This window comes from Moorena producens 3L (assembly GCF_000211815.1).
GTDB lineage: Bacteria > Cyanobacteriota > Cyanobacteriia > Cyanobacteriales > Coleofasciculaceae > Moorena > Moorena producens.
Genome location: NZ_GL890819.1, coordinates 1 through 49101, shown reverse-complemented (window position 1 = coordinate 49101; position 49101 = coordinate 1). Strand labels below are relative to the sequence as shown.

The 49101-nt window shown below is 44.4% G+C and carries 41 protein-coding genes and 2 pseudogenes; 27 read left to right on the top strand and 16 right to left on the bottom strand.

What is annotated here, in order from left to right:
- Positions 1-655 precede the first annotated feature (655 nt).
- Together LYNGBM3L_RS48255 and LYNGBM3L_RS01035 are read right to left on the bottom strand one after the other, a co-directional pair.
- Positions 656-787, bottom strand: a complete 132-nt coding sequence (locus LYNGBM3L_RS48255) for a hypothetical protein (RefSeq protein ID WP_008177993.1) — start codon at positions 785-787, stop codon at positions 656-658.
- A 775-nt stretch (positions 788-1562) separates the two neighbouring features.
- Positions 1563-2510 (bottom strand): class I SAM-dependent methyltransferase, encoded by a 948-nt coding sequence (locus LYNGBM3L_RS01035; RefSeq protein WP_008177988.1) that lies wholly within the window; start codon positions 2508-2510, stop codon positions 1563-1565.
- 186 nt (positions 2511-2696) lie between these two features.
- Here LYNGBM3L_RS01035 and LYNGBM3L_RS01030 point away from each other — a divergent pair, with 186 nt between their 5' ends.
- Positions 2697-4433 (top strand): glycosyltransferase family 39 protein, encoded by a 1737-nt coding sequence (locus LYNGBM3L_RS01030; protein WP_008177986.1) that lies wholly within the window; start codon positions 2697-2699, stop codon positions 4431-4433.
- 392 nt (positions 4434-4825) lie between these two features.
- On the top strand, positions 4826-5260 hold the full coding sequence (locus LYNGBM3L_RS01020) for a helix-turn-helix domain-containing protein (protein WP_008177982.1): 435 nt from the start codon (positions 4826-4828) through the stop codon (positions 5258-5260).
- On the opposite strand, the gene LYNGBM3L_RS01015 is transcribed toward LYNGBM3L_RS01020, so the two are convergent.
- The 3 genes from LYNGBM3L_RS01015 to LYNGBM3L_RS01005 all read right to left on the bottom strand — a co-directional run bounded on the left by LYNGBM3L_RS01015 (position 5238) and on the right by LYNGBM3L_RS01005 (position 6920).
- Positions 5238-5540, bottom strand: coding sequence for a hypothetical protein (locus tag LYNGBM3L_RS01015; RefSeq protein ID WP_008177980.1), 303 nt, complete (start codon positions 5538-5540; stop codon positions 5238-5240). The two genes, LYNGBM3L_RS01020 and LYNGBM3L_RS01015, sit on opposite strands and share 23 nt — an antisense overlap.
- An 87-nt stretch (positions 5541-5627) precedes the next feature.
- Positions 5628-6203, bottom strand: coding sequence for a Uma2 family endonuclease (locus tag LYNGBM3L_RS01010; RefSeq protein WP_008177978.1), 576 nt, complete (start codon positions 6201-6203; stop codon positions 5628-5630).
- A 33-nt stretch (positions 6204-6236) separates the two neighbouring features.
- Positions 6237-6920, bottom strand: a complete 684-nt coding sequence (locus LYNGBM3L_RS01005; RefSeq protein WP_008177976.1) for an SOS response-associated peptidase — start codon at positions 6918-6920, stop codon at positions 6237-6239.
- Between the two features lie 141 nt (positions 6921-7061).
- Here LYNGBM3L_RS01005 and LYNGBM3L_RS42570 point away from each other — a divergent pair, with 141 nt between their 5' ends.
- On the top strand, positions 7062-7307 hold the full coding sequence (locus LYNGBM3L_RS42570) for a hypothetical protein (RefSeq protein WP_154659637.1): 246 nt from the start codon (positions 7062-7064) through the stop codon (positions 7305-7307).
- On the opposite strand, the gene apcB is transcribed toward LYNGBM3L_RS42570, so the two are convergent.
- Positions 7288-7797: an allophycocyanin subunit beta gene (apcB, locus tag LYNGBM3L_RS00995; RefSeq protein WP_008177972.1), complete on the bottom strand. Its 510-nt coding sequence runs from the start codon at positions 7795-7797 to the stop codon at positions 7288-7290. The genes LYNGBM3L_RS42570 and apcB overlap by 20 nt on opposite strands.
- Positions 7798-7990: 193 nt before the next feature.
- Entirely contained in the window at positions 7991-8167 is a 177-nt protein-coding gene (locus LYNGBM3L_RS42565) for a hypothetical protein (protein WP_154659636.1), read from the bottom strand.
- A gap of 480 nt (positions 8168-8647) precedes the next feature.
- Here LYNGBM3L_RS42565 and glnA point away from each other — a divergent pair, with 480 nt between their 5' ends.
- From glnA to LYNGBM3L_RS35630, 7 genes are all read left to right on the top strand, one after another.
- The gene (glnA, locus tag LYNGBM3L_RS00985) at positions 8648-10069 is read left to right on the top strand and encodes a type I glutamate--ammonia ligase (RefSeq protein ID WP_008177966.1); all 1422 of its coding nucleotides are present in this window, start codon (positions 8648-8650) and stop codon (positions 10067-10069) included.
- Positions 10070-10375: 306 nt separating this feature from the next.
- Positions 10376-11659, top strand: a complete 1284-nt coding sequence (iscB, locus tag LYNGBM3L_RS00980) for an RNA-guided endonuclease IscB (RefSeq protein ID WP_008177964.1) — start codon at positions 10376-10378, stop codon at positions 11657-11659.
- A 428-nt stretch (positions 11660-12087) separates the two neighbouring features.
- Positions 12088-12987: a ferritin-like domain-containing protein gene (locus LYNGBM3L_RS00975; protein ID WP_044491863.1), complete on the top strand. Its 900-nt coding sequence runs from the start codon at positions 12088-12090 to the stop codon at positions 12985-12987.
- Positions 12988-13249: 262 nt separating this feature from the next.
- Positions 13250-13753 carry a YbjN domain-containing protein gene (locus LYNGBM3L_RS00970; protein ID WP_008177958.1) on the top strand — a complete coding sequence of 168 codons (504 nt, stop codon included), beginning with the start codon at positions 13250-13252 and terminating at the stop codon, positions 13751-13753.
- 83 nt (positions 13754-13836) lie between these two features.
- On the top strand, positions 13837-14646 hold the full coding sequence (locus tag LYNGBM3L_RS00965; protein WP_008177956.1) for a lipoate--protein ligase family protein: 810 nt from the start codon (positions 13837-13839) through the stop codon (positions 14644-14646).
- Between the two features lie 689 nt (positions 14647-15335).
- Complete coding sequence (locus tag LYNGBM3L_RS00955; RefSeq protein WP_008177952.1) at positions 15336-16166, top strand: response regulator; 831 nt, start codon at positions 15336-15338, stop codon at positions 16164-16166.
- 35 nt (positions 16167-16201) lie between these two features.
- A complete protein-coding gene (locus tag LYNGBM3L_RS35630) occupies positions 16202-16318 on the top strand; it encodes a sensor histidine kinase (RefSeq protein WP_324293442.1) in 117 nt (38 codons plus the stop codon).
- 146 nt (positions 16319-16464) lie between these two features.
- Here the strand turns inward: LYNGBM3L_RS35630 and proS are convergent, their stop codons facing one another.
- A complete protein-coding gene (gene proS / locus LYNGBM3L_RS00950) occupies positions 16465-18276 on the bottom strand; it encodes a proline--tRNA ligase (RefSeq protein WP_008177951.1) in 1812 nt (603 codons plus the stop codon).
- A gap of 1242 nt (positions 18277-19518) precedes the next feature.
- Between proS and ccmP the strand changes: the two genes are divergently transcribed.
- From ccmP to LYNGBM3L_RS00900, 11 genes and pseudogenes are all read left to right on the top strand, one after another.
- Complete coding sequence (gene ccmP, locus LYNGBM3L_RS00945; RefSeq protein ID WP_044491860.1) at positions 19519-20160, top strand: beta-carboxysome protein CcmP; 642 nt, start codon at positions 19519-19521, stop codon at positions 20158-20160.
- A gap of 91 nt (positions 20161-20251) precedes the next feature.
- The gene (locus LYNGBM3L_RS00940) at positions 20252-21088 is read left to right on the top strand and encodes a pentapeptide repeat-containing protein (protein ID WP_008177946.1); all 837 of its coding nucleotides are present in this window, start codon (positions 20252-20254) and stop codon (positions 21086-21088) included.
- Positions 21089-21217: 129 nt separating this feature from the next.
- Positions 21218-21424: pseudogene (locus tag LYNGBM3L_RS00935) on the top strand (1-acyl-sn-glycerol-3-phosphate acyltransferase); the annotation flags it as partial.
- Positions 21425-21738: 314 nt separating this feature from the next.
- Positions 21739-22317 (top strand): annotated as a pseudogene (locus LYNGBM3L_RS00930) (IS607 family transposase).
- Positions 22238-23419 carry an RNA-guided endonuclease InsQ/TnpB family protein gene (locus LYNGBM3L_RS00925; protein ID WP_008177940.1) on the top strand — a complete coding sequence of 394 codons (1182 nt, stop codon included), beginning with the start codon at positions 22238-22240 and terminating at the stop codon, positions 23417-23419. The pseudogene LYNGBM3L_RS00930 and the gene LYNGBM3L_RS00925 overlap by 80 nt, the downstream one beginning before the upstream one ends.
- Before the next feature lie 14 nt (positions 23420-23433).
- Positions 23434-24399 (top strand): CHAD domain-containing protein, encoded by a 966-nt coding sequence (locus tag LYNGBM3L_RS00920; RefSeq protein ID WP_008177938.1) that lies wholly within the window; start codon positions 23434-23436, stop codon positions 24397-24399.
- Positions 24400-25152: 753 nt separating this feature from the next.
- Complete coding sequence (locus LYNGBM3L_RS45340; RefSeq protein WP_008177935.1) at positions 25153-25293, top strand: hypothetical protein; 141 nt, start codon at positions 25153-25155, stop codon at positions 25291-25293.
- Between the two features lie 9 nt (positions 25294-25302).
- Positions 25303-25773, top strand: a complete 471-nt coding sequence (gene aroQ / locus LYNGBM3L_RS00915) for a type II 3-dehydroquinate dehydratase (protein ID WP_008177933.1) — start codon at positions 25303-25305, stop codon at positions 25771-25773.
- 80 nt (positions 25774-25853) lie between these two features.
- Complete coding sequence (locus LYNGBM3L_RS00910; protein ID WP_008177931.1) at positions 25854-26813, top strand: ADP-ribosylglycohydrolase family protein; 960 nt, start codon at positions 25854-25856, stop codon at positions 26811-26813.
- Between the two features lie 448 nt (positions 26814-27261).
- A complete protein-coding gene (locus LYNGBM3L_RS34575; protein ID WP_008177928.1) occupies positions 27262-27630 on the top strand; it encodes an RRXRR domain-containing protein in 369 nt (122 codons plus the stop codon).
- Between the two features lie 95 nt (positions 27631-27725).
- On the top strand, positions 27726-30281 hold the full coding sequence (locus LYNGBM3L_RS00900; RefSeq protein WP_044491856.1) for an HD family phosphohydrolase: 2556 nt from the start codon (positions 27726-27728) through the stop codon (positions 30279-30281).
- A 59-nt stretch (positions 30282-30340) separates the two neighbouring features.
- Here LYNGBM3L_RS00900 and LYNGBM3L_RS00895 read toward each other — a convergent pair whose 3' ends face one another.
- From LYNGBM3L_RS00895 to LYNGBM3L_RS00870, 6 genes are all read right to left on the bottom strand, one after another.
- Positions 30341-30901: a 5-formyltetrahydrofolate cyclo-ligase gene (locus tag LYNGBM3L_RS00895; protein WP_044491881.1), complete on the bottom strand. Its 561-nt coding sequence runs from the start codon at positions 30899-30901 to the stop codon at positions 30341-30343.
- Positions 30902-31290: 389 nt separating this feature from the next.
- Positions 31291-32022, bottom strand: coding sequence for an undecaprenyl-phosphate galactose phosphotransferase family protein (locus LYNGBM3L_RS00890; protein ID WP_008177920.1), 732 nt, complete (start codon positions 32020-32022; stop codon positions 31291-31293).
- Positions 32023-32122: 100 nt separating this feature from the next.
- Entirely contained in the window at positions 32123-33253 is a 1131-nt protein-coding gene (locus LYNGBM3L_RS00885) for a glycosyltransferase (RefSeq protein WP_008177918.1), read from the bottom strand.
- Positions 33254-33379: 126 nt separating this feature from the next.
- The gene (locus LYNGBM3L_RS39345) at positions 33380-33658 is read right to left on the bottom strand and encodes a hypothetical protein (RefSeq protein WP_131827274.1); all 279 of its coding nucleotides are present in this window, start codon (positions 33656-33658) and stop codon (positions 33380-33382) included.
- A 326-nt stretch (positions 33659-33984) separates the two neighbouring features.
- Entirely contained in the window at positions 33985-34422 is a 438-nt protein-coding gene (locus LYNGBM3L_RS00880) for a hypothetical protein (protein WP_044491854.1), read from the bottom strand.
- Positions 34423-34911: 489 nt separating this feature from the next.
- Complete coding sequence (locus LYNGBM3L_RS00870; RefSeq protein WP_044491879.1) at positions 34912-35247, bottom strand: hypothetical protein; 336 nt, start codon at positions 35245-35247, stop codon at positions 34912-34914.
- Positions 35248-35745: 498 nt separating this feature from the next.
- On the opposite strand from LYNGBM3L_RS00870, the gene LYNGBM3L_RS00865 reads away from it, so the two are divergent.
- The 6 genes from LYNGBM3L_RS00865 (at position 35746) to LYNGBM3L_RS34570 (ending at position 47718) form a co-directional block, all read left to right on the top strand.
- Positions 35746-36426, top strand: a complete 681-nt coding sequence (locus tag LYNGBM3L_RS00865) for a hypothetical protein (RefSeq protein WP_008177911.1) — start codon at positions 35746-35748, stop codon at positions 36424-36426.
- A gap of 237 nt (positions 36427-36663) precedes the next feature.
- Positions 36664-38409, top strand: a complete 1746-nt coding sequence (locus LYNGBM3L_RS00860) for an ABC transporter ATP-binding protein (RefSeq protein WP_008177909.1) — start codon at positions 36664-36666, stop codon at positions 38407-38409.
- Positions 38410-39266: 857 nt separating this feature from the next.
- Positions 39267-41960 (top strand): CHAT domain-containing protein, encoded by a 2694-nt coding sequence (locus LYNGBM3L_RS00855; RefSeq protein ID WP_008177907.1) that lies wholly within the window; start codon positions 39267-39269, stop codon positions 41958-41960.
- 334 nt (positions 41961-42294) lie between these two features.
- Positions 42295-43014: a DUF928 domain-containing protein gene (locus LYNGBM3L_RS00850; RefSeq protein WP_131827273.1), complete on the top strand. Its 720-nt coding sequence runs from the start codon at positions 42295-42297 to the stop codon at positions 43012-43014.
- Positions 43015-43694: 680 nt separating this feature from the next.
- Complete coding sequence (locus LYNGBM3L_RS00845; RefSeq protein WP_008177901.1) at positions 43695-46427, top strand: CHASE2 domain-containing protein; 2733 nt, start codon at positions 43695-43697, stop codon at positions 46425-46427.
- A gap of 4 nt (positions 46428-46431) precedes the next feature.
- Entirely contained in the window at positions 46432-47718 is a 1287-nt protein-coding gene (locus tag LYNGBM3L_RS34570; protein WP_008177898.1) for an ATP-binding response regulator, read from the top strand.
- Here the strand turns inward: LYNGBM3L_RS34570 and LYNGBM3L_RS00835 are convergent.
- Together LYNGBM3L_RS00835 and LYNGBM3L_RS44835 are read right to left on the bottom strand one after the other, a co-directional pair.
- Positions 47660-48772 (bottom strand): FHA domain-containing protein, encoded by a 1113-nt coding sequence (locus LYNGBM3L_RS00835; protein WP_008177896.1) that lies wholly within the window; start codon positions 48770-48772, stop codon positions 47660-47662. The two genes, LYNGBM3L_RS34570 and LYNGBM3L_RS00835, sit on opposite strands and share 59 nt — an antisense overlap.
- A 39-nt stretch (positions 48773-48811) precedes the next feature.
- On the bottom strand, positions 48812-49101 hold a 290-nt coding region (locus LYNGBM3L_RS44835), incomplete at its 5' end, for a hypothetical protein (RefSeq protein ID WP_161603113.1).

Below are 49101 nucleotides of genomic sequence, written 5' to 3'. Positions count from 1 at the left end.
AGCCAGTAATCCCTTCTATCAACATCCCCCTGATTAGTCCTAACAACCTGTTTCAGTCCTGATCCCAATTGGGACAGATCTGTGATCATAACCAGAAGACCTCGTAGATGGTGGCTATAAATTTCCATAGGTGCGCGCCTCCTAGGGCGAGTAAATCGCCCTAGGGTCCCACCTCCTAGTGTAGGTGCTGCTGGCAAGAACTCCTTTTATGTTATCTCTCTGACGAGAAAGGTGATAAACCCCAAGGCTGACCAGATCAGGATATCCTCCTCCGATGGCTATTAGTCCAATTCGGTTTGACTGCTATTAGTCCAATCAATACCATAGTGCTGCCCTAAATTCTGCCCCTGCTTTGGCCTAAGCGGCTTTGGGCGCTGATTAGACTTCGCCGCAGTTATCAGGGCAAAGGGGAAAGGGTAAAGGGATTAGATTATGAGTCTACCCCGAGCCTGTTGATGCCAAAATCCCAGCATGGGCAATCGGTCTTGGGCAATCGGTCTTGGGCAATCGGTCTTGGACAACCTCAGTTTTATGTAAGAAATTGGCTGGTTTTTTGAGGATATAGGAGACATAATTAAGAATTCAGGAGAATAATTCAGAAGTTATTGGGAGAATACATAGGTTAATTGCCCATTAAACTCTGATTAATTCCTAATTAACTATAAAATTCAGTTATTATGGCTCCTGAATCCTGAATCGAAGCTCCTGACTCCTGGATAAAGTTGGTGATGTCGAACTCAGGTTGGGCAAGACTAGGAAACTCGACAACCACCTGGACTTGATTCACCAAATTTTTACTTTTTTTTCACAATTAACCAAATCTTCACATTTAGTTCAAAAAAGCTTTCAAAAAATTTGGGTAGTCTTCATGATAAATTTATAAAAATTATACTGATTTTTTCATATCCTTACTTATATAACCTAACTGGGTTGTTTTTACAGCACCTTTGAACGGCACAGGAAGCTGCAAACAGCGAGTCAATCCCAAACTAGTTCATTTGGGATTGACTCGTAATTATTACTCTAGCGGTTTTCAAGCTAGTAAGGTACAAGTTTTAGGGACCAGGGACCAGGGACCAGGGACCAGGGACCAGGGACCAGGGACCAGGGACCAGGGACCAGGGACCAGGGACCAGGAAGCAGTAAAGTCATAAGAGGGAAGAGGTAAAAAATTATGTGTACCTCATTAGGCTAAAAAACGCTAGATTAGCCACTGCATCAAGAGGAATTGCTACAACCTTTAGATTTCTTTCAGAAGTCGGGAACAGGGATCAGCGGATTTGGGAACAGAGATCAGGTAACAGTGGACAAGAGTTGCTGATTTGACTTCCCAAACTCCCCACACTTCACCCACTCACCTCAAGCAGGTTTTGTGTAAGCATATGCCCTACGCGCAATAGCTGATAGCTGATAGCTGATAGCTGATAGCTGATAGCTGATAGCTGATATAGCAGAAGTCAGAAGTCAGAAGTCAGAAGTCAGAAGTCAGAAGTCAAACTCTTGCGCTTACTTTGGGTGTGAGACTTTTGTCATGTCCTAACTGCCCTGGCGACTGCTATAGCTTACGGTTTTGTAGCAATAATAGTGCGGTGACGAGGATCGCTGGCTACCGTGGTCTGATAGTCAAAACCAACTTTAATCATCGCCCCTTCCACATCAAAGCTGTAGTAGTCATCACTCCAAGGTTCTGTACTTTTCATCAACACAAACAGTGCAGGGGGCAGATTCTGGATGACTGGGGAGGCAGGATTATTATCTACAACACCAAGGCAGCCACCAGGTCGTAGAATACGTAGCGCTTCGGAAAAAATTTCCTCTGTTGCTTGGTGCGGTAGTTCATGAAGAACCAACTGTAAGGTGACCACATCAAAGGAATTGTCTGGTAAACTGGTTTCCTCTCCTTTGCCATGGATCCATTCGGATATTTCTGCTGTCTGATCCATGGTCTTGGCCACAGCCAGCATATAAGGGGATAAGTCTAACCCAACGGTGCGGATTTTGCCCTTTTTGATCCTGGAGTAGTAGCGGTGTAGCGCTAAGGTAGATATCCCTACTGAGCAGCCAATGTCTAGCACATCTGTGACTATCTCGGGATTATACTCTCCTAGTACTTGATGAAAACTACTTCGTAATCGCTCTTGTGCCGAAAGCCAAGTAAGTTTTTCTTTGGGCCAAACCCTCAACCCCATAGCCTGGGTAGCACTGGCAGCTTCAAAGGCAGCTTCCCAGCATAGGTTTCCCTGGTCATAAGCATGGAAAGGGACTTTGTAGTAGTCTGGGTAGACCAGGCTAGGGTTAGTAATCTCGGATAGTAAGGTCTTCGCTCCTGATTTTTCTAACTCCTGGTAGTTTTTCCGCCACTCAATCCCATTTTTTTCTGCGGTTTTAATTAGCACCTGCCTGGCCTGGTGTTGCATCACCTTGTAGATCGGCTTGGTGTCGATCAACAGATTAACGAACCGGGAGAGTAAGTCATCCCCCGCCCAGTCTGGTTTGAGCTTGTCCTTCATCAGTATTCAAAAATTATCCCAATGATTAGCTCATCTAATTATTTCATAGCGGTATGATTGCGCGGTATTATTCCTCTGCCCCAGCACCGATTTCAGTTAAAGTAACTAAACAGTGGCATCAACGATAATAAAGTAGTTTGGGAAAACGTTACCTTGATTCCTAGCTACAAAGAGAATTAATGACTAATGATTCTTAACAACCCAAAATCCCAAGTGGACAAAAGCTGGAGTAGTTGGGTCATAGTTCTATTACTGCTGGTGTGGATAGCGATCGCAGCAGGTTTACGGTTTACCTATCTGGCCGGAAAACCCCCCTGGTCAGATGAATTTGCCACCCTAGTGTTTAGCCTGGGCAATAGTTTTCGGAGCGTACCGCTGGATCAGGTGATTACGTCAGATACCCTGTTAGCTCCCCTCAAACCGAACTCTAGTGCTAGCATCAATTCCGTTATTAATAACCTAATCACGGAGAGTAATCACCCACCACTGTACTTCGTCCTAACCCATCTGTGGCTGAAGCTGTTTCCAGGCCATGGGGAATTGGTATCCCTGTGGGTAGCGCGATCCTTGAGTGTGCTACTGGGAGTGATTTCAATTCCAGCCATGTTTGGGTTAGGTTGGTTAGGGTTTCGTTCTTGCCTGGTGGGTCACTTCGCAGCAGCACTGATGGCTGTTTCACCCTATGGCATTTATCTGGCTCAAGAAGCTCGACACTACACTCTAGGGATTCTATTGGTTATCGCTTCAGTCAGTTGTTTGGTGTACGCTACGCGATCGCTTCAACGGCAGACGCCCTTCCCGATTTACATAGCATTAATCTGGGTTATTGTCAATAGCTTGGGCATAGCTGTCCATTACTTTTTCGTCCTGGTGATCGCAGCTGTAGGACTGGTAATGCTTGGGTTGCGGATTGGGTCAGGGGGTTCAGTATTTTCTTGGAAGTACTGGTGGCGAATTTACGCGGTGGCCCTCGGGACATTAATGGGAGTCTTAGTTTGGCTGCCAATTTTGCCACGCCCCTCCAGTAATCGTTTGACAGAGTGGGTTCACCAAGACACAACCCTCAGCAATTTGCTCGAACCGGTAGCTAGACTCTTGTCTTGGCTGATCACTATGGTAGTGATGCTGCCAGTAGAAGGGCAATCCCTACCGATTATGGTCGCCTCTGGACTAGTAACAGTAATATTAGTGCTCTTGATAGGGCAACTGTTGCGTCGAGGAATCAGAATTCAGAGGTTACACTCCCAGACTAAGGTCATGACTCAGGTTTTGGGCGGTTTCGTCCTGGGAGCGATCGCATTATTCTTATTAATCACTTACGGTCTTGGCATTGATTTGACCTTAGCCGCTCGTTACCAGTTTGTCTACTTCCCCATCGTAATTATGTTACTAGCAGCAAGCTTTGCCAGTTGTTGGAGAGCTGCCCAAGGGAAAGATCAGCAATGGGTAGCACTAATCCTGTTGATGGGATTGGTAGGTGGAGTGATAGTGGCATCCCATGTGAGTTACCAAAAAGCCGATCGACCAGATCTTGCGATCGCTAAAATCTTAGAGATTAGTGATTTCCAGTCTCAATCCCTGCCAGTCCTGATTGCTACAGTTCACAAAAGCCATGAACAAACAGGAGAAATGATGGGGTTAGCTTGGGAATTGAACCGTCGCAAAGTAGTTGATACTGCCATTAATTCACCCCAGTTTCTTTTGGCACATAAAGACACCGAGCCAAGGGTAGCTACAGAAACCCTGCAAAAAACTGTGGCTCAACTGCCCAAACCTTTAGAATTGTGGGTAGTCAATTTTTCTGCCTCTGTTGAGTTAAAAGCCCAAGGTTGTATTAAGGATAAACAATCTATATCTAAAGTCCCTGGTTATCGATTTCGACGGTATTCTTGTGAGAAGCATGGGGCTGAGGGCAGGAAATAGGGAAGAGTGTCGGGAGAGGGTGGAGTGTTCGGAGTGTGGGGGGAGAGGGAATAAATAGTTTTCGATAATTTGGTATAGTTAAAGATATTTTTGCTGATTTTTATCGTACTTCCTGCAGATAAATCAGCCATTTTGCTAAACGTTTATTAATCGATTCAAGACTTCTGGCTTAATTCCTAATCCTTAATACTTAATCCTTAATACTTAATACTTAATAGTCTCTCTTCCCTGTGCCCAGATCCGCTGTGCCCAGATCCGCTGTTCCCTGTTCCCGATTCCCGATTCCCGATTCCCGATTCCCGATTCCCTGTTCCCTATAAAACTTGGCAATTGCTGTAATTGTATGGTATATTTCCGAATAAATTAATAGCGCTAGAGTAAGTTGCCCGATCATGATAGATACCACCCAAGCCGCCTATCTTCTAGGTATTTGTCCTCAACGAGTTCGCCAACTCCTGAAAGAGGGCAGAATTCAAGGAGCCGAAAAAGTTGGTCGCTTTTGGCGGATTCCGCTATATAACGGTATGCCCAAGATAGTTCCCGGTAGCCGAGGACCACAAGGCTCCTGGAGAAAACAGCCCAGCAAATCCCTGACTCACATCTACCTCAACGAGGAAGTACTTCAAAAGAATCAACAAAACCATACAACAGACCCAGTGATTACAGTTAAACGGGGTAATCGCGATATCAACTGTCATTATGTAGAAATCAGCGGGCCATCCCGGTTAGTCTATAGACCAGAATCTCCCAAGAATAGTGGTGCCACCCTTTGGATAGAGGTTGAGCCTAATGTGGAGGTTGTAACTAAGGTTTTTGGTCAGTATTAACATGTTCAGAATTAAGCTCAACCACTTGTAGGGTGTATCCTCTTTGCTTAGCAATCCGCTTAGCTTTGGCTTGGGCTTGACTGAAGGAATCAAATTTGAGTGCTCCCCCTGCATGAGGACACCAATTTAACCGTTCCATCCCACCTAATAACTCTAATGAAGCTAGGTAATTAGAGCTATTGGATTCAAATAATACGTACCTAGGTCGGGATGAAGTGCTGTTAGTACCGTCGTGAGATTCTTGGCGACGTTGTTGTTTTAGTTTTGACGCACGACCCATAGCAGACCTCTAGAAAACTAGTGTTGAATGTTTAAAAAATTATTATTCCAGCGGCAGGTGATGAGTGACGAAAGTAAAATTTTATATTTACCAAAGATAGTGTAAATCCAGGACAAACCCAGGCAAAACCTCCTCCCCTGATAAAGTTTTAGGAGACTCCAACACCTCCACAACTTGACCTGGTCGATAAATTTCCACTTGCCGTGCTTGAGGATTAATTAACCAGCCCAGACTTACCCCATTTTTTAGATATTCCTCCATCTTGGCTTGAGTCACCGTTAACCGATCAGTTGGAGACATTAATTCTAGCACAAAATCCGGGCAAATCGGTGGAAACTTCTGGCGTTGCTCTGGTTTAAGTGCATCCCAGCGTTGTTGTTTAATCCACGCTACATCCGGAGAACGGTCAGCACCATTAGGGAGTTTAAAGCACGTCGAAGAGTCAAAACAAACCCCTAATTTAGCTTTTCGATTCCAAATACCTAAATCGATGATGATTTCAGCATTATGGTTACCAGTTTCTCCACCAGTAGGTGACATGATAATCACTTCTCCCTTGGCATTGCGCTCAAATTTTATTTCCGGGTTATTTCGACATAACTTATAAAATTGGTCATCAGTCAGTTCAATAATAGAGTTGAAACTTACTGTAAAAGCAGTCATGGTGATTTAAAATGTAGAATTGTAGGGACTATTTTAATTATTATCAAGTTCCACAGGGATGATACACTCAGGACTATTATTTCTGACATTATTCACAGTAGTGCTAACGGGATAAACACTCATCTTCTGGGCATCATAGGGAATCAGTAGTGGCTGCAATAGCTCCCGTTGACTTACCTGATGATGCAGCCATAAATCATAATCCCTAGGTTCTAATATGACTGGCATTCGATCATGGAGCGGACTGATAATGTCATTAGCTACTGTGGTTATAATTGTACAAGAAGCAATTATCTCACCCGTTGGATTTTTCCAAAGTTCCCAAAGTCCTGCAAAAGCAAACGGACGCTTATCTTTCATATGGAAATACAACGGTTGCTTCTTGCCATCCTTTCGTCGCCACTCATAAAAACCATCCGCTATAACCAAGCAACGCCGACGACGGAATGCACTGCGAAATGCTGGCTTTTCTGCTACCGTTTCTGCTCTAGCATTAATCAGTTTTGCCCCAATTTTTATATCCTTTGCCCAACTAGGAATCAAACCCCAACGTAACAATTGCCATTGTCGCTCAGTCTCAGTTGAGGGGTTTAATACTGTTGCCACCAGCTGAGTAGGGGCAATATTGTAACTAGCCTCCTGGGTTGGCACATCATCTAAATCAAAAGCTCGCGCTAGGCTTACCCCTATAGTTGTCAGGGTGAATCTACCACACATACTGGACGTGATTTAGTATTTATGTACTATTTTAGAAGCAAGTTATCCGTCCTGAGTGCTACAAACCAGCAAGCCTGCTATTAAGCGATCGCGTAGCGTGGCCTACGGCCAATCGCATTTCAATCAGCAATTCAATCATTTGTGGCGGTCGGCTCTGGAAGGTTTGCTAGTTTCGTCCCTTACTGGAGCAGCGTTCAAGTAATAGACCTTGACAAAATTAGCAATATAATCAGCAATTACCCGATTCCCGATTCCCGATTCCCGATTCCCGATTCCCGATTCCCGATTCCCTGCGCGCAGCGCTATAGTACGGGCAACCATTCCAGTCACCCGTACAACCGTCAACTGTCAACCAACCATCAATGTCTTAAAGATCTGTTTCGCTAAACTCACGATTCATGTGGTCAAAGGGCTGATCAACAAATCCGATATTCCCAATACCAGCTTCTGTTGCCATTGCTTTGACCATATCTTTCATAATCTCAATCCCACGCACGGTTGGAGCGATTGGCACACCTAGGGAGTTATAGGTTTCCCGCAACCCTTGTAGAACCCGCTCATCCAGGACATTGGTATCACCAGCAACTAGGGCATAACTAGCATAGCGCAGGTAATAATCCAGATCTCGTAAACAAGCAGCATAACGACGAGTTGTATAAGAATTGCCACCTGGACGCAACAGTTCAGGAACTTCCTCATACAGTTGTGCTGATGCTTGCTTGACAATAGAAGCAGCATTGCCATTGATTAAAGTAGCTACAGCCACCCGAGCGGTGCCAGTTTCAAAGTAAGACTTAAGTGAATCGATGGCATCCCGATCTAGGTAGCGACCTGAGCTATCATAATTCCTAATCAAGTTTGTGACTAGATCCCTCATTAAATTATTCTCCCAACAACAATCTTGATATTTTTGATTTACTATTGACCTCTTCCCTAGATATAGGGCGAGCACTCAACAGGTACAGAGCGCTACACTATGCACTCCACAGGAGTTAAACAGCAAGTTGAATGTGTGCTCAATTCCAGACGCTATAATTGGCTGGAGCTAAGCGTATACATATCTTTCATCACTAGATTGTACCCTGTTGCTTGTTGCTTTCATCCTTAATGCTTCTTGAGAATTGGGCGTTGCCCACCATAGATGTGACCTTATAGTTGAGCAAGACACTTCCAGAGGGGGGAAACAGGGAAACTAGAACCGACCGACCAAATGCTCCCACTAACCCCATTGCCCATATAGAGGCCATATAGAGGGATTTAGGCAAAACCTGCCACTAACCAGAGCCTAGTCTTCGCCTCTGTGCCATGGTGACCAGACAAAGACCTTCTGTTGAGCCTTTGTGCGAGCCTTTGTGCGAACCTGACTTAGTCTAGAACTCGAAAATTTAATTTTTTATTCATATGAGATCCGATCATCTTAGGACATTCTGTATTGTTAGATACATAATGTCCTACTTTCTATCCCTAGGATGAGTCAGGAATCAGGGAACTACAACTTTTCACTGTTCAAGGGAAAAGCCCATCAAGATGCTTTTAAGAAAATCGTGCTGCTTGCACCACTCAAAAAAAAGTATCTCCCCAGGAATAACTGACTCGGATGCTTACCTAGCCCGTCCTCGGTTTGGGAAAGCTTAAGTGTCGCCAATTTTGGTAGATTCACTAACTCAAGTAATTTTCTAAGATTGTTTCTTTGTAAACAAACGTAAAGCTGATCAAAGGAGTCATTCATGCCTGAAACCCCACAAGAAGTCTTGAAAATGATTCAAGACCAAAACATAAAAATCATCGACCTTAAATTCATTGATATGCCAGGGATCTGGCAGCACTGCTCGTTTTACCAAGACCAAATAGAAGAGGATTCCTTTGTCGATGGAGTTCCCTTCGATGGTTCAAGTATTCGGGGTTGGAAAGCAATCAACGAATCTGACATGGCAATGGTTCCTGATGCCACAACGGCTTGGATCGACCCATTCATGAAAGAACCAACCCTGAGCATGATTTGCAGCATTAAGGAACCGCGTACTGGGGAATGGTACAGCCGCGATCCACGCAGCATTGCTCAGAAAGCCCTTGACTATCTGATCAGCACTGGCATTGGGGATACCGCCTTCTTTGGTCCAGAAGCTGAATTCTTTGTGTTTGATGATGTTCGCTTTGACCAAACCGAGAGCCAGTGCTACTACTATGTAGACAGCGTTGAAGGTCGTTGGAATTCTGGTCGAGAAGAAGCAGGTGGTAACCTCGGATATAAGCCTCGCTATAAAGAAGGTTATTTCCCTGTCTCCCCCACAGACACCCTGCAAGACATGCGTACCGAAATGCTGCTAACCATGGCAGAGTGCGGCGTACCCATTGAAAAGCACCACCACGAGGTAGCTACAGGTGGACAGAACGAGTTGGGTTTCCGCTTTGGCACCCTAATTAAGGCTGCTGACGATCTGATGACTTATAAGTATGTCATCAAAAATGTTGCCAAAAAGTATGGCAGAACTGTCACCTTCATGCCCAAACCAATCTTTAATGACAATGGTTCGGGAATGCATACCCACCAATCTATCTGGAAGGATGGGGAACCCTTGTTCTGGGGTGATGGTTACGCCAACCTAAGTACCATGGCGCTCCATTACATCGGTGGTTTACTCAAGCACGCCCCGGCTCTGTTAGCACTTACCAACCCCAGCACGAACTCCTACAAGCGTCTGGTTCCTGGGTTTGAAGCCCCAGTCAACTTAGCTTACTCCCAAGGCAACCGTTCAGCTTCCATCCGCATTCCTCTGTCTGGCCCCAATCCTAAGGCCAAGCGGTTAGAGTTCCGTTGCCCTGATGCCACCTGTAACCCCTATCTCGCCTTCGCTGCCATGCTCTGTGCTGGTATTGATGGCATCAAGAACGAGATTGAACCAGGTGACTCTCTAGATGTGGATATTTACGACCTCTCTCCAGAGGAATTGAGCAAAATTCCATCCACCCCCGGTTCTCTAGAGGATGCTCTGGCAGCCTTAGAAAAGGATCATACCTTCTTGACTGAATCAGGAGTATTTACCGAAGACTTCATTACCAACTGGATTGAATTCAAACTAGACAACGAAGTCAACCCCATGCGGTTGCGGCCTCATCCCTATGAGTTCGCACTATACTACGATGTCTAATACTTTGTCAATGGTGAACTAAGACCATTAGCCATCCTCTAGGGTCAACTACCGCACACTGACCCTCAAGGTACAGTGTGGGCTTGAATAAAGCCTGTTGACCAGACGGCGCGAGGCAAGAAATCCTCGCCTCGCGCAGCCGTTAAGACTAAGCGTTAAAATTCGTACCTTGAAATGCGTGCCAGTTTCAAGCACTACAACTGGGTAATTAAACAGGTCATTCGGGAAAGCCAGTGTTACTCAGAAAGTACCGAGTCTTAACACGTCGAGGCAAACCTTACCAACTTATGTTGAGCGTTCAAAGTAATGCGAGTTTTCGTAGTAGACAAAAACATTTTGCCTCTTGACCCTTGCCATCCAGCACGGGCGAGAGAACTACTCACAAAAGGACGAGCGAAAGTCTACAAGCGCTATCCATTCACGATCGTGCTACAGGAGAGAACGGCGGAAGAATCGATAGTTCATCCTCATAGGATTAAGATTGACCCTGGAAGCAAAGTAACTGGAATTGCCGTAGTTCAAGAGGAGACAGGACGTGTTGTAGGAGCGTTAGAAATCTCTCACAGAGGGCAACAAATTAAAGACGCCCTTGAATCTCGTAGGGCATTAAGAAGGGCACGCCGTAACCGTAAAACCCGTTACCGTAAACCTCGATTTCTGAATCGAACCCGTAAACAAGGATGGTTACCTCCCTCTCTTGAGAGTCGGATTGCCAACATTGAAACATGGGTCAGACGGATGCTCAAAGTTTGTCCTATTACAGCCATCTCTACTGAGCTGGTTAGGTTCGATACTCAGGAATTACAAAATCCTGAGATTAGCGGTGTTGAGTATCAACACGGAGAGCTCTTTGGCTTTGAAGTAAAAGAGTATCTATTGACCAAATGGGGTAGAAAATGCACTTATTGCGGCGTTGAAAATGTCCCCTTAGAGATTGAACATATCATCGCCAAATCAAGGGGAGGTAGTAACCGTGTGAGCAACTTAACATTGGCTTGTCATTATTGTAATCAAGCCAAAGGAAACCAACCTGTTGAAGAGTTCCTGAAAAAAAAACCATTAGTTCTCAAACGAATTTTGGCACAAGCATTAGCACCATTGAAAGATGCGGCAGCCGTTAACGCTACCCGATGGGAACTGTTCAGAAGGCTGCAATCGTTCAGTTTGCTATTAGAAACAGGTACAGGGGGTACAACCAAGTTTAACCGTAAGACCAGAGGCATCGAGAAACACCACTGGACTGATGCGGCTTGCGTAGGTGCCTCTACACCGGAAAAGCTACTTTTAAAGGGAGTTAAGCCACTATTAATCAAGGCAAAAGGTCATGGAACTCGTCAGCGTTGCGGGACTGACCGCTACGGCTTCCCAATCCGTCATGCTCCATCCCAAAAGTTCTTTATGGGTTTCCAGACAGGGGATTTAGTGAAAGCTAATGTTTTANCTGGGAAGTACCTAGGAATCTACACCGGTCGAGTGGCGATTCGATTTAAACCAAGTTTCAAACTAACCACAGTCGGCAAAAGGTTTGACGTTCATCCAAAATATTTGAAAACTATTCACTTTGCTGATGGATACGAATATGGCTCCTGAACAGCGGATTTACTATCGCTCAATTGTTTGTTTGACGGCAATTCCTCGGACAGCTGAAACCGTAGGTTCAGTGTCCATTGAGGAACACTTCGAGCCACACTGATTTTAGATTGATTTTATTACTGAATCATGTTTTTTGCTGCTACGAGGTCCAGTAATTTTTTTCATGATAAGCGCGTTTGTATTTGAGATGTAAACCTGTATTGTCTTTTTTTATTGTCGAATAAAACTCCGGAGCTCTTGCCCCTTTTGCCTTTTGCCTCTTACATGCATGCCTCTTGGCCTTTGGGAGTATGTTAACAACCGAGATCTAAACGCTATTATAGTCTACAGTAGACTTGGTCATAAATAATTCCTGTCCCCAATTCAACGACCGTTCCCCTATCGGGTCAGACGTGGGTTTGGTGCGGGTTTAGCTAAGAAAATCTATGACAGTTGCATATCCTCACAAATCAAACAATGGCATGGGTGCCCGTGAAATCCTGCCACATGTGGTACGCGATCGCAAACTTCACCTGGTCATGCTCAACCGCTATCGCTACAACGAACAACACAGTTGCCTGGATCTCACGGATTTGGTAGAAAAGCTGGATGGTCAGCCAAAAGAACTGGTGCGTGACCTATCTCATCACATTGCTGACGAAGCTCGTCATGCCATGTGGCTGACTGACCTACTCATGAAACTGGGGGCAGATATTGGTAAGCCCCCTGGAGTGTCCTACATCAAGGAATTTGATCGACTGATCGACCAGGAAAGCTATAAACAACCAGGAAAGCTGAACGATGGACTGATCGGTGGTTTGGCAGCGATTAATGTCACCGAAAAACGGGGATGTGAGTACTTCTCAGCTCACATCAAAGCATTGAAAGAGGCACCGAAAACGGAAGAAAATATTAAGATTCTTAAAACCATTGAACAGATTTTCCCAGAGGAAGTTGGTCATGTGCGTTGGGGGAATCGGTGGTTGGCACAAATTGCCAAGAAAAGCCCAGAACATCGACAGAAGGTCGAACAGGCAAAGCGCCAGTATGTAGCGATAGAACAGGCGGCTTATGAATCTGGTATAGATCTGATGGCAGGTGCTGAACTGCGCCGACTCAATAACTTGCTAGAGGTTGCCAATACTTTGCCAGTGTGGGAACGTCCTCAGTACCTGATCGAGCGCTTACCCCAAACCTTGCTAGCCCCTGAACTGCAAATGACCAGGATTCAGGTAGCACAAAAGGCTTGGCAGCAAGATCCACAAGGGTTTATCGAAAAATTTGTGCCAATGTTTTTGAACGGTCTGAATCAGGTATCTAAACATCAGCAAAAAGCTGTCTCCTAGAAAATTGGTCAAGAAGTCAGAAGCTGTTCAAGGGCATTTGTTAGTGTTTCGGTATCTCAAAGGTAAAATCTAAGACAAGGGTTCAAGGAAAAAGGTTAAGGCAAAATCATTTTTTCCCCTTGACCCTTTCCTTTTTGCCTGTCTCACCTAATTGCATGTCTCGACCCTTGATTTAAGAAAATCACTCAACGTGTCAAGAAGCATAGCTACAGGTGATACTGGGTCTTAGGCAAACCCCAAGACCAGCACAGAGAAATAGATTATGACAAACCCACAGCCGAATCCTGACACTCTATCTAGTCAAGACTTGTCAATGGCAGAAATCGTTGCCAGTGAGTTCAACCAGACTATGACTGCCGTTAACTATGTCGAAAACATTGAAACGGTCATCTCCAGCCTGGAACAAAACAATAGCGCTATGGTAAGCCACAGTGAAGAAGGCTACTTGTGGAAGTTTCAGTACGGTAGCGTGGAAGTATTCGTTCAGCTCACTGGTTCCACAGATGATGACACCTTCACAGCTTGGTCTTCTGTGATGCATCTACCTGCCAAGGACGAGGCAAAATTGATGCGCAAGCTCCTGGAAATGAACTGGTATGACACCTTTGAATCCCGCTTTGCTATTGTTGAGGATCAAGTTGTCGTGTTATCCACGCGAACTGTTGCTGAATTGTCCCCAGGAGAAATTTCTCGCGCCATTACCGTGGTAGCCACTATAGCCGATGACAATGATGACTTATTACAAGCTGAGTTTGGTGCGGCCTAAAATCTTCTGATTCCAGTTGATATTACCACACAGGTGAAGGATAAAGATTAAAACATACCAGTTAGCGAACAAATCAGCCAACAATGGCATTGTTTAATACTTCAGACTTACCACTTGAGACTTCTGATAGTTCAGACTTACCACTTCAGAGTTCATCCTGGCGTTTAATTCCCTTACTACAGGCATCAGGGCGGCTTCAGATGGCCATTGACCAGTGGCTACTAGCCCAGCACCAACGGGGAAAACATCCCCCAGTATTGCGATTTTATACCTGGGCATCACCAACCATCTCTGTTGGCTACCATCAACGCCGTTGGCCTGAGTTCTGGGAACAACTCACTTGGGCATCACAACCAGTAGAGCTGGTAAGGCGTCCCACTGGTGGTAGAGCTGTGCTACATCAGGGAGATTTGACCTATATGGTGGTTAATTCCGGGTTGACTGGTAAACGTCTTGATGCCTATCACCAAATTTGTGAGTTTTTGATTCAGGGGTGGCGCTCGCTTGGTGTAGAGTTGCACTATGGTTCAGCCGGACGGGGGTATATTCACAATCCCAACTGTTTCGGGACTGCTACTGGTGCCGATTTAGTGTTGGCAGATGGTTCTAAACTGATTGGTAGTGCTCAATTGCGCCGTGGTAATGTGACTTTGCAGCATGGCTCAATTCCCTTAGAACCAGATGCTGGACTGTATACTCAAGTGTTTGGGGAAGCGCCCCCTCCCTTTGATCTACCCATGGCTCAACGGGGAGATGCCTTAATAAACATTGTGGTGGATGCCCTAACTCATGCTGCTGCCGATTGTTTTGGTGTGGAGTTGGTAGAGAAGCCTTTATCAAATCAGGAGTGGCAAGAAATTCTGGCTTTGGTAAATAGCCGATCAGATCAATAGCCGATCAGAACAAATCTGGTTGAACACCCATAGTTAAGGCTGATGGAAAAGCAGACAAGGAGAGGTTTTTATCATGGATAAAACAGAAATTATAGCGCTACGTGCAAGTCAGAAGTAAGAAGTAAGAAGTCAGAAGTAAGCGATTACTTACGTTTCGGAGTTTAGGAATTGTCTTACATCTGAATGCGTAGTGCTATATCAGAACTTAAGCAAAAGTAGGCAACAAACTAGCTGATGTCTAAAGTTACTACCAGAAATGACTTGGGCGTGATGATTTGTAAGCTCCAAATCCTGTTCCGAGCCCAATATACTCCTGGCTCGTTTCTCAATTTTTGACAATAACTGCCATAAATCCCACCTCCTGTCAGTATTTTCCCTGAGGGTAAGTTCAAGGTAAGTTTATATAATCCTAAACAAGCACCTTTTTCAGTAATAGCTTCAAGTATGCAGCAGCACAGATTAATCAGGCTACCCATTTTTTGTTCCGGCTTAGATTTTGCTAACTCTAATAAGTGAAATAATTGATAAAAATAAATTCATAATAACTAAATTTTCTAGGATTATAACTCAAAACTATTTGTTTTATTTTAATAAATAAATTTAGACTTAGACATGGTTAAGGGATGATAAATTATAGATATTTTACAATTTATGAGTAAATCGATTTGTGTTGATATGACCCTGAACCAGTGACATACGATCAAGACAAAAATCTCATCTTAGTTGTAGATGATACACCCACCAATTTATCAGTCATATCCCAGGCTTTGCACAATGCTGGCTTTACGGTTGCTGTGGAAACAGATGGTGAAAGCGCGATTGAACAAGTTAACTATAATCAACCCGATCTAATTCTATTGGACGTAATGATGCCAGGAATTGACGGATTTGAGACTTGCAAAAGACTAAAAGCAAACCCTTCAAATCGAGACATCCCCGTAATTTTCATGACCGCACTGACTGACACAGTTGATCAGGTCAAAGGTCTTTCCATCGGAGCCGTCGATTACATCACCAAACCGTTTCAACAAGACGAGGTATTAGCTAGAGTAAGGATACATCTACAACTAAGACATTTGACTATAACCCTTGATGAACAAAATGCCCGTTTGAAACAAGAAGTTGCGGAACGTGCGGCGGCGGAAACCAGGTTAAGTAAGACTTTCCAACAGCTTAAGGAAGCCCAAGAGCAAATTATTGCCACAGAGAAACTAGCATACCTCGGTACCTTAACTGCAGGGGTTGCCCATGAACTGAGGAATCCTCTCAACTTTGTCAACAATTATGCCGAAGGTTCGATGGAGTTAGCTGAGGAACTCATCGAAGAATTTAAAATACAATTAGAGCATATAGAAACAACAACAGCTAGCTATATCAAAGACACCTTGACAGAACTGCGAGACAATTCTCTCGCTATCAAACTTCATGGTCAAAGAGCCGAGGGCATCATTCAAAGCATGATGCAGCATGCTCGAACTGACAGTACTCAACTCCAACTGACTGACCCTTCACTCAGGTAGATGAGTCGGACACCCGCAAGTATAGTGGGGCTGGGTTGGGTTTAGCGATCGCGAAAAAGCTCTGTGATCTGATGGCGGGTCAGATAACTGTGGACAGTGAATTGGGTAAGGGAGCGAAGTTTACTGTTTCCCTACCCATAGAATGGGTTTAACACTGATTAGTCATTCGTCATATTCACCCAATGGTTATCCTTGTATCCTTCCTTGTATCCTTCAACCTACCCTAGATCAAATCGCCTTGGGCGAACAACCTTGGCCAAAAGGCCACGCAATCGCGTTCAACCTGCAACCCTCAATCCTAAACCGTCCTTAGAGCTGTATCAATCCACTGCTTCAGGGTGGGTAGCACTTCCTCAAGGGAGAGTTCTGTCGATTTGTGGGTAGCCCGTTCCACCACTTCCACTTTGCCATCTTTAAGCGATCGCCCAGTGACAATCCGGTAGGGAATCCCAATTAAATCAGCATCTTTGAACTTGACCCCAGCTCGTTCGTTGCGGTCATCAAGCAGGGTTTCGATACCTGCTTCATTGAGTTGAGTGTAAAGTTTTTCTGCTGCTGCCATCTGCTGGGTATCTCCCACATTCGGGATCGTGATAATCACATGGTAGGGTGCGATCGCAACTGGCCAGATAATCCCATCCTTGTCATAGGATTGCTCTACAGCTGCTTGAGCTAACCGAGACACTCCCACCCCATAACAGCCCATACATAACGGAATTTCTTCCCCTTGCTCACTGGTGTAGGTAGCCCCCATCGCCGATGAGTATTTCGTCCCCAACTGGAAAATATGGCCAACTTCTATTCCGCGAGCGCTTTTTAGGGTTTGATTCGGGTCATGGATGGCGCGATCGCCTGGACTCGCCTTACGGACATCCACCACTAGCTTCGGTAACTGGAATTGCTCACCCCAATTGGCACCAACTACGTGATAGCCTGACTCATTAGAACCAGTAGTAAAGTTTTTCAGTTCCACTGCTGTTTGATCTACCAACCGCAAAAACTGAGGCGCAATATCTTTAGCTGACTTGATATAATCATCTGCCAAATCAGGTGCCATGTAGCCCAAAGGTAGAGGTTTCGATGCCCATTTTTCCTGGGTAGCCACCTCTGGTACCGTCAGGGCTAAAACCGTTGTGGCATCGTATTGGTCTGCCAATTTCACCAATTCATTCTGTAACTTCACCTCATTTACATCTTGATCCCCCCGAATGCTCACTAAAACCAACACCGTCATCCCGTTGTCATAGACAATTTGGTAAAGGACATTTTTTACCACACTAGTGGCAGAGCACTTCAGGAATTGACAGAGGGTGTCAATAGTTGAGGTGTTTGGAGTTTCTAGTTTTTCATAAGTGTTATAGGGTGAGGGCTCTAGGTCTGGTGGTAAGGAAACCGCTTTTTCCACATTGGCAGAATACTTGCCATCCTCTGTGTAGAGAATCTCGTCTTCCCCAGCATCAGCCAGAACCATAAATTCTTGAGAACCCGAACCCCCAATCGCCCCAGAGTCAGCCTCAACCGCTCTAAACTCCAAACCACTGCGGCTAAACATATTTCTATAGGCTTGATCCATCGCCTGATAAGTCTTTTTCAGGCTTTCGTGATCGGTATGGAAGGAGTACGCATCCTTCATAATGAATTCCCGTCCCCGCATCAGCCCAAATCGGGGGCGAATTTCATCTCGGAACTTAGTTTGAATTTGATACAGGTTTAGAGGTAATTGCCGATAGGAGCGAATCATGTCCTTAGCAACAGTAGTGATTACCTCTTCATGGGTTGGTCCAAGCCCCAATTCCCGCTTTTGTCGGTCAATCAGAGCAAACATAATGCCCTCAGCTTTGGTGTAGGTGTCCCAACGACCCGATTCTTTCCACAGCTCAGACGGTTGTAGCTGAGGCAGTAGACACTCTTGAGCACCTGTGGCATCCATTTCCTCCCGCACAATCTGAGAAACTTTTTTGAGGACACGCCACATCATGGGTAAATAGGCGTATATGCCACTGCCAATACGTCGAATGTAACCCGCACGGAGCAAAAGTTTATGGCTAGGGATTTCTGCTTCCACTGGGTCTTCCCGCAGTGTCACCAACAGCATCTGAGACAGTCGCATTACTTACTTCCTTTTTAGACCAAACTACCATTATCTCATCAGTTTAAAACTTTCATCAACAGTATGTCAGCCAGGATTGACATACTCTTCAACCTCTGAGAAGGTATGTGATTATAGGCTAGTTTCTAGTTTAATTTCAATTAGCATAATCTTGGTTATAGACGTTTTAGCTTGCGAAGCTTTACGTTTGGCGTTGCTTAATAATGGAATGATGTGAATAGTTTTGTGGAACAGGCATCTTGCCTGTTATCAATATTTTCGGGCGGGCAGGATGCCCACTCTACTCCTATTCATTCTAAGACTGACGCAACACCTTACGTTTTCTTGCTTTGATTAGTGAACAGGTTACCATCGGAGCTTTAAATAAACTAGATATCAGTAAGAGCAACCAAAGCATTAACCAATCCCCTATCAACCAGATTATTATCGATAACCAACGGACTCTTAAAAATGTAATATTGGAGACGTTTTTCAATTCATAGCTCAACCAAACAAGACTAGATTTAAGTGATAGTGATAATACTTATTGCTGTCTATAAATAAAATCATACTGTTTAAATAAAAATTAATAAAAGATAAACAAGAGTTTTTGACGCTATTTTGATCATTGTTATGATCAAACAATACTCTTTATTATAATAGTTTTTATGCTATCAAAAAAAACTTAGATATAAATAAAATATCCAGATAATTACGATATATAATTTATAGGCAAAAAAAATAAACTAGCAATAAAATTAAATTAATTAACAAATAATCATATTAAAAGCCATGATGGATATTTTCTGGAATAATTATCAGATTTATAGCAAAAAAACGCAGCAGACAATTGAATTAAAAAGAAACTAATACCCCTGAATTTACCATAGTTTTATGGCGGCTGTATATCTGTAATTAAAATTCATAAAATCAACACCATTACGAATCTCCAACCGAGATGCTTCACTAACGGATATCAGTAGGTGGAGAAACTCCTTAGCCATTATAATTCCCAAAGCCATTGCTTAGCAGTAGGGACTAAAGATGAATATAATCTCCAGGGTTGTAGACGGAAAATTAGTCTTGGGACCGGTAGAATAACCTGAAGAATATACCCTAGATGAATTACTAGCCAATCAAGTCGAAATCAGTGAAGAGGTTCACTGGGGTAAACCAGAAGGTCGAGAGGTGTGGTAGGCTTCTGTGAGTGCGAATTGCCTTTTGGACAACTTCTAGTCACTAAAAAAGGAACAGATATAAACTTTGGGTATTGAACTACGCAGTTACGTATACATAGACAGCTTGCAGCCTCAGCACGCCGCTTACATGGGAACAGTAGCGTTAGGATTTTTGCCCTTACCAGGAGATACCTCCCTTTGGATTGAAATCTCACCAGGTATTGAAATTAACCGGATTACCGATATTGCCCTCAAATCCACTGCCGTGCGTCCAGGAGTGCTGGTGGTCGAACGGCTTTACGGACTTCTAGAGGTGCATGCTAATAAACAAGGGGAAACCCGTACAGCTGGCAAAGCAATTTTAGACGCACTGGGCGTCCGTGAACAGGATCGGCTCAAACCTCGGGTCATTTCTAGCCAAATTATCCGTAATATTGATGCCCACCAGACCCAGTTAATTAATCGCACACGGCGCGGTCAAATGTTGCTAGCAGGGCAAACCCTATATGTATTAGAAGTTGAGCCAGCTGCCTATGCTGCCCTAGCTGCCAATGAAGCAGAGAAATCCGCCTTAATTAACATCTTACAAATTAGTGCAGTGGGCAGCTTTGGACGCCTCTACCTAGGCGGAGAAGAACGGGATATATTAGCAGCGTCTCAAGCAGCGCTGACTGCTATTGAAAGCGTGAGTGGTCGTGAACATCCTGCTGCCAAGCGCAAGGAATAGAAAGGAATTCTTCCTGACCTGATCCCTTAATGTAGTGCCATTGGGTTAAAGTCTTTGTTGGCACCGCTACATAATGTGAAGGAGAACCTCAATGGCCAATCTAGAACATCTTGCTCTACTCAAACAAGATCCATTGAGATGGACAGAATGGAGAAAGACAAATCTAGATCTAGAACCAGACCTTAGCGAAGTTAACCTCAATGGGGCTAACTTTGAAAGGGTAAACTTAGCAAAAGCTAACCTAAAAAAGGCAAATCTAGGCAATATTAAACTGATTAGCGCTAACCTCAGTCAAGCTAACCTCAGTAATGCCAACCTCCAAGATGCTGAACTAATCAAAGCTAAACTGATCTCGGCAGAGCTAATTGGGACTAAACTTATAGCAGCTAACCTGATCAGGGCTGACCTAAATGGTGCCAATTTAATTGGGGCTGACTTGACCCTAGCTAACCTGATGGAAGCTGATTTGAGTAATGCTAACCTAATTGGCACTAGCTTGCTCAAAGCTAATCTCTCAGAAGCAGATTTAAGTGGGGCAAAGCTAAGACGGACTAACCTGGTTGAGGCTAACCTTATGGCTGCCAATCTCTGCCATGCTAATCTGAGCAATGCTAATCTTCATCAAGCTGAACTGCTTGGGGCTTACCTATACAAAGCTGAGTGTCCAGGGGCTAACCTAGCAGAAGCTCACCTGAGTGGAAGCTATCTGTTTGGAGCTAACCTAGCAGAGGCAGACCTTTACGGGGTTGACATTAGATGGGCGAACCTTACCAAAGCTAATTTAAGCGGGTCTAACCTCACTACAGCTAAGCTGAGGGGCGCTAACCTCAGTAAAGCTAACTTAACTGGGGCTACTATCATTGAAGCTGAACTAAGCCAAGCTAATCTAAGGGAAACAATTATGCCTGATGGAACTATCCATCCTTAGATCACTACATCTGATCACAATCAATCAAACCTTCGATTAATCAGTTAGTGCTGCAAGTATCATCCAACAGACACTATCGACCAGACACCGATGAGTTATGCCCAACCGCCCCTAAAATTTATCTCACCAGGTCAATATGTGCTGGAAAAACCCACCGTCGAGCGGTTTGTTGAGACAACCTTACTGCTATGGGATCTGGTGACTCGCCTCAAGGGTGGCAACCCCTTTGATCGTCCTCGATTAGGTAAGCAAAGGGTACAGATGAGAGTTGGTAAACCAATATCGGTCTCTGAGTTTTACCCAGCCTATCGAGCCAGTCGTCATGGTGCTAGATAAGCTATAGTTGACCTGACTCATGAGCTGCAAACCTCTATGGAAAGTCTGATCATAACTTGACAATATTCTCTGACTAAGTAAAAATATATAGCATTATTTTTATCCTTAACCTCAAGTTAATCAAAGTGGGATTTTGGTTAACTTGAGGTTAAGCTTTGGACTCTAACTATCCTGAGTCCACTCAACCTCAATCTCAAGAGTCTGGCTTGCTAGACCTCAGACTGTAGCTAATAGATGATTATTTTTCCGGCAGTGTCTGGAATTCATCGGCAGACTCTGGTACCAGTATATAGAAAGCCAATTATTACTAACCGCTGATGCGTTATGTTCCACCCCGAAAGGCTTGCGAAATCCTTGGAGTATCACAGCGAACACTCCGATACTGGGATCAAGCAGGAAAAATCAAAACCATTAGAACCCCAAGTAATCAACAGAGGTACGATGTTGACTCCGTTCTTGGACAAGTCCCAAACAAGCCAGTCGTCATCTACGCCAGGGTTTCAAGCAAAAAACAAAAAGACGACCTCGAAAGGCAAGCGGCGTTCTGCCAAGGGCAATTCCCGGAAGCAGAAATCATCTTTGACATCGGCTGAGAACTCAACTACAAGCGAAAAGGTCTTAAAACCTTATTGGGACGGGTCATGTCAAGAGATATCAACCTGGTTGTGGTCCCACACAAAGACCGTAGGCCAAGATTCGGATTTGAACTTATCGAATGGTATGTTACGCAAAACGGTGGCAAGATCTTGGTTCTCAACCAGTCAGACCTATCTTATGAGGGAGAGATGGTGGAGAATATCCTCGCCATTGTCCATGTCTTCAGTTGCCGACTCTACGGTCTCAGGAAGTACAAAACTGCTATCAAAGAAGATCCGAGTTTACCCGGGAACTGAACTGAAGCTTAAATGGAGAACTTGGATTAACGCAGCTAGATGGTGTTACAATAAAGCGGTCGCCATCCTCAAAACTACAAAAATTGGGAAGTATGACCTCAGGAAAAAGGTGATGTTAGATGTTCCTGAATGGGTAAATCAAACTCCCTACAACCCTAGACAATTAGCAGTGTTTCAAGCTTTTGAAGCGTACAAAGCTGCTATTAAATCTGGTGGTCATACTAAGTTTAGGCGGTACTGCGATCCAGTCCAATCTATTCGATTCCAAAAGTCTAATTTCTCCAAAGGTGTCTTTTATCCTAGACAGACCAAAGGATTAACGTTCACTAGCAGTGAACCACTCCCTGAGAAAATGACTCACGAGCCGATACTTAGCATTGATCGAGGTCGGTGGTTTATTAGCTTTGCCGTTGAATCAGACCAAGATAATTTCCCTATCCCTCAAAAAGCAATCGCCTTAGACCCAGGCGTGAGGAGCTTTTTAACTGGATTTGATGGCCAGAGATTTATAGACTTAGGGACTGGGGACATTGGAAGGGTTTATCGCCTGTGTTCTCATTTAGATCGATTAATTTGTCAGGCAGCCTTGGCCAAGGGACGCCCTAACAAGAGAAAGAGGTTTAAGTTAAGGAAGGCTGCTCAAAGGATTAGGGTAAAAATTCGTAACCTAATTGATGAAGCCCACAAGAAAATTTCTTGCTATCTAACTTCTGAATATCAAGTTATTTACTTACCAAAGTTTGAAACATCACAAATGGTCGGTAAGGCTAAAAGGAAAATCAGAAGTAAAACAGTTAGGGCAATGATGAATTGGGCACATTACCGATTCAAGATGACGTTGAAGCATCAGGCAACTAAAAGAGGTTGTTTTGTAGTAGACGTATCTGAAGAGTACACTTCCAAGACTTGTACAAGGTGTGGCCATGTTCACCGTAAGTTAGGCGGATCTAAGAAGTTTTTGTGCCCTGAATGCGGACACACACTTGATCGAGACCACAATGGCGCTTTTGGGATTTTCCTGAAAGCTTTGAGAGATACCTCCTCGTCAATTACTGACGTGCTATACACGGATTCCGGCGAAGCCCACGAATTACCGGGTTAAACGTATCTGGGACGATGAACAAACTAGTATTACCCCAAACCAAAACCATTGGAGAATGGAGTTATCTGGGAATTCAGAAACACTTCCAGAAAATGCTTAGTCACGAAGCCGCCGTTCTCGAAGATCGAGATCCCGAACAGCTGCACCAAATGCGTATCGGAATGCGGCGCTTGCGTACCGCCGTCACTAGTTTTACCCCTGCCGTAGTCTTGCCCAAAGCAGCCTCTGAAAAACAGATTGGTAAGATTGCCCGTATTCTAGGGAGTCTTCGAGATCTAGATGTCCTCCAAGAAACCCTCCACAAAGGTTACCAACCCAAGTTACCGACCAAAGAACGGAAAGCATTGAAGCAAGCCTACGTTTACTTGGAAAAAAAGCGGTGCAAAGCTTTAAAACAAGTTCGGGACGTTCTGCAAGGTAAGCCACACCAAAAGCTTAAGCAAACCTTAAAACTGTGGCTAAAAAAACCCACCTATAAAGAAATGGCTCAGATGCCAGCGGCTGCAGTATTACCTGATTTACTCTTACCCATTGTCAGCCGCCTGTTACTCCACCCCGCTTGGCTAGTGGGCGTTGATCTTAAGGATACTGGTAGCCAAACTCCCAAGCAGCTGAAACCAGCAGCAGTTGAGTCCCTGCTAGCCATTCGTGGATCAATGATTCACGATCTACGCAAGCAAGCCAAGCGGGTGCGTTACCAAATGAATCTATTTACTGAACTCTATAGTCCTACCTATAAGGACTATGTCGAAGATATGAAGCAAATTCAAGGCATCTTAGGTGATATTCAGGACAGTATGGTTTTAGACGAATTCTTAAACTCTGTCTTTCACTCAGACCTAAAGCATAACGCTCCCCAGTTGGCTCAGTTACTACAGGCCAACCGCTACAAATCATGGCAACAGTGGCAAACCTTACAACAGAATTATTTGAAGCCCGAAACCAGGCAAGCCTTTCGGCAAATATTACTGACTGATTGACACTCCCCATGGCGCTTATGCCAGGGGATTCTTGTTTCGACGAGCTGACTTTAATACACAAGGGTTTTACCGTTCCTCGCACCAAATAACCGTCTACAAACGCATTATCTAGTTTAAGCAAGTGTACCCAGCGGTCTGCTCTCCACAAGCTTACTGGAATAACTCTCCCAGGGTTTGGGCGTGCCCCGCCCTACCTTTGACTAAAAAACTTAACTTTTGCGCTTTGGTCGGTACTCTTTAGAGTCCATGCGTTTTTAGGGTTTTTCGCTCCCTTGCTGCTACCATCGCTTTACGTCGTAGATTAATTGGTGATACCGACGACTTCTCACCTGTGGTAGGCCAGTAATAACATCATAACACAAACAGAACAAATGAAACGCCGAATCCCTCAATTGTTTTATGTCAGGGGTGATGCTAACCCCATATCTAAAGCTAGGGGCGTATAGACCTCACCCCTCACACTCCCCAATTTTTCGGTCAGGCAACTGATAGGTCTTATGCTGGTGAGGGTATAAACACGGTTAATGTATCTTGGTTGAATGAATTGTATAAAATGTGCTAGCCTTATTAACATAATAGATACAACACTTTGTTCTTTTTCCTTTCTCAGAGTCATGGTCAAGCCAAAAAAACCTTAGGCAAGACTGATTCCCTTGCTGATCTGCTCAAAAAGCAGTAATGGTTTTTAACCTGTTAGGGAACTGAAAGTGTAAAAGAAAAGATACAAGTGGTCTTATAGGAGCTTTTTGCTTGATGGACTATATAGAAAAGGTTTTGGAAAAAATTCAAGAATGGGCGCGCAAGCTTATTGAAGCGCTATTAGGTCCTGAGGCTCAGCCTGAACCAGAACCAATCCCCATTCCTGTTAATGACCCAAGGTGTCGTCGGAATTAGATAGTCATTGTGTCCGGTGATTCTCGAAAACGTCTAAGTATCCTGGTTCTCCATGGTCCCAATCTTAATTTACTGGGACAGCGAGAACCAGGTATTTATGGATCTGTCACCTTGGATGAGATTAACTATCTCCTAGAGCAAGAAGGGCAAAGGCTTGAGGCAAGCGTGACAGCGTTGCAGTCTAATCATGAAGGTATCTTAGTCGATAGGATACATGAAGCTTTAGGACACCACGACGGGATTTTAATTAATGCTGCTGCTTATACCCATACCAGTGTGGCTATTCGAGATGCAATAGCTGCGGTAGCCTTGCCAACTGTAGAAGTTCATCTTAGCAACATCTATCAACGAGAAGCCTTTAGACATCATTCGTTCATGGCACCAGTGGTAGTCGGTCAGATTAGTGGTTTTGGAGCTAACAGCTATAGACTGGGGTTACAGGCTCTAGTTCTTACATTGAGAAAATCGATTGGTAATTAAAATCAAAAATTTGATGGGTGCTGCCTTGCGGGTTGAAAAAGGCAATTTAAAAGCACACTAGATTTCTTGACAAAATATGGATGCGGTACTCACTTTTGAACCGATTTAGAGGTGCCTTGTTAGGTAGCCTTGTGGGAGAAATCCTGGCTGGGAGTGGCTGCCAAAAGTTACGACCAGCTCAAGTAAGATTTCGACCGCCATCCCAAGGGGATGCTGGTCTGAGTAAGACGATTTCCCATTGGAGCAAGATTGCTACTTGTGGTATTGAAAGTTTGATTCGCTGTGGCAACCTCGATTTAGGAGATTGGTTAGTGCAGTGTGAAAAGGCTCAACCCTCTATCCTTTCATTAAAAGGGACTGCCAACAGTAGCGAAGCAGCAGTAGCAACCTTACCAATAGCATTATTTTTTCATGAAGATGAAGTCAAGTTGCGCCAAAAACTGCTAGAGGCGGCAGCAATTTGGCAAAATGATTCTGAAAGGTTTGAGAGTGTCTTGACAATAGCTTGGGCGACAGCGATCGCCCTTACCGAAAAACTTGACTGCCCTACCCTGATTTCCAGAATCATTGCCTACCTAGGGAACTATCAAAATCAAAAGGTCTGGGTGCAACACTTGGAACAATTACAAACTCTACTCGAGCTTGGGGCAAGTTTAGAACAAACTGTTATCCAGCTGCGTCGAGAGCAAAGGCGTAGAAATGAGTCTGAGGATGACTGCTCTTTATCGATTGCCTTAGCATTGTACTGTTTCCTAAACACCCCAGAAGATTTTCGCCTCTGTGTAACTCGTGCAGCTCTTACAGGCTATCAATCACAAACTACTGCTGCCTTAACAGGTGCTTTAGCTGGTGCCTATAACGGTATCATCGGTATTCCAGTGCCCTGGCTGATGGCGCTTAACCTCAGCGGTACTGGGGTTGACCAATGGCAATTAGCAGACCAGTTGTTGGCAGTGTGGTCAGGTGTATATGATGTTTCAGCCATAGCTGAGTTTCAGAAGCTAGCTGTGGTAGCACCAAGAGTGATCGGATCGCGATAAGCTGTTCAATCAACGGACTGTCAAACCAAAAATGAAGCTCCACCTACAAGGGGCTGTAGCCTGAAACTTGATGGTACATAAAATTTTCATGGCCTGTGTTGCACCCGTGGTGTTGAATTTGCTACCACAGCTATAGGTAAAACCAATATAAACCAGTTAAACTAAGATGATCTAAAAAAACACTGGCTTCTGAGCCTTGTCAGCTAAAAATCAGTGAAGTCTGAGATTATATTCTGTTACTGACCCCGCAATAAAGGGTGCTTATGGGGTAAGACTTAAGCCTAAGTGTGACTAGACCATTGAGCCTAATCCTGGTAAGAACTTCCAGCCACAACCCCTAAGCTGGAGTATCTGCAAGACTGCTGACTTCAGTCGCGGTTAACGACAGGAATCATCTTGGATTAGGTGGTCGAGGGGACTTATAACTCCATGATTGAGGATTATCTCCATGGGAGTAGCCATTTTATCACCAACTCGACAGCCACTAATGCAAATTACCCCAAGTTCCCCTAGGGAATGGATCAAAGAAAGAAAAGCTAAAGTTGTAAATAATGACCTAGGCGTATTTACGGTGAAGTTGGTCTGTGAATCATCTGGAAGTCAAACCCAACCAATAGCCATGGGGATTGACCAAGGTAACCACGAAACCATAATTACCACTTTAATGAAGTTTTCTGTTCGCAAACTCCAGTTACTGTTACAGTATACAAGGCCTGATTGTCACTGGAAGTTTCCCACGCAACGTGGGCTCTACCCATGTCAAATGAGTGGATTTAAAATGAGTGGAGGCAAACTTTCCAGTGTTTTTTATGAATAATAAATAAATGTAGATGTCTTTAAGCAAAATGCCACCACCACACAGCAAATTGTGAGCAGACCGCTACTGTTACCAGACATTGCCATTCCTGTGCTATGAAAACGTTCAATTCGCTGACGCAGCCGATCACGCAATTACGGCGAACATCTCAGCACCTTCGCAGTTTTTTGGGATTTAACTCCTCTAGTGCTGCCAAATCCTCAGTTAGCCCACAGCAGGAGAATTTGAAAGGACAACCTCTACAGCCGAGAGAGTCTCCAACCCATGGTGAAGGCACTTCGACTAGCCTAACTTCAGGAAAAGATTGGGGCAAAAGCCAGCACCAAATTCAACAGAGAATTACTCTACCTGTAATGTGGACTTTAGCAGTGGTTTCCCTGACCAGTGTTATGGGAGGGCGCTTTTACAATCAGCCACAGCTACGTGAAGACAGAGTAGCACCACAGACAATCCGGGCACCATTCGATGCTATAGTTGAGGACTCTAAGACCACGGCTGAGAGACGCAAAGAAGCTCAAAGAGGTGCTCAACCAGTCTTGATGATTGACCAATCTGTTACAGAAGGAATTTATCAAAATCTTGATAAGTCTCTGGACGCTGTCGAAGAACTGCGCACTAACAGCGGTGTTTTTCCTTTTGTAAAGACTGATGTACTATCCATCGCCACCCAGCGGTATCTACGGCAAAGTAAGGAATGGGAATGGCGGGCTATCTTGGCATTTTCAGATATCGATAACCATGGCAACGGGTTTGATTCTGAAGCCAAACCACCGACTCCGCCAGAAAATTCATTAAATGTAGCTTTTGTTCAGGCAGTAAGTGAACTGCAAAGCTACCGTCAAAAGTCTTCTGAACAAGAGTTCTCAGCTCTGATTGAGTCAATATCTGCTGCTCGCCAACAGTATGCTCAGGTGTTGCCTCAGCTCTCAGAATACCTTAGCCCTGAATTCAGTAGCCTAAATGATGTTTCCGTACTCGATCTATCAGATCAAGATTGGCAGAAAACCCGCATAGTCATTAAGCAGGCTGCTAGTCGCATCCTGACCCAAGGCATTGTTCCAGGATTACCACCAAATCTGATCCAAGAGGCGGTGAAGGTAAACTTGAGTAGCCTTATGCCCCAGGAAGCTCAACCACTAGCCAAGTATTTACTAGTGAGAGTTTTAGAACCCAACTTGATCGAAAACAAAGAATTAACCAAGCTCATAGCAGAACAGGCAGCAGAAAAAGTGGAACCAATGATGGTTTCAGTGCGGAAAGGAGATGTGATTGTAACCGAAGGTGAAACCATCACTCAAACAGACTTTGTACTACTGGATTATTTCGACTTAAGCCGTCGAGGAATTAACTGGCTGGGTTTGATGGGATTTGGTGGTTTGGTTACTACTACGGTGGGCATCTTTGCCTTAGTGCAACGGCGAGTTCACCCGAAATGGAGACGGCGGGACTACATTTTGGTATTGCTACTGACCCTGAGTATGCCAATATCAATACTTTTCAAGAGTCCCTTCTTCGAGATTCCCTACACTATGCCTGCTATTGCTTTGTTAGTAGGGAACTTTTATGGGTCTACGATGGGCGTGACAGTAGTGGGTTTACTGACAGGCTTAGTGACCTTTAGTATGGAAGTCACTGGAGAACAAGTACTAGCAAATGTTGCTGGTGGTTTACTGGGTGCCTTGATGGCAGGACGAATGCGATCGCGAGAGGAATTGGCTCTGCTCGGAGTTGGGGTGGGCTTAACTCAAGGTGTCGTTTCCCTGATTATCAATCTGATTATTAGTGCCACTGCTAGTACAATTTGGTCTGCAGTTCTGCCAGGAGCCTTGTTATTAGGTTTGTCTGGCTTAGCTTGGAGTATTGTCGCCCTGGGGCTATCACCTTACCTGGAACGTTTGTTTGACCTGGTGACACCGATTCGTCTGGCAGAATTGTCTAATCCCAACCGTCCCTTGCTCAAGCGTCTAGCTACTGAGGCACCTGGAACGTTTCAACATACTCTGTTTGTTGCTTCTTTGGCAGAAGCAGCGGCTCAAGAACTCCACTGTAATGTGGAACTGGTTCGGGCAGGTACGCTCTACCATGACATTGGTAAAATGCACGATCCGTTAGGGTTTATAGAAAATCAAATGGGTGGTCCGAACAAGCATGATCAGATTAATGATCCTTTCAAGAGTGCTGAAATTATCAAAAAGCACGTTACCGAAGGACTGGTTATGGCTCGTAAGCACCAGTTACCCAAGGCAGTGCGGGACTTTATCCCAGAGCATCAGGGGAAATTGCTGATTTCCTATTTTTATTTCCAGGCTCAGCAAAAAGCTCAACTTGAAGGTACTGGGTCTGTGGACGAGTCATATTTTCGTTATGACGGTCCAATTCCCCAGTCCCAGGAAACTGGTGTAGTTATGTTAGCTGATGCCTGTGAAGCGGCGCTACGCTCACTCAAAGAGGTCACTCCGGAAACTGCTCTTACGGTGGTCAATAAAATTCTCAAAGCTCGCTGGCAGGACAACCAATTAGTCGATTCTGGGCTAACCCGGCAGGATTTATCAAAAATTGCCCAAGTGTTCATCAGAGTTTGGCAACAATATAATCACCAACGTATTGCTTATCCAAAGGGAGCGCTTAATTGTCAATCGTCTACTAAATGAAGTACGAAGTCTCAAGTTTTTGTACAGCAAGAGTATGAAACAGTATGAAACACGGAATTTCAGATCTGTTCCACCCTCTTGAATCCTGTTTCTGTACAAACACTGTGCAAGCCTTTGTCCCACTCATCAATGGGTAGTTGAGGTATATAGGCAAATTCAAATACAATGCCGATGGTAGGAATAGAATCCCACTCTGGTGAATTCAGCAGTCGGTCATAGAAACCACCACCGTAGCCCAAACGATACCCCCGCTGGTCACAAGCCACAGCGGGTACAAGGATTAAATTCACATCCTTTGGCTCTAGGGTGGTAGCATTAGGTTTGGGTTCTAAAATACCATAATTTCCTTTTTGCAATGGAACGCCCGCCTTCCAGGTATGCCAGAAGAGAGATTTTCCCACACATCGGGGTAGTCCCCAGCAGTGCTTAGTGTCTGTAAATAGGGGACTTAGATCTGGTTCTTGTCGAAAACTGAAATAGGCTAAAACTGTTTGTGACTGGGTAACTAGGACGCCAGATTGTAGATGGGTACAGATGCGATCGCTTTTTTGCCGCCATTCTTCTACAGACATAGACTGGCGCTTTTGAAGCAGGGATCGGCGTAGTTCTGCTTTGTTCATCTGATCTTCCCTCCGGTTTGATAGGGCGATCATATCAACAAACTATGCTGATAGTAGGTAATCATACCGACTTGCATTTAGCGATGCAGAGGTGCGACCCGTGGCGAATTTAATTCGCCTACGGAAAGCGCACCTAAGCGGTCTTGGGGGAAACCCCCATGAGCGACTGCATCAAGACATGGGTAGGAGATAGGAGCTTGTTCACTCCCATCTCCCCATTCCGTTCAATTGAGCCCTTAAGCAATAAATAATAGCTTAAATAATAGGTTTGAGAGCAACTTGGTATCAGTAATGGGTAATTGGCAACTGGGCTTATTACCCATTACCCATGATCCATTACCTAATGTCACCCATTACCTAATTTCTCCTCTAGCAGGCACTAGTTACCTCTAGTAAGCACCGTTATTTTTGGGAAAAATAACAACACCAATGGTTTTCACGATGATCCATAAATCCAGCCAAAAATTCCGGAAACTGACATAGTAAACATCAATTTGCACACGGCGGTGGTAAGGTATGTCATTGCGTCCAGAAACCTGCCATAAGCCAGTAATTCCGGGTCGAATTGTCAAGACTTTATCCATGTGACGCCCGTATTTGGGCAATTCCTCTGGCACTAACGGTCTTGGACCAACCACACTCATCTGTCCGTTGAGTACATTCCAGAACTGAGGAAACTCATCTAAGCTAGTCAGCCGTAGAAATTTTCCAATTCCAGTAATTCGAGGATCATCCTTGAGCTTGTAATTATCCTGAAATTCCTCCCGTATCTGAGGGGATTTTTCGATCATCTCTAGCAACATTTCGTCGGCATTTTCCACCATAGTTCTAAATTTCAGGCAAGCAAAAGGTTTGTAGTCTTTACCCACCCGCTCCTGAACATAAAAAATTGGTCCAGGTGAGCTGATCACAATTAGCAATGCCAGTAGCAGGTAAACGGGAAAAAACGAAATCAGAACTGATAGGGAAAAGGTCACATCAAACAGTCGCTTGGCAAAATTTCCGTCTAAGCGATAGCGAGTCAGATTCTTGTGTCTACGACGTGAAACGAGGGGCTGAAAACCTCGCTTCACGAATGCTCGCAATATCTTGACGGAGTTAAGTTGGCTTTCGGCAGTCATCTCACTCCTTCAATTCACACCACACGTCATAATCATAAAGCTACGAGACACTCGCTATAGCGCATAGCCAGCTAGGATATTTAATTTTTTACCAGAGAAATTAAAACTGGTAGTCTTGATAACAGTTTTCCAAAAATGTCAGGTAGCGATCAGCAAAAATGTTGGGGGCAAATTTGGCAGCGTTTAACCGGCTCGCTTCCCGATTAAACTTTCCTGCCAAGGTCTCAAAGGTTTCCATGGCTTCAATCAAAGCCCTTGAGCTTTGCTCTGGAAACAATAGACCTGTACCACTGTCTAAATGTTGCCGAATATCTAGAACTGTTTCTAGTGCCCCACCAGCACCATAGGCAATCACCGGCGTACCACAAGCTTGGGCTTCCACCAGGGCAATGCCGAAATCCTCACAGGCAGCATAGACAAACCCTTTAGCTTTAGCCATATACTGCTCAACCACCTCATTGGGTTGAAATCCCATAAATTTTACATTCTTGTGAGCCAAGTTGCGAATCCCTGCTAAATCTGAGCCATCACCAATCACCACGAGAGGGTATCCCAGTTGATTAAAAGCTTGAACAATTAAAGATACTTGTTTGTAACTTACTATCCGGGAAACGGTCAGATAAAAATCTTCTTTTTCTTCCTGGAAAGGAAAACGTTCAATATTAACCGGTGGGTAAATAACTTCAGCCCTACGCCGATAGCAGCGCCAGATCCGCCGTGCTGTGTGATGAGAGTTGGCAATAAAGTAATCCACCCGATTTGCTGTAATCACGTCCCACTGACGTAACCGATGAAGCAGATAGCGAGTGATCAACCCTGGAAAACCCTGTCCCATAGAACTACTGCGCAAATAATCAAAGGTCAAGTCCCAGGCATAACGCATGGGCGTATGGCAGTAACAGATGTGCAGTTGTTGGGGACTAGTAAGGACACCCTTGGCAACAGCATGGGAAGAGGAGAGTATAATATTATACTCCCCTAGTTCCAGCTGTTCAATCGCTAAGGGTAGCAGCGGCAGATATTTCTGAACCCCGTTACGAGCGAAGGGTAAGTTCTGTAGGAATGTTGTGCCAATAGAGCGCTGATATAGATAACTCTGGGGATTGGTTGATTCAAAATCAATCAGGGCGTACAGGTCAGCATCAATGTGTTTGAGTATTTCTTGCACTACCAGTTCTGAGCCACCAGTTGCTTTGGGAGTCAACCACTCATGAACCAAGGCATATTTCATTAGATCTCAAAGGCAGATTGTTTAACAAAAATGGCGGAATTCCCCATCCAACTTTGACGGTGGGGATGGATAGTCAAATAGTTGATTATATGCTAATATGAATATAACTGGCTTAGGTCTACATGGTTAGGCATGGGCTGATGATAGTCGAGCTAGGTGGAATAGAGATGTAGTCAAAGCGCGTAAACGAACTCGACCACCGTTCGCAACAGCGTGCAGAAAAGGCAAGCGCAAGATGTCATTTAGACATAAATCAACTGGCACGACCGTTACAAACGGCGAAAACCAAGCGGCAAAAAGAATTATTGCCTGTGGAAGACGGGCGACTGCCTGTGGACGCTGAGTAAGACCATCACCAGATTCAGTTCTGGACTTTCTATTCTTAGGGAGTACCCAACGTGGCATCGGCGGATGAAGCGGGAAATCCTAAAGACGAATAAGACCGTCCTTGCTTCGCTGTTAGCGAAGCAAGTTGGGTTACTTCACATATACTACTGGCAGTACTTGAGAAACGAAACATACCATATACTTGAATGGTAAATTTACTATAGACCTAGCAGCTACGGTATTTTGGGTATTGCCTAACTAGCATATAAAAATATCGGGTTTTTCAGCTGCGCTCTAGACGGCGATTCTATAGCGCAGTCAGCCCACCACAAGACATCTAAACAACCTGTCTGGCAATACAGACGTCGAGGTAATAATAGGGTTTTATTAACTGTTTCAACCCCCTAGTTAGCTGAGCAGTAGGTATTAATATCCGCCACTAATTTTGGTTCTGGGGTGGTGGCTTTCTGCAAATTGCTCAAGGCTTCCTCCGCAGCTGAGCGGTCTTGCTTGTTAAAAGCCTCTACAAAGTCGCGAGTCGCCTTGCTGGTATTGCGATACATCTTAATAAAACCAGCTTGATAGTCTTGGAGCTGTTCGTCCTTAACTATTATCGATTCCATGTCTTGAGATGCCCCCTCCATAGCATTAGCTGCCTGGAGCATTGCCTCGGGATCACTTGATTCTCCACCATTAGTCAGGGTTTTAGCTTCTTCAACTGCCTGGTTCGCCACTTCAATAATTTTCTGACATTCAACTTTTTTGCCACTACAGCTAACGGTCAATAAGCTCATGAGTACAGTCGCCGGAACAAGCAGGAAGTACCGCGTTGGAAAATGCATTAATGCTCTCCTAATCAGTTTTGGGTACTCTCGTTGTGGTAGCATATTTTTACCATGCTGGAAAGCTTTAGCTTCATTTCCACAACACTCCACTCTTCAATGCACGGCGTTCAGAGTCAGGATAGGGTGAGCGCGTGGGTGTAGGCTGACTTTGACAGGACTTACGCAAAACTGGGCAACAAACATGCTGATGGTGTAGGGTCCTGAGGGAGACCCTACAAGTAGAGTTGCTGCGTAAGTCCTGATTGAGCCATAATTTTAACTGGTTCAAATAACTGAACGAGATTTCTTAGTTTCCTGGGAATGCTTTGGAGCAATTTATTCTCAATAAACCTGTCAATAATCCCCAAAAGTTTTGAGGGGTTTTGAAAGACGAAAGTATGCTCCAAAAGGAGGTTAGCCTTATTCTTACCCCAAACCCGATCTTTTCCACACCCCATACCCAGTCTAAATCGACAAGCTTGGTGCGTAACTCAACAGCCAGGAAAGTCAGTGTTCCCCTGCTTCAATCGCTGCAGCAAGCTGTTGCAAGGTTTGTGTGACTTGCTCAAGCTGTTTTAGAGACTCATTTTGAGTTTCTGCCAAGGTTTGCACCGCATCACTTAGAGCAAAAAGCTGGTAGCCTTGTTGTTGGACTTGCTGTCCTTGGTTTTGCACTTGAATCACAAAGTTATCGACCCGGTCAGCCAGACGGTCTATAGTTTCGGTAGTGGCAAGCACTGCCTCTCCGATTTGTCCAACAATTAATTCCAAACGACTGATGCGGTTTTCCACCGTCAGCGACTCTTGTATGGTAGGGGTCGTGTTGTATGAAGTGTTTCCCATTTGAGCTGGTTTATCCACCGGCAACGTTTTCAATCAAACATCAATATTGGCCATCAATATCGGCCATCAATATCGGCGCGAGGCAAACAGGCATGGAGTATGAAGTCTTGCCTAGTCTGCTATTAAATGGGGTCAGATCCAAATATCCCCTGTTAATTCGCCAAGGGTATTCTATGATTATTGGTTGAAATAGCAAAATTTCAACCCCTTTGACAGAAAACGTTTCCTAGTTTGATCCCACTCACACCAATTTCAAAGTGACCCTTTGCAGCCAATGGCAAGTATAATGCCGGTGTTAAGGCAATTCAGACTGGGGTGATTTACCTGTTGAGATATTCCTCAAACTGAGCATGTCGCCACGATTTGAGGGATTTATGCCTATCAAATTACCACAGTTGATCAATTAGCCGAATACGACTAGCCGGATAGGAGGTTGAGTTGTCGGATCAAACTTCCACAACAAACAGCTAACGGTCAAAAACTTACAAGGTATTCACTATGCAACTACTATTTCTAGTCCTGCTATGGGTAGTGCTTGGATTTTTGCTCGCCAAGCTGCTGCTCGAAATCATCCCTAAACAGTATTTCACCTGGCTTGGGGGTTTTTTGGTTTTTGCCATTATTGTCCTGCTGTTTTTCACCCCAACCAATGCCCTGGTTTCACCGATATGGACAATTTTCTCACTTCCCTTTCAACCATTGGGCTTAGCACTTCTGCTTTGGTTCCTAGGAGCAATGCGAATTAAAGGTGACAATATCTCTAACCCAGGACCTACCTTGATTTGGACGGGATTTTTTGTCTTGCTTGTCGCCAGCACCCCTTTTCTATCTAATCGGCTGGCTCAACTTCTCGGGCCTGGAGTCGTTCAAAACCAACCTGCGGTTCAAATGGCCAAAACAATCGGGTGGCAGGAGGAAACCCTCACTGCTTTTGTTCCCGATGGGGAATCAATTCAGCTTACTACTAATGCTAGTCCTTTCCCTAGGGACGCTGTGTTGGCTCAACTTGTTCCACCCAATCAAGCCCTTGGCATCCAAGCTTTTATCCCTTCTATCGGAGCCCTTGACCAGACTACCAGGGTAATTAACACCTTCTTTAGCAATATTTACTTCCAACTACGAGGAAGACCAGTTACCAGTACAGAAGTTGAATCGCCGACCGCAAGAGATGTTTCTTGAAATATAGACATTATGTTAACTACCCACATGAACCCAATCGGGTATAGTGTGGGTTTCTGGTTTCATCGGAAGTAAACCGATACCACCCTCGGCTCCCACCTTCAGTAAGGGTCGGTAATTTATGATTTGCGGTTCCCTTGAGGCTAAGTACTCCCCGATTTTTGGTGAAAGGTTAAGCCTAAAGGAAGGGAATTGTTTAAGATTGTAACCAGGATGGGAATTGTATAGTATTGTAACATGCTGAATTCCCGTCTAAAAAAACTGCTGCTTTACCTGCGCCCATACTGGCGACAGTCAGCCCTAGGTATTTTTGCCCTCCTTATTGTCAATGGACTTGGTGTTTATATCCCCTTACTGATCAGGGATACTATTGACGAGTTGAGTCAAACCTTGAGCTTCGACCAAGTCTGGAGCTTTGTGCTGCTTATTTTGATACTCACCTCATTGATGTGGGGGATTCGGATGGCTTCGCGCATCCTATTGTTTGGAGTGGGGCGCAAAGTGGAATTTGACCTGAAGCAACGGATTTTTAAGCATTTGCTGACATTGGAACCAGCCTATTTTTCTCAGAACACGATCGGTGATTTGATTAACCGAGCCACCAGTGATGTGGATAATATTCGGCGTCTATTGGGGTTTGCAGTTTTGAGTCTGGCAAATACGGTGTTTGCCTACTCTTTGACCGTGCCGGTTATGATTGGCATTGATCCGTGGTTGACGTTCTTAGCCTTGGCGGTTTATCCGTTGATGTTGATTATTGTCAAGCTATTTAGTGAGAAACTGCGCAGCCAACAACAAGAAGTCCAGGAGAAACTTTCTAACCTCAGTGAGCTGATTCAGGAAGATATGAGTGGTATCGCCATGATTAAAATATACGCTCAGGAAGAAAACGAGCGTCGTGCGTTCCATCAAATCAATCAGCAGCTTTTGGGAGCAAATCTCAATTTGGCAAGAACACGAAACTTTCTGTTTCCAATAATTGAGGCTCTTACTTACCTCAGCTTACTGGTGCTGTTAACTATTGGTCCTGGTTCCATTGAGTCCGGTGCTATCAGTATTGGTGACTTTGTGGCGCTGATTATCTACACTGAACGTTTAGTCTTCCCCACAGCACTGCTAGGGTTTACCATCACTGCTTATCAACGTGGTGAAGTGAGTATTGATCGTATTGAGTCGATTCTCTTGGCTCAGCCTCGGATTACCAATGCCCCAGATTCAGTTAGCTTGCCAACCCCAGTAAGAGGTCAGCTCAAGGCTGTCAACTTGAGTTACACTTACCCCAGCAGTCAAACTCCTGCCCTGAAAAATGTTAGCTTCACGATTAATGCAGGTGAGACAGTAGCGATTGTGGGAGCCATTGGTTCTGGAAAATCTACCCTGGCTAATGCCTTGCCTCGTTTGCTGGATATTCAAGCTAGTCAACTGTTTTTGGATGGATATGATACTACTAAGCTGCCCTTGCAGAACTTGCGGAATGCGATCGCATATGTTCCTCAAGACAGCTTCTTGTTCAGCACTAGCATTAAAAACAATATCTGCTACGGTATACCAATCAGCGAACACTCAGAGGTAGAATACGCGGCTTCGCAATCCCAAATTCACCCGGAAATTATGAATTTCCCCCAGCAGTACGAAACAATTGTTGGGGAAAGGGGAATAACCCTGTCTGGGGGGCAGCGACAACGTACTGCTTTAGCTAGAGCTCTGCTGATGGATGCACCAGTGCTGATTCTTGATGATGCACTTTCGAGTGTTGATAATCAGACAGCAACCCAAATTCTGGACAATCTCTCGGAAGGAGTCCAGCGCAAAACTGTAATTTTTATCTCCCATCAACTTTCAGCTGCTGCTAAAGCTGACCGGATTTTGGTAATGGACGCAGGGGAAATTGTCCAAACTGGTTCTCATGGTGAACTTCTACAACAACCTGGTATTTATCGCTTTCTTTGGGAGCAGCACCAATTAGAAGAAGTTTTGAAGTAGTTATTGAAGTAGTTAACATACCGTAAGCTATCAGCGTGTCGCGTATCAGCTTATGGGTTAGGTCACAGCGTCGAAGCCTGTGCCACGCTACTGTTCGCGCAGCGTGCGCGTAGCGCAATCGGTGCTTTTGAATAGAATAAGCTGACCGCTGACCACTGAATGCTTACAAAGTACCTAATAGCTAATAGCTTATCAACGGGACTGGCCGGATTCGAACCGGCGACCTAGCGCTTCAGATTGGTGTGAGTTTCCCCACTCTCTGGACTATACCTTCACCCTAGGTTAATACCTCTTAAGGTTAATACCCCTTAGGTGGTGGCCGTCTAGTCTCTCCACCTTCCTGCATTTAACCTCGACGATGACTCGCACACAGATTCAGGCTTGGCTCGGTATTGCCTTAGAGTACTGAATAAGCTAAATACCCCTTAGGTTTCACCGAATTTGACCACATTCACTCACGGAATTTCTTCCATGGTGCCCGATTTTTCAGGAGGCGCTTGCTCTATCCAGCTGAGCCACAGCCCCAATCGCCATATAACCGTATATTATCACAAAAGCTGTTGATTAAGCATCTATAGTGATACCCAATCAGCGTTTCACACCCCCGTTAACCCAACTGGTAACAGGGAATGGGTCATCGAACCCAATTTTTACGCAGTTTGTTGGTTGACGCTCTTGCCAAGAAAAGTGGGAACTATAGAACTAATCCCGATTAGCTCCCATATTGGGGAAGAGTATGTTCCGGTCATGGCTAATATTCACCTAATTAATAACTAATTAATAATTAATTAATAACTAAGATGACAGAAATTTATGGGAGCCCAAGAAAATTTGCTGGTAGTTATTGGACATAGATGATGAGCAAGCTAGGTAAGCTTCCCAAATCTAGTCACTATACTATCTGGTTAGGATTACTAACCTTTTTGATAGTGACTATGGTAGTTCCTGCTGTAGCCTATCCTGATCATTCGGTACTGGGGAGTAGAGCAAAGGTCGGTGGAAACCAGCAACTCGTTAGTGCTATTTCTAATCCCCAAACCTTTGTGCTAGAACCCACCAAGCATGGTTCAGAGTTGCTAGAGCAAGGCAGAACTCTCTATGAAGCCGGACGATTTGCTGAGGCGGCTGCTGTCTGGCAACAGGCAGCTGTTGGTTTTGAGCAACAAGGTGATGAAGTGGGACAAGCTTTGAGCTTGAGCTATCTCTCCTTAGCTGACCAACGATTGGGAAAATGGCAGCAAGCCCAGAGTGCTATTGACCAAAGTTTGAAGATTTTGCAGGGTATACAACTTAGGGAAAAAGGGTCGATTTTGGCTCAAGCGCTGACTATTCAGGGCAGTCTCAGAAATGCGATGGGACAAACGGAATCTGCTCTGGAAAGTTGGCAAAACTCAGAAGCTACGTATCAATCTCTAGGGGATGAGGTTGGCATCTTGGGTAGCCAGATTAACCAGGCTCAAGCCCTACAAACTATGGGCTTCTACAGGCGATCGCGAAAACTCTTAGAAGCTGTCAATGAAAAGCTCCAAGCTCAAGATGATTCCCTGCTTAAAGTCAAGGGATTGCGGAGTTTGGGAGTGGCTTTGCAAGTAGTGGGAGATGTACACGAATCCAGGGAAGTTTTAGAGCAAAGTTTGGAAATCGCCCAGAAGTTAGATTCTGCCACGGATACCAGTCACATTCTTTTCAGCTTGGGAAATACTTCCAGAAACTTACAAGAGCCGGAAACCGCCTTGAAGTATTACCAACAAGTGGTCACAAAAGCAACTAGCCCACAAATTCAAACTGAAGCACAACTCAACCAACTCAGCCTTTATATAGAACTAGACCAGCACAAGAAAGCGATCGCACTATTGCCTGCCATTGAATCTAATCTAGCTCAGCAGCCCCCCAGTCGAACCACAGTCTATGCTGCGGTCAACTTTGCTGAGAGCTTGTCAAAGTTGGCAGCTGCTTCAACTAGACAGTCACAAGGGGTGCCTATACCTATCCAAAAAGCCGCAAAAATTCTGGCACGAGCAGTGCAACAAGCCATGGAATTGGGGGATCCAACAGCTCAAGCTTATGCCATGACTCAGTTAGGTTCATTGTATGAACAAACCCAGCAGTGGTCCGAGGCTTTGAGGTTAACAGAGAATGCTCTACAGATTGCCCAAGGTAATCATGCCTCAGATATTGCCGCTCGTGCAGCTTGGCAACTGGGGAGGCTGCACAAACAGCAGGGGGATATCAACGAAGCGATCGCAGCTTACGATTCAGCGGTCAAAACTCTCCAGTCACTGCGCTCAGACTTAGTCGCTATCAATCGAGATGTCCAATTTTCTTTCACTGAAACTGTCGAACCGATCTATCGAGAGCTAGTTGAATTACTACTGCAACCTTCTGTCACCACCCCTGAGCCAGGAGGGGTATCCCAGGCAAAAGGCTCAGCAGAAATTAGTCAAGACCACCTGAAAAAGGCGATGCAAGTTATTGAATCGCTGCAATTAGCTGAATTAGAGAACTTTTTCCAGGAAGCCTGTTTAAAAGGTCAACCGAGGCAGATTGACCAAATTGACCAGAAAGCGGCAGTTATTTATCCTATTATTTTGCCAGAACGGTTAGAGGTGATTGTTTCTGTGCCAGGACAAGCCCTCCGTCACTACCAAACTTATATACCTCAAGCAGAGCTGGAGCAGTTCTTCCGACGGATGCGACAATCTTTGAATAGAGCTTTTTCTGAGCGAGCACGTCTCAAGCTCTATCAGCAAGGTTATGATTGGCTGATTAGACCTGCAGAATCTGAGTTAGAAGACCACGGCATCACCACTCTAGTATTTGTGCTAGATGGTTCTTTGCGGAATTTACCCATGTCCGCTCTCTATGATGGTCAACAGTATTTGATCGAGAAATATAGCATAGCTCTAAGTCCAGGATTGCAGCTTTTAGATCCACGCTCCCTTGAATCAAACCAGATCCAAGCTATAACTGCTGGGCTGAGTGAGGGTCGCCAAGGTTTTAAGCCGTTGCCAGCAGTAAAGCGAGAATTAGAACAGATTTCCTCAAAAATTTCCACAACAGTGCTTTTGAATCAGGAGTTTACTGATAGCAACCTCCAAAACGCTGTTGATGCACAACCTTTCCCAGTATTACATCTGGCAACCCACGGTCAGTTTAGTAGTACTGCCGATGAGACGTTTGTTTTAGCCTGGAACGATCGAATTAATGTCCGGCAATTCAATTCACTACTGCGCTCAAGAGAAAGACAAGACACTAATCCCATTGAATTATTGGTACTCAGTGCTTGCCAAACTGCTAGAGGGGATAATCGTGCTGTCTTGGGGTTAGCTGGAGTAGCAGTACGTTCGGGAGCACGGAGCACCTTAGCTACCCTATGGGCAGTAAGGGATGAATCTACTGCTCAGCTGATGGCTGAATTTTACAAGTATCTGGCTCAAGCAGGTGTAACTAAAGCTGAAGCATTGCGCCGTGCTCAGTTAGCGCTATTGAAAGGGGAATATAACCATCCTGTCTACTGGGCTCCCTTTGTGTTAGTGGGAAATTGGTTGTAATTGCTCTATAGCAGAAGTCAAAAGTCAGAAGTCAGAAGTCAGAAGTCAAACTCTTGCGCTTACAAAGGGTGTGAGACTTTTGTCATGTCCTAACTGCCCTGGCGACTGCTCTATCTCTAATCGAAGGACTTTTCAAACACATTCTTAGAGGACAATTGGGCATCAAACATACTAGAAATAAAACATAAAACAAACATGAACGCAAACATTAGGCGTTTATATTGAAAGTTCTAGCAACCCTCAAAATAAAAATTAGAAAGCGGTAAATAATCTGCTCTGCTTTCTGTGCCCAGCATGATCATAAAGAAAGTCCTGCAGCAATAGGAAATATTTTATGAAATCAAACAAATTAGCCGTGAGATTACCACTTTGTTTTACTTTACTATTCCTAGGAATGAATCTCATCCACAGTTTGCCAACTCAGGCGATCGGATTCAGAAATACGCAGAATCCAAGACCGGAGAGAGCAAGGGGAGGAGCTTCCCGGGGTGAAGATATTTGTTTCTCTGATGCTAAAACCACCACTTCATCAGTCACACCGCTGATGCCAGCCACTAATTTGGGCTTAACGGTAGCAGAACGTCCAACTTTGCTGGTATATGTTCCTCAGACTTCAGCTCAAGAAGCTTTTTTAAGTTTCGAGGATGAACAGCGAAACCATCATTACCAGTCCTTTATACGTCTGCCTAATCAGCCAGGTGTAATGGCGGTTCAATTACCACCTGAGGCTCCACCACTAAAGGTCGGTAAGAATTACCAGTGGTCTTTGGTGATGATTTGTGGGGAGTATTTAGAACCAGATAGTCCTGAGGTAACTGGATGGATTCGTCGAGTTGAAGCCAATTCTACCTTGATGAATCAGCACACATTAAAAGCCTCACTGAAAAAAGCCTCATTGTTGGCTAAAGATGGGATTTGGGTCGATACTGTCGCTACCCTCGCTGATTTAAGGCGAGCTGAACCAAGAAATTCAGTCTATCGCTCCCATTGGGAAGAACTGTTACAATCAGTAGGACTAAATGCGATCGCTAACCAGCCGTTGCTCAATAAATAAACTATAAATCACTGAACATCAGGCCATCAACTCTTATCCTGCAATCCTTGCAAAGCAAGGATTTAACCCTATGGGGCTCAAGGGGTTAGTTAGCAGCTGATCTGTGATAAATCCAAAAAATCTCGCTTCTTAAACCCGTGGTTTTAAACCAGGGGTTTAACATGGGGCTTAAAACAACTTACGGAATTGATTCCGTCCTATCCTGTCAATAGCTGAACTAAGAAACTCAATCAAGTATATAGCAATTATTCTTTGGGTGAGGTACAAATTATTCGGTTTTAGGGAGCAGGGAGCAGGGACTTCGGAGCAGATAACGGAGCAGATAACAGGTAAGTCGGAAGAGGGAAGAGGTAAAAAATTCTGTGTACCTCATAGCTATGATAATTGCTATAGTTGAGTCAGTTAGCAATTACCCATTACCAATTAGCCTCAATCATTCCATAATTGGGCAACGTCAATTTTTATCCCTTTTTTGCTTTTTTTCTCAAGACTGTTACTTAGTCAGGATTTACTGGGAACTCTGTAGGTAAGTTATCGACGGGTTAGTGACTCACCACAAAAGCAGTTCTACCGGTCGATGCTATTCCTGGAATCCTGCCAACCAATAGAAGCGCCTATAGGCTTCTCACCAAGGTTGGTAGAGAACAAACCTGACCTAGATTAGAGATTGACTAAGGGGAATGTGGCTTCACTTTAAAGAGCGTTTGAAGCAATGGCGCTTTGTATTTATAATAGCTCCAGTTGTGGCTGCACTAGTCACTGTTTTGGATACGGCAGGATGGTTCCAGCTACTGGAGTGGGCTACCCTGGATCAATTTTTTCGCCTGCGTCCGGTTGAAGACATTGATAATCGCATTGTGATTATCACCATAGATGAATCGGATCTGACTCAACTGGGAGGATGGCCGATTTCTGATGCTGTTTTAGCTGAGTTAATCACAAAAATTAAAGCATACCGGCCTCAAGGTATTGGTCTGGATATTTATCGCGATTTTCCAGTGGAACCTGGTTATCAGGAGTTCGTTGAGGTGATGAAGTCCACACCCAACTTGATTGGAGTGAAGTCCCTCGTGAGGGATAAAAGAGTTGCCCCACCTCCGACCTTAGCACAACGAGATCAAGTTGCTCTAGCAGATTTGGTGCTAGATGGGGATGGTAAAGTAAGGCGAAGCTTGATATCAGCAGCAGATGAATCCGGTAAGGATATACCTACTTTAGGGGTTAGATTGAGCTTGATGTATCTTCAAGCCAAAGGAATCAATCTCAAAAAAATCGATGGGAGGCGCGAGTATTACCAATTAGGTCAAGCAAGATTTTTCAATCTAACCGAGAAAAATGCTGGTTATCAAGGTGCAGATCTTGGAGGCTACCAAATATTGTTGAATTACCGTGGCACCCAGGAGCGCTTCAATACAGTTTCAATCAGTGATGTTCTGAGCAATAGAATTTCGCCGGAGCAGTTGTACAATCGCATTGTTTTGATTGGTATGACTGCACCGAGCCTTAACGACATTTTTCCGACGCCCTATGATAGCAGTCTCAGCTCTATCGTTCAGGAAATGCCTGGTGTTGTTATTCATGCCAATATCGCCAGCCAGATGTTGAGTGCAGCACTTGATGGACGACTTCTGCTGCGAGTATGGTATGTTAACGCACAGGGGCTGTGGATTTTTTGCTGTTCGTTGATCGGAGCCGTAGGAAGTTGGGTATTACCAGAGACTAACTGGTTAAGAAAACATCTCCTGAGCAAATTAATTCTGAGTATTTTGATGACAGGGGGCATGATTGTCGGTGGTAGCTATTTAGTCTTTCTAACAGGTTGGTGGATTCCTGTAATTTCCCCATTAATAGCTCTATGTTTATCGGCGATTTTAGGAACTAATACCCAGAATCAATGGCAATTGAAACAAGCTAACCAGCAATTGCAAGATTATTCTCGCACTCTGGAGGTCAAAGTTAAGGAGCGCACTCAAGAATTAGAAACAGCCAAAGTAGCTGCTGATGTTGCTAACCAGGCAAAAAGCGAATTTTTGGCTAACATGAGCCATGAACTGCGCACTCCCCTCAATGGCATTCTGGGATACGCTCAAATCCTCAAACGCTCTTCAAATATAAGTAAATCAGACCTGGATGGCATCGGTATTATTCACCAGTGTGGCTCCCATTTACTTACTTTAATCAATGATATTTTAGACCTATCGAAAATTGAAGCTCGGAAACTAGAGCTGCACAAAAGTGATATTCATTTTACTTCATTCTTGATGGGCGTGGTAGAAATTTGTCGGATTCGTGCCCAGCAAAAAGGTATATCGTTTATTTACCATGCCGAGCCTCAGCTGCCAGTGGGTATTTATGGGGATGAAAAACGCCTGCGGCAAGTTTTAATTAATTTACTGGGTAATGGGATTAAGTTTACTGATACTGGAAGTGTGACCTTTCAAGTAAGTTTAATCGGTTCATCGTTGAATGGTGACCCTTCCCACACAATCAGGTTTCAAATTGAAGATACTGGTGTCGGGATGACTCCAGAACAATTGAAAAAGATTTTTTTGCCGTTTGAGCAGGTAGGAGATACTAAAAAACAATCAGAAGGCACTGGCTTGGGATTGGCAATTAGTATGAAGCTTATTTCCCTAATGGGGAGTGAAATCAAAGTGGAAAGTACCTTAGGTGAGGGAAGTAGGTTTTGGCTAGATTTGGAACTAGCAACCACTACCGAATCGCCCCAGCAAGAAACAGTCGTAGACAGCAGCAATATTGTTGGCATTAAAGGGAAACGTCCAACCATACTAATAGTGGATGATCATCTCAACAATCGCTCGTTACTCATTAACCTACTAGAGTCGATTGGATTTCGTTGTTTTGAAGCAAGTAATGGTCAAGAAGGTTATCAGCAAGCAACAGAAATTAAGCCCGATTTAATTTTGACAGACATTGTGATGCCAATTATGGATGGATTGGAAATGATCGGTGCTATTAGGAAATCACAGCAATTGCCAAATGTAGTGATTATGGTTGTATCTGCTAGTGCCTTTGAAACTGACATAACAAACAGTATAAAGACTGGAGCTGATGCATTTTTATCTAAGCCAATTAACATGGATTATCTTTTTAATCAGTTACAAAAATATTTAAAAATTAATTGGATTTATGAACATAATAACAACCTAGAAAGTATAACTTCAGAAAATCTATCACTGGAGACAGGTGAAATTTTTGCTCCACCAGCTGAGGTAATTGATCAGCTATTTGAATTGGCCAAAAGAGGCAATATCCATGGCATAGATAAAACCTTGGTTGAACTGGAACAGAGCGATAAAAAATATCGGCATTTTGCCAAGGAGTTAAGGCAATTAGCAACTAGCTTTCAGGTTAAGCAAATTCGGGAATTTATAAAATCGTTCAGGGGGTAAATCCATGACTATCACTAAAGTTGATCAAGCCACTATCTTGATCGTTGATGACAATCCCACGAATTTGAAAGTGTTGTCGGAAGCGATCGCAAATTCGGGATGGGAAATATTGGTAGCAACTGATGGTGAAACGGCTATCGATCAGAGCGAATATGCAACACCAGATCTAATTTTGTTAGATGTAATCATGCCGGTAATGGATGGTTTTGAAACCTGCCGCCGACTGAAATCTAATCCGGCAACTAATGAAATACCAGTGATTTTTATGACTGCTCTGAATGACACGGTTGATAAGATCAAAGGTTTGTCCCTGGGGGCTGTAGATTACATCACCAAGCCGTTTCAGACTGAAGAAGTGTTAGCCCGTCTCAAGGTGCATTTACAACTGCATTTCCTGACCAAACAACTAGAAGACCAAAATTTGTACTTAGAGGAGCGGGTAGCGGAACGCACTGCTGATCTACAACAGGCAAACCAGCAACTGCGAGAATTAGAAGCTCAGCTACGCAAAGCTCTAGCCCAAGAACAAGAATTCAATCATCTTAAATCTCGGATGATCATAGCCATTTCCCATGAGTACCGCACGCCCTTGACCAGCATTCTCTCCAGTTCTGAACTGCTGGAAGCTTACTGCCATCGATGGGATAAATCTAAACAAAGCCAACATTTTCAACGGATCCGAGCAGCTGTTCAACGGATAACGGACTTAATGGGTAATGTGATGTTCCTGAATAAGGCAGAATTTGAACAACTGGAGTTTCAGCCTACTCCTTTGGATTTAGGGGTATTTGTGCGTGATCTAGTGGATGACATGCAACAGCACTATGGTGATAAACATCACCTGATTTTAAACATTGATCAAGACTGTGGGCGACCGTTGTTTGATTCTAAGCTGCTACTGCAAATCCTTACCCATCTGATTGACAATGCCATCAAGTATTCCCCTAATGGAGGCAAGGTTTTGATCAAGTTTACCTGTCAAAATAACCAAGTTATTTTTGAGGTGAGTGATGACGGGATTGGCATTCCTAGGAAAGAGCAACATAATCTATTTAATGCTTTTCATCGAGGCTCGAATGTAGAAAATATTTCTGGTACTGGACTGGGGTTAGCCATTGTCAAAAAATGTGTCGATATTCATGGTGGGACAATTAGTCTAAACAGTGATGTTAGCGTTGGCACTACTTTTACGGTAATGCTGCCTCGTAGAGTATTAGATGCGGATCAACTGCTCAAGGTAACTGGAAAGTCCATTCCTGATTACCAATCTGGATCACATTTCCTGCACTAAGCCAAAAGGGTTGATGGGAACTAAGCCGCTGTTGGTCCACAAAAGTACCATTGGAACTACCCACATCAATGATTTGGTAGCGCACTTTGTCCTGAGGCTCTGGAATTTGGAGAATTTGGGCATGGTTGCGAGAACACATCGCATCTTCTAACACTAGGGTGTTCGTGGGTTCTCTGCCAATGGTGAAAGGATTAGCAGACAAAACAATCATGGCACCGGATGAACGGTTTACTAAACGCCCCTTGCTTGCTGGGGTAGGATTGGAAAAAAGTACGGTTGGGGCAAGTACTGGTTGATCGCGAATGGGCAGACTGGGTGTGGCGGCTGATTCGTCTGGAATTGTAGCCCTAGGTACTTCCTGATTGACAATGGAGTGTTTAGAGTTAGCTTCTCCACCAGGGAGGATATTGACTTGCTGGATTGGTGGTGGGGAGAGTTCTGGGCGACCAGCATTGGCAATCTGCATTTTTAGGACGGCTTCATGTTCTGCTTCCTGTCGAGCACTCATCCCTTCGACTTGACGAATTATCCCCCGTGTGTTAGGAAAGCTGATGTCACTGACTCGCACATCTTCGATGGAAAAGCCTACGGTATAGTAAACGTCAACATGGTCGAGAATGTATTGTCGGACTTCTACTCGTCCCTGATTGGTTAACTGTTCCATCCTTAGGTGACTAATTGCTACTCCTAAACTATCTTTAACGGCACTAGTTAGGGCAGCAATGGGGTCAGATATTTCTAGGGCAACTCGTTTGGCATCTACCACTTGATACATTACATTCAAAGAGACATTGACAAGATACTGATCCCGGGATAGAAAGTCTCCTTGGGAGGTAATGGGCAAGTGCCGGAGTTTGCTGTCTACTAGGAGCAGTTCACATTTTTCTAGCCAGGGTAGGGCGAAGCTGACATGACGCCCTGGCTTCCATACCCGCACACACCGACCATTTTTGACAAATAAAGCAATATAGCCTGCCCCGATAAAGTCCATGCTCCATCCTGCCCAACGGTCTGGGGTCAGGGTTTGAATCAGTGGGGGTGAGTTACCAGACATTAGATTTTGTTTAGAAGAGTGATGGGAGTAGTGCTTTTTTTAGCATTCCGCCGACAGGATAGTCCGATGGAATGCTGCCTGATCAATAGCTAGATGAATGTGGGACAGGGATTTACTGAAACTGACTGAATCAATTATAACGGTTTGTACTTGAGTACAATATATCGGGTTGTTTAGAAGGGGGAAGTGTGGGGAGATGGGGAGATGGGGAGATGGGGAGATGGGGAGAGGTTGGAGGGTTCCTAGCACAAACCATTTTTGCGATCGCGTAGCGGCTCGTACCGAGCATCGCGTAGCGTGACCTAAGGTCAATCGCACTTTTAGAATTT

Bases quoted from the DNA above. Each gene is read 5' to 3' on its own strand.
- LYNGBM3L_RS01035 (WP_008177988.1), bottom strand. From the start codon at position 2,510: ATGAAGGACAAGCTCAAACCAGACTGGGCGGGGGATGACTTACTCTCC.
- LYNGBM3L_RS01030 (WP_008177986.1), top strand. From the start codon at position 2,697: ATGATTCTTAACAACCCAAAATCCCAAGTGGACAAAAGCTGGAGTAGT.
- LYNGBM3L_RS01020 (WP_008177982.1), top strand. From the start codon at position 4,826: ATGATAGATACCACCCAAGCCGCCTATCTTCTAGGTATTTGTCCTCAA.
- LYNGBM3L_RS01015 (WP_008177980.1), bottom strand. From the start codon at position 5,540: ATGGGTCGTGCGTCAAAACTAAAACAACAACGTCGCCAAGAATCTCAC.
- LYNGBM3L_RS01010 (WP_008177978.1), bottom strand. From the start codon at position 6,203: ATGACTGCTTTTACAGTAAGTTTCAACTCTATTATTGAACTGACTGAT.
- LYNGBM3L_RS01005 (WP_008177976.1), bottom strand. From the start codon at position 6,920: ATGTGTGGTAGATTCACCCTGACAACTATAGGGGTAAGCCTAGCGCGA.
- apcB (WP_008177972.1), bottom strand. From the start codon at position 7,797: ATGAGGGATCTAGTCACAAACTTGATTAGGAATTATGATAGCTCAGGT.
- LYNGBM3L_RS42565 (WP_154659636.1), bottom strand. From the start codon at position 8,167: ATGGCCTCTATATGGGCAATGGGGTTAGTGGGAGCATTTGGTCGGTCG.
- glnA (WP_008177966.1), top strand. From the start codon at position 8,648: ATGCCTGAAACCCCACAAGAAGTCTTGAAAATGATTCAAGACCAAAAC.
- LYNGBM3L_RS00975 (WP_044491863.1), top strand. From the start codon at position 12,088: ATGACAGTTGCATATCCTCACAAATCAAACAATGGCATGGGTGCCCGT.
- LYNGBM3L_RS00970 (WP_008177958.1), top strand. From the start codon at position 13,250: ATGACAAACCCACAGCCGAATCCTGACACTCTATCTAGTCAAGACTTG.
- LYNGBM3L_RS00965 (WP_008177956.1), top strand. From the start codon at position 13,837: ATGGCATTGTTTAATACTTCAGACTTACCACTTGAGACTTCTGATAGT.
- proS (WP_008177951.1), bottom strand. From the start codon at position 18,276: ATGCGACTGTCTCAGATGCTGTTGGTGACACTGCGGGAAGACCCAGTG.
- LYNGBM3L_RS00940 (WP_008177946.1), top strand. From the start codon at position 20,252: ATGGCCAATCTAGAACATCTTGCTCTACTCAAACAAGATCCATTGAGA.
- LYNGBM3L_RS00925 (WP_008177940.1), top strand. From the start codon at position 22,238: ATGTCTTCAGTTGCCGACTCTACGGTCTCAGGAAGTACAAAACTGCTA.
- LYNGBM3L_RS00920 (WP_008177938.1), top strand. From the start codon at position 23,434: ATGAACAAACTAGTATTACCCCAAACCAAAACCATTGGAGAATGGAGT.
- LYNGBM3L_RS45340 (WP_008177935.1), top strand. From the start codon at position 25,153: ATGGACTATATAGAAAAGGTTTTGGAAAAAATTCAAGAATGGGCGCGC.
- LYNGBM3L_RS00910 (WP_008177931.1), top strand. From the start codon at position 25,854: ATGCGGTACTCACTTTTGAACCGATTTAGAGGTGCCTTGTTAGGTAGC.
- LYNGBM3L_RS34575 (WP_008177928.1), top strand. From the start codon at position 27,262: ATGGGAGTAGCCATTTTATCACCAACTCGACAGCCACTAATGCAAATT.
- LYNGBM3L_RS00900 (WP_044491856.1), top strand. From the start codon at position 27,726: ATGAAAACGTTCAATTCGCTGACGCAGCCGATCACGCAATTACGGCGA.
- LYNGBM3L_RS00895 (WP_044491881.1), bottom strand. From the start codon at position 30,901: ATGAACAAAGCAGAACTACGCCGATCCCTGCTTCAAAAGCGCCAGTCT.
- LYNGBM3L_RS00890 (WP_008177920.1), bottom strand. From the start codon at position 32,022: ATGACTGCCGAAAGCCAACTTAACTCCGTCAAGATATTGCGAGCATTC.
- LYNGBM3L_RS00885 (WP_008177918.1), bottom strand. From the start codon at position 33,253: ATGAAATATGCCTTGGTTCATGAGTGGTTGACTCCCAAAGCAACTGGT.
- LYNGBM3L_RS39345 (WP_131827274.1), bottom strand. From the start codon at position 33,658: ATGCCACGTTGGGTACTCCCTAAGAATAGAAAGTCCAGAACTGAATCT.
- LYNGBM3L_RS00880 (WP_044491854.1), bottom strand. From the start codon at position 34,422: ATGCATTTTCCAACGCGGTACTTCCTGCTTGTTCCGGCGACTGTACTC.
- LYNGBM3L_RS00870 (WP_044491879.1), bottom strand. From the start codon at position 35,247: ATGGGAAACACTTCATACAACACGACCCCTACCATACAAGAGTCGCTG.
- LYNGBM3L_RS00865 (WP_008177911.1), top strand. From the start codon at position 35,746: ATGCAACTACTATTTCTAGTCCTGCTATGGGTAGTGCTTGGATTTTTG.
- LYNGBM3L_RS00860 (WP_008177909.1), top strand. From the start codon at position 36,664: ATGCTGAATTCCCGTCTAAAAAAACTGCTGCTTTACCTGCGCCCATAC.
- LYNGBM3L_RS00855 (WP_008177907.1), top strand. From the start codon at position 39,267: ATGAGCAAGCTAGGTAAGCTTCCCAAATCTAGTCACTATACTATCTGG.
- LYNGBM3L_RS00850 (WP_131827273.1), top strand. From the start codon at position 42,295: ATGAAATCAAACAAATTAGCCGTGAGATTACCACTTTGTTTTACTTTA.
- LYNGBM3L_RS00845 (WP_008177901.1), top strand. From the start codon at position 43,695: ATGTGGCTTCACTTTAAAGAGCGTTTGAAGCAATGGCGCTTTGTATTT.
- LYNGBM3L_RS34570 (WP_008177898.1), top strand. From the start codon at position 46,432: ATGACTATCACTAAAGTTGATCAAGCCACTATCTTGATCGTTGATGAC.
- LYNGBM3L_RS00835 (WP_008177896.1), bottom strand. From the start codon at position 48,772: ATGTCTGGTAACTCACCCCCACTGATTCAAACCCTGACCCCAGACCGT.